The organism is Nostocoides veronense (assembly GCF_039531185.1).
Taxonomy (GTDB): domain Bacteria; phylum Actinomycetota; class Actinomycetes; order Actinomycetales; family Dermatophilaceae; genus Nostocoides_A; species Nostocoides_A veronense.
Genome location: NZ_BAAAPO010000068.1, coordinates 354 through 53,094, shown reverse-complemented (window position 1 = coordinate 53,094; position 52,741 = coordinate 354). Strand labels below are relative to the sequence as shown.

General features: G+C 67.4%; 46 protein-coding genes, 3 tRNA genes and 2 pseudogenes. 23 read left to right on the top strand and 28 right to left on the bottom strand.

Annotation, left to right across the window (positions count from 1 at the left end; genetic code table 11):
- Positions 1 to 23: 23 nt before the first annotated feature.
- A complete protein-coding gene (locus tag ABD225_RS18510) occupies positions 24 to 257 on the bottom strand; it encodes a hypothetical protein (protein ID WP_344089148.1) in 234 nt (77 codons plus the stop codon).
- A gap of 145 nt (positions 258 to 402) precedes the next feature.
- Between ABD225_RS18510 and ABD225_RS18505 the strand changes: the two genes are divergently transcribed.
- Complete coding sequence (locus ABD225_RS18505; protein WP_344089145.1) at positions 403 to 2,730, top strand: cell wall-binding repeat-containing protein; 2,328 nt, start codon at positions 403 to 405, stop codon at positions 2,728 to 2,730.
- A 72-nt stretch (positions 2,731 to 2,802) separates the two neighbouring features.
- Here ABD225_RS18505 and ABD225_RS18500 read toward each other — a convergent pair whose 3' ends face one another.
- The 4 genes from ABD225_RS18500 to ABD225_RS18485 all read right to left on the bottom strand — a co-directional run bounded on the left by ABD225_RS18500 (position 2,803) and on the right by ABD225_RS18485 (position 6,199).
- Positions 2,803 to 3,174: a bleomycin resistance protein gene (locus ABD225_RS18500; protein WP_344089142.1), complete on the bottom strand. Its 372-nt coding sequence runs from the start codon at positions 3,172 to 3,174 to the stop codon at positions 2,803 to 2,805.
- Positions 3,175 to 3,238: 64 nt separating this feature from the next.
- Positions 3,239 to 4,900, bottom strand: a complete 1,662-nt coding sequence (locus tag ABD225_RS18495) for a nuclease-related domain-containing DEAD/DEAH box helicase (protein WP_344089139.1) — start codon at positions 4,898 to 4,900, stop codon at positions 3,239 to 3,241.
- 4 nt (positions 4,901 to 4,904) lie between these two features.
- Positions 4,905 to 5,861 carry an HAAS signaling domain-containing protein gene (locus tag ABD225_RS18490; protein WP_344089136.1) on the bottom strand — a complete coding sequence of 319 codons (957 nt, stop codon included), beginning with the start codon at positions 5,859 to 5,861 and terminating at the stop codon, positions 4,905 to 4,907.
- 2 nt (positions 5,862 to 5,863) lie between these two features.
- Positions 5,864 to 6,199 (bottom strand): PadR family transcriptional regulator, encoded by a 336-nt coding sequence (locus ABD225_RS18485; RefSeq protein ID WP_344089133.1) that lies wholly within the window; start codon positions 6,197 to 6,199, stop codon positions 5,864 to 5,866.
- Between the two features lie 127 nt (positions 6,200 to 6,326).
- On the opposite strand from ABD225_RS18485, the pseudogene ABD225_RS18480 reads away from it, so the two are divergent.
- Positions 6,327 to 7,530: pseudogene (locus ABD225_RS18480) on the top strand (IS3 family transposase).
- A gap of 43 nt (positions 7,531 to 7,573) precedes the next feature.
- On the opposite strand, the gene ABD225_RS18475 reads toward ABD225_RS18480, so the two are convergent.
- Positions 7,574 to 7,650 (bottom strand) — tRNA-Pro (locus tag ABD225_RS18475).
- Positions 7,651 to 7,765: 115 nt separating this feature from the next.
- Positions 7,766 to 7,836, bottom strand: a tRNA-Gly gene (locus ABD225_RS18470).
- Positions 7,837 to 8,263: 427 nt separating this feature from the next.
- On the opposite strand from ABD225_RS18470, the pseudogene ABD225_RS18820 reads away from it, so the two are divergent.
- The 4 genes and pseudogenes from ABD225_RS18820 to ABD225_RS18450 all read left to right on the top strand — a co-directional run.
- A pseudogene (locus ABD225_RS18820) lies at positions 8,264 to 8,353 on the top strand (hypothetical protein); the annotation flags it as partial.
- Between the two features lie 13 nt (positions 8,354 to 8,366).
- Positions 8,367 to 8,801 carry a carbohydrate ABC transporter permease gene (locus ABD225_RS18460; protein WP_344089127.1) on the top strand — a complete coding sequence of 145 codons (435 nt, stop codon included), beginning with the start codon at positions 8,367 to 8,369 and terminating at the stop codon, positions 8,799 to 8,801.
- The gene (locus tag ABD225_RS18455; protein ID WP_344089124.1) at positions 8,798 to 8,974 is read left to right on the top strand and encodes a hypothetical protein; all 177 of its coding nucleotides are present in this window, start codon (positions 8,798 to 8,800) and stop codon (positions 8,972 to 8,974) included. The genes ABD225_RS18460 and ABD225_RS18455 overlap by 4 nt, the downstream gene beginning before the upstream one ends.
- A complete protein-coding gene (locus ABD225_RS18450; protein ID WP_344089121.1) occupies positions 8,974 to 9,897 on the top strand; it encodes an N-acetylglucosamine-6-phosphate deacetylase in 924 nt (307 codons plus the stop codon). Before ABD225_RS18455 ends, ABD225_RS18450 begins: the two co-directional genes overlap by 1 nt.
- On the opposite strand, the gene ABD225_RS18445 is transcribed toward ABD225_RS18450, so the two are convergent.
- Positions 9,840 to 10,535 carry a hypothetical protein gene (locus tag ABD225_RS18445; RefSeq protein ID WP_344089118.1) on the bottom strand — a complete coding sequence of 232 codons (696 nt, stop codon included), beginning with the start codon at positions 10,533 to 10,535 and terminating at the stop codon, positions 9,840 to 9,842. The genes ABD225_RS18450 and ABD225_RS18445 overlap by 58 nt on opposite strands.
- Before the next feature lie 13 nt (positions 10,536 to 10,548).
- Here ABD225_RS18445 and ABD225_RS18440 point away from each other — a divergent pair, with 13 nt between their 5' ends.
- Positions 10,549 to 10,731, top strand: coding sequence for a hypothetical protein (locus ABD225_RS18440; protein ID WP_344089115.1), 183 nt, complete (start codon positions 10,549 to 10,551; stop codon positions 10,729 to 10,731).
- Positions 10,732 to 10,738: 7 nt separating this feature from the next.
- On the opposite strand, the gene trmB is transcribed toward ABD225_RS18440, so the two are convergent.
- Genes trmB through ABD225_RS18420 form a run of 4 tightly spaced genes read right to left on the bottom strand, consistent with a single transcriptional unit; the run spans position 10,739 to position 13,702 of the window.
- Positions 10,739 to 11,473: a tRNA (guanosine(46)-N7)-methyltransferase TrmB gene (gene trmB / locus ABD225_RS18435; protein WP_344089112.1), complete on the bottom strand. Its 735-nt coding sequence runs from the start codon at positions 11,471 to 11,473 to the stop codon at positions 10,739 to 10,741.
- Complete coding sequence (locus ABD225_RS18430) at positions 11,470 to 12,582, bottom strand: PP2C family protein-serine/threonine phosphatase (RefSeq protein WP_344089109.1); 1,113 nt, start codon at positions 12,580 to 12,582, stop codon at positions 11,470 to 11,472. The genes trmB and ABD225_RS18430 overlap by 4 nt, the downstream gene beginning before the upstream one ends.
- On the bottom strand, positions 12,583 to 13,059 hold the full coding sequence (locus tag ABD225_RS18425) for a ribose-5-phosphate isomerase (RefSeq protein WP_344089106.1): 477 nt from the start codon (positions 13,057 to 13,059) through the stop codon (positions 12,583 to 12,585).
- A 1-nt stretch (position 13,060) separates the two neighbouring features.
- A complete protein-coding gene (locus ABD225_RS18420) occupies positions 13,061 to 13,702 on the bottom strand; it encodes a mycothiol-dependent nitroreductase Rv2466c family protein (protein WP_344089104.1) in 642 nt (213 codons plus the stop codon).
- A gap of 112 nt (positions 13,703 to 13,814) precedes the next feature.
- Between ABD225_RS18420 and pepN the strand changes: the two genes are divergently transcribed.
- From pepN to ABD225_RS18405, 3 genes are read left to right on the top strand one after another with little or no spacing between them, the layout of a single operon-like run.
- On the top strand, positions 13,815 to 16,364 hold the full coding sequence (gene pepN, locus ABD225_RS18415) for an aminopeptidase N (RefSeq protein WP_344089101.1): 2,550 nt from the start codon (positions 13,815 to 13,817) through the stop codon (positions 16,362 to 16,364).
- A 3-nt stretch (positions 16,365 to 16,367) separates the two neighbouring features.
- Positions 16,368 to 17,282, top strand: a complete 915-nt coding sequence (locus ABD225_RS18410) for a mechanosensitive ion channel family protein (protein ID WP_344089098.1) — start codon at positions 16,368 to 16,370, stop codon at positions 17,280 to 17,282.
- Positions 17,279 to 17,659, top strand: coding sequence for a globin (locus ABD225_RS18405; protein WP_344089095.1), 381 nt, complete (start codon positions 17,279 to 17,281; stop codon positions 17,657 to 17,659). Before ABD225_RS18410 ends, ABD225_RS18405 begins: the two co-directional genes overlap by 4 nt.
- 9 nt (positions 17,660 to 17,668) lie before the next feature.
- Here ABD225_RS18405 and ABD225_RS18400 read toward each other — a convergent pair whose 3' ends face one another.
- From ABD225_RS18400 to glgX, 6 genes are read right to left on the bottom strand one after another with little or no spacing between them, the layout of a single operon-like run.
- Complete coding sequence (locus ABD225_RS18400) at positions 17,669 to 18,457, bottom strand: glycerophosphodiester phosphodiesterase family protein (protein ID WP_344089093.1); 789 nt, start codon at positions 18,455 to 18,457, stop codon at positions 17,669 to 17,671.
- Between the two features lie 7 nt (positions 18,458 to 18,464).
- Complete coding sequence (locus tag ABD225_RS18395) at positions 18,465 to 20,171, bottom strand: glycoside hydrolase family 13 protein (protein WP_344089090.1); 1,707 nt, start codon at positions 20,169 to 20,171, stop codon at positions 18,465 to 18,467.
- Positions 20,172 to 20,185: 14 nt separating this feature from the next.
- Positions 20,186 to 21,028 carry an inositol monophosphatase family protein gene (locus ABD225_RS18390; RefSeq protein ID WP_344089087.1) on the bottom strand — a complete coding sequence of 281 codons (843 nt, stop codon included), beginning with the start codon at positions 21,026 to 21,028 and terminating at the stop codon, positions 20,186 to 20,188.
- 33 nt (positions 21,029 to 21,061) lie between these two features.
- Positions 21,062 to 21,688 (bottom strand): DUF8010 domain-containing protein, encoded by a 627-nt coding sequence (locus ABD225_RS18385; protein WP_344089085.1) that lies wholly within the window; start codon positions 21,686 to 21,688, stop codon positions 21,062 to 21,064.
- Complete coding sequence (locus ABD225_RS18380) at positions 21,685 to 22,125, bottom strand: acyl-CoA thioesterase (protein ID WP_344089083.1); 441 nt, start codon at positions 22,123 to 22,125, stop codon at positions 21,685 to 21,687. The genes ABD225_RS18385 and ABD225_RS18380 overlap by 4 nt, the downstream gene beginning before the upstream one ends.
- Positions 22,122 to 24,311, bottom strand: a complete 2,190-nt coding sequence (glgX, locus tag ABD225_RS18375; protein WP_344089156.1) for a glycogen debranching protein GlgX — start codon at positions 24,309 to 24,311, stop codon at positions 22,122 to 22,124. The genes ABD225_RS18380 and glgX overlap by 4 nt, the downstream gene beginning before the upstream one ends.
- 85 nt (positions 24,312 to 24,396) lie before the next feature.
- On the opposite strand from glgX, the gene fabG reads away from it, so the two are divergent.
- On the top strand, positions 24,397 to 25,155 hold the full coding sequence (gene fabG, locus ABD225_RS18370) for a 3-oxoacyl-ACP reductase FabG (RefSeq protein WP_344089079.1): 759 nt from the start codon (positions 24,397 to 24,399) through the stop codon (positions 25,153 to 25,155).
- Positions 25,156 to 25,172: 17 nt separating this feature from the next.
- Here fabG and ABD225_RS18365 read toward each other — a convergent pair whose 3' ends face one another.
- On the bottom strand, positions 25,173 to 25,931 hold the full coding sequence (locus ABD225_RS18365) for an SDR family oxidoreductase (protein WP_344089077.1): 759 nt from the start codon (positions 25,929 to 25,931) through the stop codon (positions 25,173 to 25,175).
- A gap of 85 nt (positions 25,932 to 26,016) precedes the next feature.
- Between ABD225_RS18365 and ABD225_RS18360 the strand changes: the two genes are divergently transcribed.
- Positions 26,017 to 26,664, top strand: coding sequence for a TetR/AcrR family transcriptional regulator (locus ABD225_RS18360; RefSeq protein ID WP_344089075.1), 648 nt, complete (start codon positions 26,017 to 26,019; stop codon positions 26,662 to 26,664).
- A 75-nt stretch (positions 26,665 to 26,739) separates the two neighbouring features.
- Positions 26,740 to 28,320 (top strand): aspartate:alanine exchanger family transporter, encoded by a 1,581-nt coding sequence (locus tag ABD225_RS18355; RefSeq protein WP_344089073.1) that lies wholly within the window; start codon positions 26,740 to 26,742, stop codon positions 28,318 to 28,320.
- A 4-nt stretch (positions 28,321 to 28,324) separates the two neighbouring features.
- Here the strand turns inward: ABD225_RS18355 and ettA are convergent, their stop codons facing one another.
- The gene (gene ettA, locus ABD225_RS18350) at positions 28,325 to 30,007 is read right to left on the bottom strand and encodes an energy-dependent translational throttle protein EttA (RefSeq protein WP_344089070.1); all 1,683 of its coding nucleotides are present in this window, start codon (positions 30,005 to 30,007) and stop codon (positions 28,325 to 28,327) included.
- A 185-nt stretch (positions 30,008 to 30,192) separates the two neighbouring features.
- Between ettA and ABD225_RS18345 the strand changes: the two genes are divergently transcribed.
- A complete protein-coding gene (locus ABD225_RS18345) occupies positions 30,193 to 30,819 on the top strand; it encodes a single-stranded DNA-binding protein (RefSeq protein WP_344089069.1) in 627 nt (208 codons plus the stop codon).
- Between the two features lie 73 nt (positions 30,820 to 30,892).
- Here ABD225_RS18345 and ABD225_RS18340 read toward each other — a convergent pair whose 3' ends face one another.
- Positions 30,893 to 32,533, bottom strand: a complete 1,641-nt coding sequence (locus ABD225_RS18340) for a GTPase (RefSeq protein ID WP_344089153.1) — start codon at positions 32,531 to 32,533, stop codon at positions 30,893 to 30,895.
- A 5-nt stretch (positions 32,534 to 32,538) separates the two neighbouring features.
- Entirely contained in the window at positions 32,539 to 34,248 is a 1,710-nt protein-coding gene (locus tag ABD225_RS18335; protein ID WP_344089066.1) for a dynamin family protein, read from the bottom strand.
- 80 nt (positions 34,249 to 34,328) lie between these two features.
- Between ABD225_RS18335 and ABD225_RS18330 the strand changes: the two genes are divergently transcribed.
- Positions 34,329 to 34,404 (top strand) — tRNA-Arg (locus ABD225_RS18330).
- Between the two features lie 215 nt (positions 34,405 to 34,619).
- Here ABD225_RS18330 and ABD225_RS18325 read toward each other — a convergent pair.
- Positions 34,620 to 35,801, bottom strand: coding sequence for a M20 metallopeptidase family protein (locus ABD225_RS18325; protein ID WP_344089063.1), 1,182 nt, complete (start codon positions 35,799 to 35,801; stop codon positions 34,620 to 34,622).
- 8 nt (positions 35,802 to 35,809) lie between these two features.
- Positions 35,810 to 37,018 carry a PrsW family intramembrane metalloprotease gene (locus ABD225_RS18320; protein ID WP_344089061.1) on the bottom strand — a complete coding sequence of 403 codons (1,209 nt, stop codon included), beginning with the start codon at positions 37,016 to 37,018 and terminating at the stop codon, positions 35,810 to 35,812.
- Between the two features lie 39 nt (positions 37,019 to 37,057).
- Here ABD225_RS18320 and orn point away from each other — a divergent pair, with 39 nt between their 5' ends.
- From orn to ABD225_RS18295, 6 genes are all read left to right on the top strand, one after another.
- Positions 37,058 to 37,690: an oligoribonuclease gene (gene orn, locus ABD225_RS18315; protein WP_344089059.1), complete on the top strand. Its 633-nt coding sequence runs from the start codon at positions 37,058 to 37,060 to the stop codon at positions 37,688 to 37,690.
- Positions 37,691 to 37,935: 245 nt separating this feature from the next.
- Positions 37,936 to 38,226: a hypothetical protein gene (locus ABD225_RS18310; RefSeq protein WP_344089056.1), complete on the top strand. Its 291-nt coding sequence runs from the start codon at positions 37,936 to 37,938 to the stop codon at positions 38,224 to 38,226.
- Positions 38,227 to 38,353: 127 nt separating this feature from the next.
- Entirely contained in the window at positions 38,354 to 39,121 is a 768-nt protein-coding gene (locus ABD225_RS18305) for a hypothetical protein (protein ID WP_344089054.1), read from the top strand.
- Positions 39,122 to 39,124: 3 nt separating this feature from the next.
- Positions 39,125 to 40,282, top strand: a complete 1,158-nt coding sequence (locus ABD225_RS18300) for a helix-turn-helix domain-containing protein (RefSeq protein WP_344089051.1) — start codon at positions 39,125 to 39,127, stop codon at positions 40,280 to 40,282.
- Positions 40,283 to 40,315: 33 nt separating this feature from the next.
- Complete coding sequence (locus ABD225_RS18815; RefSeq protein WP_425564503.1) at positions 40,316 to 40,555, top strand: DUF2188 domain-containing protein; 240 nt, start codon at positions 40,316 to 40,318, stop codon at positions 40,553 to 40,555.
- Positions 40,556 to 40,615: 60 nt separating this feature from the next.
- Positions 40,616 to 43,804: a DEAD/DEAH box helicase gene (locus tag ABD225_RS18295; RefSeq protein ID WP_344089048.1), complete on the top strand. Its 3,189-nt coding sequence runs from the start codon at positions 40,616 to 40,618 to the stop codon at positions 43,802 to 43,804.
- 107 nt (positions 43,805 to 43,911) lie between these two features.
- Here ABD225_RS18295 and ABD225_RS18290 read toward each other — a convergent pair whose 3' ends face one another.
- Together ABD225_RS18290 and mobF are read right to left on the bottom strand one after the other, a co-directional pair.
- The gene (locus ABD225_RS18290) at positions 43,912 to 44,286 is read right to left on the bottom strand and encodes a hypothetical protein (protein ID WP_344089045.1); all 375 of its coding nucleotides are present in this window, start codon (positions 44,284 to 44,286) and stop codon (positions 43,912 to 43,914) included.
- Between the two features lie 140 nt (positions 44,287 to 44,426).
- Entirely contained in the window at positions 44,427 to 48,050 is a 3,624-nt protein-coding gene (mobF, locus tag ABD225_RS18285; protein ID WP_344089151.1) for a MobF family relaxase, read from the bottom strand.
- Positions 48,051 to 48,276: 226 nt separating this feature from the next.
- On the opposite strand from mobF, the gene ABD225_RS18280 reads away from it, so the two are divergent.
- The gene (locus tag ABD225_RS18280; protein ID WP_344089042.1) at positions 48,277 to 49,401 is read left to right on the top strand and encodes a DNA cytosine methyltransferase; all 1,125 of its coding nucleotides are present in this window, start codon (positions 48,277 to 48,279) and stop codon (positions 49,399 to 49,401) included.
- A gap of 11 nt (positions 49,402 to 49,412) precedes the next feature.
- Here the strand turns inward: ABD225_RS18280 and ABD225_RS18275 are convergent, their stop codons facing one another.
- Together ABD225_RS18275 and ABD225_RS18270 are read right to left on the bottom strand one after the other, a co-directional pair.
- The gene (locus ABD225_RS18275) at positions 49,413 to 50,939 is read right to left on the bottom strand and encodes a UvrD-helicase domain-containing protein (RefSeq protein WP_344089039.1); all 1,527 of its coding nucleotides are present in this window, start codon (positions 50,937 to 50,939) and stop codon (positions 49,413 to 49,415) included.
- Positions 50,940 to 50,947: 8 nt separating this feature from the next.
- Positions 50,948 to 51,904 (bottom strand): ATP-dependent nuclease, encoded by a 957-nt coding sequence (locus ABD225_RS18270; RefSeq protein ID WP_344089036.1) that lies wholly within the window; start codon positions 51,902 to 51,904, stop codon positions 50,948 to 50,950.
- A gap of 108 nt (positions 51,905 to 52,012) precedes the next feature.
- Here ABD225_RS18270 and ABD225_RS18265 point away from each other — a divergent pair.
- The coding region (locus ABD225_RS18265) for an IS256 family transposase (protein ID WP_425564502.1) at positions 52,013 to 52,741 on the top strand (729 nt) is incomplete at its 3' end.

The window sequence follows — 52,741 nt, the reverse complement described above, 5'->3', positions numbered from 1 at the left end:
AGAGTCTGGACCTCCGACATCACCTACCTGGCCACCGGGCAGGGCTGGCTATACCTGTGCGCGATCCGGGTCAGCGGCACCGGCCACCCGGCGACCAGATCGGCGAGCAATGCCCCCAAGGCAGCCCCGTTGTCGGAGATACGCAGACCGGAGTTGTAGCGCACCAGCACCGGAGTCAGCCCGAGCACCACCCCGGTCACCTGCCGGAGTTGCTGGCCGGCCAACTGGCCGAGTTCCTTGGCTTCCTGGGATTTCATCGCATCCTCGGATCTGCGGACTGACTCCAGACTGCCACCGGCGAGAGCGAAGCGCACAATCGGACGTGACCGAAGCGGTAAACCGTCGTCAGGCCCCAGGCGTGAACAGGACGACGACGATGCCGCCGCCATCCGGGAGGGACCGATGACGAACGCCCCAGCGCACACCCGATCGCTTCGCTGGCGGGCGCTGCTGATTGCCCTCGCAACGCTCCTGGCGCTGGGAGTCGGCGCTGCGGGGAGCCCGGCGGCGAGCCCGCCCCAGGGTGGCGTCGCGATTCCCGGTCGGCTGAGCACGATCGTCAGCGATCCAACCGCCGGCGATGCCAAGGGGACGGCGATGCCGATCCGTCACCACCTCACCCTTGGCGGCACGACGATCGAGATCCCGGAATCCCAGGCGCGCGGGGTGCGCCCGGGGGCGGTCACGGCCTACCTGGCCGGGATCGGAGCCGCCGACCCGGACTCGGCCGCGCAATCACTGCGCACAGGCACCGCCCGCCTGGTCGGGCTGGAGAGCACCGGGCCCGAGCCGCGCATACCGGGCACCCATCGCGTCACGATCGTGCCGGTCTACTGGACGACGCCACCGCCGGATGTGCCGGACCCGGTCTCGGCCCTGAGCACCACGATGGGCAAGGTCGCCACCTACTACGACACGGCGACCGCCGGGCAGATCCGTTTCGTCACCGACACGGTGCTGGGCTGGAACAAGATCAGCCTCTCCCGAGAGCAGATCACCAGCTGTGACTACCCCGCGATGCTGACGAAGGCGCGGGCTTTCGCCCCATCGACGCCGCGGGACGAGCTGCATCACTTCGTCGTCTTCATGCAGTCCGCACCGGACTGCCCGTGGGGCGGCCTGGCGACCGTGGGGACCAGCGCCGATGGCGACCTGGTCAGCTGGATCAACGGCCAGGCGTGGGAAGCCTCGCTCTTCGTCCACGAGTACGGCCACAACCTGGGGCTGTGGCACAGCGGATACCTGCAATGCTGGAACCCCACCCGCACCATCAATGTCACGCTCTCGACGAACTGCGACCAGAAGACCTATCAGGATCCCTGGGATTTGATGGGCGCCCCGCTGAACATGCCCGGCATGATCGCCACGATCAACAAGGAGCGCCTCGGGGTGCTCGCGCCGGCGGACAATCCGCTGCTCACGTCCACGCAGCGGATCACCCTCAATCCGGTCGCCGCCACGTCCGGAGTGCGCGGTTTCCGCCTCCGCTTCGGCGAGGTCGAATACTTCGCCGAATACCGCACGAGCACCGGGCTCGATGCCTGGACCGACGATCTGAGCTATGTCGATCCGTCCGGGGTCACCCGTGACGATCCCGGTGGCGGGCTGATCGTGCGCCGCCAGGACGGCCGCTTCGGTCAGTGGGGCGAGATCGACGTGCTCGACTTCCACCCCGATGCCGACCCGCAGAACTACGCCTGGCATCCGGGGATGGAACCTGGGGAGAGCTACACCTTCGCCGAGCATGGCGTCACACTCTCCTTCGTCAGCGCGAGCGCGAGCGCGGCCGTCGTCGACGTCACTCTGACTGCCGATGACGGGGTGGATCGGTGGGACGGTCCGGATCGGTATGCCGCCTCCGCGGCCATCTCCGCGCGCAGCTTCCCCGCCGGGGTCGGCACCGCCTTCATCGCCTCCGGCGAGGTCTTCAGCGACGCCCTGAGCGGGGCGCCGGTCGCGGCGATGCTCGGCGCTCCGGTGCTGCTGGTGCGACGGGATTCGTTGCCCGCCACCATTGCCGCCGAACTGCGGCGCCTGCAGCCGACGCGCATCGTCGTTCTCGGCGGGCCGGCGACCGTCAGCGAGGCGGTGCGCGCCGATGTGGGTGCGTATGCCGTTGAGCCGGTGGTGCGCTGGGCGGGCGCCGATCGGTATGCCGCCTCGGCCGCCATCTCGGCCAGCATCTTCGACCCGGGCGTGGAGCGCGCCTTCGTGGGCTCCGGCGAGGTCTTCAGCGACGCGCTGAGCGGGGCGCCGGTCGCCGGGCTCACCCCGGGGCCGATGCTGCTGACGCGATCCGATCGCCTGCCCGAGCCCATCGTCGCCGAGCTGAAACGCTTGCGCCCCAAGCAGATTGTCATCGTGGGCGGGCCGGCGAGTGTGAGTGCTTCGGTGCAGGATCAGCTGGCATCCTTCGCATCCGACCGGGTCGTGCGGTGGTCCGGACCGGACCGCTATAGCGCCTCGGCGGCGATCTCCAAGGCGACCTTCCGGCCGGGCGTTGGGAGCGTCTTCGTGGCCAGCGGACTGGTCTTCACCGATGCGTTGTCCGGGGCTCCGGTGGCCGGGATGAATGCGTCACCGGTCCTGCTGGTGCGCACCGGCGACATCCCGGATGCCATCGCGAGTGAGTTGCGCCGCCTCAAGCCTCGGCGGATCGTCGTCCTGGGCGGCCCGGCCACCGTGACCACGCAGGTGGAGGCGGACCTCGCGGCCTATGTCACCCGCTGAGGCGGCCGCCGAGGGGCGGCGCCGGGCGGGGGCGGCGCCGGGCGGGGCGGCGGCGGGCTCGCGCGCGGCAGGTCAGGCGGGCGCGGGGTTGCCCACCAGCCGCAGCAGGGTTCCGTCCGGATCGATCAAGGCGCCTATCCGCAGGCCCGAGTCCTCGCGTCGCGGCGGGTGGATCCGGGGCCAGCCGCGGGTGGTCTCGGGGAGGCCGGCAGCACGGCATACGGCATAGAAGGCATCCACATCGTCCAGCCGCAGGCAGCAGCTGATATTGCTGGTCGCCGGGTCGACGTCCGGCCACGGAAAGAACTCCAAGGTCAGGCCACCGCGGGTCAGGATCATCCAGCCCTCGTCCCGATAGCCGGTCGTGAACCCGAGACGCCCATAGAACTGGGCCGTCGCCTCGAAGTCGCTCGAGGGCAGGTTGGGAGTCGCGTGATCCGGCATCCGGCCAGCCTAGGCCCGGCCCGGTGGCCGTGAGGGGGTCGGCGTGCGCCGGTTGTCACCCCGGTCAGAGCCCGAGGCGCTTGGCCACCTCGGGACCACCCATCTCGCGGATCACCTCGGGGTCGCCCACGACGACCAGTCGGTCGGTGGCGCGGGAGAGCCCGACATACAGCTTCTCCCGGCTGCGGTCGTGGGCGTTCGACTCGTTGACACAGAGCACAACCACCCGGCGCTCGAGTCCCTTGAAGCCGAGCACGTGCCCGTAGAAGACCTGATCAGCGTCCCAATAGCTGTCCCAGTAGCTGCCTTGGCCGTCCGCCTCCTGCCGGGCCACCTGCTCGGGGTGGCGCCGGCCGGTGGTGATGAGCGCCAGGTCCTCGGGGCGCCAGCCCTCGTCCAGCAGCGGGTCGATCTGGTCGTCGGCGACGTCCATGGCCGTCGCCGGGGCGCAGGCGATGAAGGTCACCTCGGGCCCGTCGCCGCCCAGGAATCGCATCCGACTCGGAGTCAGCGGGGCGAAGACGTCGGCGATCTGCTTGGTGTTGCGCAGATTGTGGTCCAGGACCAGCGGGACGAGTTGCACCGGCGGGCGACCGAAGCGCGGGAAGACCCGCTGGTTCTCATCGGAATAGACGAAAAGGCCGCCGCTGTCGGGATCGACCAGCGCCCCGAGGAGGGGCAGCCACCAGGCGTCGGCGAAGTCCTGCGCCTCGTCCACCACGATCGAGTCGAAGCGCCGTTGCGGTGGCAGCTCCTCGACCAGCTCGCGCATTCGGGCCGGAAGATCGTTCTCCCAGAACGCAATATTCTCCCGGTCCCCGAAGTCAGCGACCCCGAGATAGCCGGCGAACTCCTCATAGGTGCCCACGAAGGCCGGCCGCCGATTCCGCGGCCAGGACTGGGTGATCCGCGTGAAGTAGGAGGCCAGGCCGATGGAATAGCACAGCAGCGCCACCCGCTGCGCCCGTCGCTCCGCACGTCCGGCGGTCAGCGCGCGGACTTGGGCCAGGGCCAAGGACGTCTTGCCACTGCCCGCCCCTCCGCGGATCTCGACCCGGTTCAGCAGGCGCGTCACGTCCAGGATCATCGCCTGCTCTGCCGTCAGCCGCTCGGCTCGGTCCTCCCGTTCGCCCGCGAGCGCCACCACATCGCGCAGCGGCAGATTGCGCCCGCGAAGGATCTCGACGATCTGGTCGGTATCCCGCGGGGTCGGAGCCGGGAGGCCGTGCTCCGGCCGGAGCGCGCGGAGCCGCTCGGCCAGTTGCGCCAGGTCGTCGCGATCGTGCACGAGGGCTCGGGGGCAGTCCGGCAGCGCGAAATCGGCATCGACGCTGGAATACGGCAGCACGATCGCGTGCCCCCACCGCAGCCGCCCGCGGCTCCACCGCGGGTCGCTCTCGACATACGCCCGCACTGCATACTTCGCGCTGGTCGCCTGGGCGACGGGGTCGATGTTCGTGACCCCGTATGCCGTGTGCTGGCGCCACTGACCCGCCTGGTCGATCTCGATCGAGCCGCCCTTGACCTCGATCACCACGGCGCCCACCCCCGGGATCAGCACGAGCAGGTCGATCTCGTACTCGCGCTGCGCATCGGTCAGCGGGAGGTTGGCCAGGATGGTCCAGTCCGGTGGAGCCTGGGCCATCAGCTGCTCCCAGACCAGCTGTTCGGACTCGGTGCGCCAGACCGGATCCGGGGGTATGGCGCGGGGGGCGTCGACGGTCATGGCCTCAGTGTCGCGAACGCGCGGCCTTGCGGATGGCGTCGACCATCTCCCAGAGCGCGATGGCCAGCAGCACCAGCACCAGGACTCGCATGGTCCGCTCCTGGTCGCCAAGGGCCTCGTGATAGGGCCAGTTCGTCGGCAGGGTGTCCCAGGCAATCAGGTCGTTGCGCCCGGCCAGCCACACCAGCGGCGCGGTGAAGAGAAGCGTGCCGGCCAGGCTGGCGATCGCGGTGGGCCAGGACCAGCGTCCGCGGGCCAGAACGTGGACCGAGGCGAGCAGGCTCACGGCCAGGCCTGCGGCGAGCACCCAGCGCAGGGAGTATGCGGTGTCGGTGAAGATCTGCCCCCAGCGCACCTGATCGACGGAGCCGCCAAGGCGCCCGGGCAGCAGGACCAGGGTCAGCACGAAGGCCTCCAGGATGACCGCGGCGATGCCCTCACCCCAGGAGACTTGGCGCGCCTGCGGCTCCGGCAGGTCGCCAGGGTCCCAGTCCTCGGCGCTGCCGAACCCGTCGATGACCTCGCTCCCGCTGCGCTCGGCGATCGCGTAACCCACGGTGACCCAGAAGGCCACCATCACCGTGGCGACGAAGACACTGCTGACAATGCTGCCCAGGAGGTCGACCAGCGAGCCGGAGTCCCCCAGTCCCGACAGCAGGGTGACCGCACCGGCGAGCAGCGGCACCCAACTGAGCAGCATCGTCATGGTGCGTCGCCACGCGGGATACAGCCGCGGGCCGATCAGCACCCGGCCGACCCCGCGATAGCTCGCCGCGAGCGTGCTCGGGTCTCCCAGCGTCAGCAGCGCCGCGTGCTCGGCCGCGGACGGGTCGGTCCCCGGCGGCGCGGCGGCCACGGTGTCCTCGATCGTGCCGCGCAACTCGGCGGCAATATCGGCACGCTGATCCTCGGGCAGATGGGCCGTGACGGCGTGCACATAGCGGTCGGTCAATGAAGTCATCGTCATCCCCTTGTCGTGAGTGTCTCGAGTGCGGTGGTCAGGCCACGCCATTCGCCCATCAGTTCCGCGAGAGCGGACTCGCCAGCTGTGGTGAGCACATAGAACTTGCGCGGCCGGCTCTCGTCGGTATTCCACTGGCTGGTCAGCAACCCCTGCCTCTCCAGTCGGCGCAGCAGCGGATAGAGCGTGTTGCCCTCGACCTCGATCCCGGCCTGGGCCAGGTGCTCGAGCAGGGCATAGCCATAACGCGGCTCCCCCAGGCTCGCGAGGGCAGCCAGCACCACCGTGCCTCGGCGCAACTCCTGGCTGTGCGTCGCCAGCGTCTCCTCGGTAGCCATGCCTCACACCATACTATGTGCCACACACTATTGTCTAATGCACATTGCTGCCTTGGCTGCCTGGTGTTGACCCCGTTTGACGGACATCCTGACTGGCCAGCTTCGGCTGGCGGGAGAGGATGCCCTTATGGGTGCTAGTCGCAGGAAGTTCACCCCGCAGTACCGGCGTGATGCCGCGCGTCTGGTCATCGATTCGGGACGCACGGCGCGTGCGGTCGCGGACGAGATCGGGGTCGGGGAGCAGTTGCTGGTCGGTGGGTCGCGAATGAGCGGGCTCGGATGGAGGATCCGCCGCCGGCGGTCGATATCAACGAGCGGGCCGAGTTGGAGCGGTTACGGGCGGAGAACACGCAGCTGCGGATGGATCGGGAGTTCCTGAAAAAAGCAGCGGCCTTCTTCGCAGCGGAGAACGCATCGAACCCGACACAGCGTTCGCGGTGATCCACGCGGAGAAGGCCACTCTTAGGACGGGGCCGTCGGTGACGGTCTCACGCATGTGTGACCTGCCCGGGTTGTCTCGGTCGGGGTATTACGACTGGGCCACGCGACAACACGCCGGGCCCGGGCCGCGCGAGGCACGGCTGCTGGCGTTAGCGGACGAAGTCCGTCGTGCGCACAAGGACTCCGACGGGGCGTACGGGGCCCCGCGAATCACCGCCGAGTTACGCCCTGCCGGGGAAGTGGTCTCGGTGAAGACGGCGGCGAAAGTGATGCGCCGCACCGGGATCGAGGGCATCAGCCCTCGCACCTGGCACCCGGTCACCACGATTGTGGATCCCTCGCCACACGCGATCCCAGACCTGGTCGAGCGGCGTTTCGACACCGGAGAGGTGAACAGAGTCTGGACCTCCGACATCACCTACCTGGCCACCGGGCAGGGCTGGCTATACCTGTGCGCGATCCGCGACGGCTGTTCCCGACGCGTCCACGGGTACGCCTTCAGCGACAGCCTGCACACCGATCTCGTCGAGGACGCCCTGCGCCGCGCCGTGACCTTCCGCCACGGCGACACCCACGGGGTCATCCTGCACGCGGACCGCGGCTGCCAATACACCTCGCAGCAACTCCACGACGCGGCCGAAGCTCTCAACGTCCGACTGTCCGTCGGCCGCACCGGCGTCTGCTGGGACAACGCGCAACAAGAGAGCTTCTGGTCAACGCTGAAGACCGAGTTCTACCACCGCTACCAGTTCACCACCCACGCCGCCGCAATCCACGGCGTCACCGAATGGATCGAGACCGTGTACAACCGCCGCCGACGCCACTCAGCCCTCGGCTACACCCCGGTAGCCTTCGAACACCACATCACCACCGCGGCACAAGCCGCATAACCGATGTCCGTCAAACGGTGACAACCCCAGCGGACATACTCCATGGTCGGGGTAGCCGGATTTGAACCGGCGGCCTTCCGCTCCCAAAGCGGACGCGCTACCAACCTGCGCCATACCCCGGGGCGGGGGCCCTACTAACCTCTGCTAGCAGAACTTAATCAACTCCGCGCACCGTGCAAGCTGTGCGGATTCGACTAACGTCTGCTAGCAGAGGTTAGGGGCAAACACGTCCCGGAGCGGGCGACGAGAATCGAACTCGCGTAATCAGTTTGGAAGACTGAGGCTCTACCATTGAGCTACGCCCGCGCGCCGTCCGCGCCGGGGCGCGCACGAAGCGAGGGCCAGCCTACCTGCCCGCCGCAGGCGCCCGAAATCGCTTAATCCGCCGGTTCCCTAGACTCCGGCGTATGCCGCCCGCTCCCCTGACCGCGCACCAGCGCCAGGCCCTGGACGCCCTGGACGAGGACCGGCTGGTCGCCGATCTGGTCGCCCTGGTCCGCGCGCCGAGCGTGACCGGCACCGATGTCGAGTCCGAACAACAGCACTGGCGCGCGCTTTCGAGGAGGTCGGGCTGGAAACCGACCTTTGGCGCCTCGACCTCGACGCCCTGCACGCGGACCCCGACTTTCCCGGCACTGAGGCCGAGCGCAGCGAGGGCTATGGCCTGGTCGGCACCACCCCCGGCAACCCTCACCAGCCACCGGCACTCATCCTCCAAGGCCACACCGATGTCGTGCCCACGGGCGATCTGGCCCAGTGGACCGACGGCGATCCGTTCTCCGGCGCCATCCGCGACGGCGCCGTACACGGCCGGGGCGCCTGCGATATGAAGGCTGGTGTCGCGGTCAATCTCGCCGTCGCGCGGGCCCTGCACGCCAGTCTCGCTGCCGTTCACGATCTTCGTCTTCATCGCCGGCCCGTCTGCGATCCCGGAGGACATCCAGGAGGCGGCGACGGTCGACGGCGCGAGCCCGTGGCAGCGCTATCGCCGCATCACCTTGCCGCTGCTGCGTCCCGCGCTGATGGTCGCCACCGTCCTCAACGCGATCTACGTCTTCAATTCTTTTCCGATCGTCTACACCCTCAACGACTGCAATCCCGGTTTCCTCCACGACACGACGATCACGTTCATGTACAAGCTGGCCTTCAAGAGACAGGAGAAGGATGTCGGTATGTCGGCCGACGCCGGCGTCATCAATGGCCTGCTCATCCTGCTGGTCGTGATGCTCTATCTGCGGATCATCAACTGGCGTGAGGAGACGCGCCGATGAGCGCTGTCCCCGGCCGCACGCCTTTCCTATTGCTCGTGCTGGTCACCCAGATGTTCGCGCCGACGTCACTGGTCGTCGGGCTCTATCGCCAGTTCTTCGAGCTGACGCTGATCAACACCTATGCCGCCCTGATCCTGACCAATGCGGCCTACAACGCGGGCAGCATCAAGTGATGCTGCTCGACCTGCACTGCCACGGCGCCCTCGGTGCGAACTTCGGCACCGATGAGGCCACCTCGCGCCGGGCGGCGGCCTACCACCGCAGCCAGGGTGCGTATGTCGTCGCCAGCCTGGTCAGCGCCGCACCGGACCGGCTGGAGCAGCAGGTCCGGGTGCTTGCGCCGCTCGTCGCCGACGGCACGATCCTCGGAATCCACCTCGAAGGCCCCTGCCTCGCCCACGACCGCCGCGGCGCCCACGACCCGGGCGCGCTGATCGACCCCGACTGCGCCCTTGTGGACCGGCTCGCCGACGCCGTGGCTGAGGCCGGAGCCCCCGGCGCGATCGTGCACTGGACCTTCGCCCCGGAGCTGCCCGGCGCCGCGGCTTTCGCGAAAGCCTTGGTGCGGCACGGGATTCGGCCGGCGATCGGGCATACAGCAGCCAGCGCAGCGCAGGTGCGCACCGCCATCGACCTCGCCCTCGACGCGGGAAGCGGGCCGCCGCTGATCACGCACCTCTTCAACGGTATGCCGCCCCTGCACCACCGCGATGGCGGCCCGGTGGCCGCCGCCCTCGCCGCCGCGGCACAGGGCGAGGTGATCGTCGAGCTGATCGCCGACGGGGTGCATGTCGCGCCCGAGGTCGTGGGGATGGTCTTCGATCTGCTGGGGCCGGAGCACATCGCGCTCGTCTCCGATGCCATGTCGGCGACCGGCCTCGGCGATGGCGACTATCTCCTCGGCGAACTCGCCGTCCGGGTCAGCGAGGGCGTAGCCCGACTGGTCGACGGCGGCTCGATCGCGGGAAGCACGAGCAGCCTGCCGACCTGCCGGGACTGGGCGATCGCGACGGCCGGTCTCGACGCAGAACTCGCAGATCAGGCCGCGACCGCGACGCCGGGCGTGGTGCTCGGGAGTCGGCTGGGACTGGTGTGATCAGGCTGACTGGTAGGATGCCTGCGGGAAATCTGCCGGTTTCCTCTCGTGTTGTGTCGCCTCAGGGGAAATGCCGCCATGTCTGATCGCCACCGCGGATCGTCCCGTTCCCGACGGGCCATATCCCTTCCGGTTGCCGTCATGGCACTCGCCGGAGGCTTGGCGCTTGCGCCCGCCGCCACCGCCGGAGTTGGCAACCCGATTGCTGCGGGGATCGCCTTCGCGACCGGCACGGAGTCCTCCACGAGCAGCAGCACGACGTCGTTCACGCCGCCGGAGACCAGCACAACGACGACCACCACGGAGCCGACGTCCACGACGACGACCGAGCCGAGCTCGACGTCCACGACGACGACCGAGCCGAGCTCGACGTCCTCCACGTCGACCTTCACGCCCCCGGAGACCTCGACGACCACCCCGGTCGAGACGACGACCAGCTTCACGCCGCCTACATCGTCGACCAGCACCTTCAGCCCGCCCTCCTCGTCGTCGACCTCGGTCACGCCGCGGCCCTCGTCGTCGAGCACCACGAGCACCTCGACCTCGACCACCCCCCGGTCCACCAGCACGGTCTCGACGCCTCCCCCCGCCTCGACGTCGACCAGCACCTCGACCTCCACGTCCTCCTCGACCAGCACCGAAGACGAGGTCGTGGTCCCCAGCGACGACGAGACCAGCGAAGGCCCCGGCATCCAGGAGAAGGTCGGGACCATCGCCAGCGAAATCTTCAATGGCGGCACCAACTGGGACCTGATCAAGAAGACCTTCGTGGGCCTCGCCCTGGCCGGACTTGCCGGCCTCGGGGTCGCCGTCATGCGTCCGCGGCGCCACTAACGCCGCTCTAGCGCCAGCCACAGCGCTCGAAGGTCACCCGCAGGTAGAGCGGGGGGCGACCGGCCGCCATACCCTTGCGCTCGAAGCCGTCATCGTCCTTCCACGCCGGCCGCTCGATCTGCTCCACGCGACCGGGCCCGAAGGCGGCAAGCTGATCGCGAGTCCAGTCGGCATACACCGGGTGGTCGGTGCCGATGAGCAGCTCCCCGCCCGGCTCGAGCACCCCGGCGATCGCCTCGATGGTCCGCCGCTGGACGAACCGCCGCTTGGCATGTTTCGCCTTGGGCCACGGGTCAGGGAAGAACAGATGCACCGCTCGCAGGCTGTGCGGCGCGATCCCGCCGCCGAGCAGCTCCATGGCATCGCGGGCATACACCCGCACATTGGTCAGCCCCTGATCCTGGACGACAGCCAGCATCCGCACGACCCCGGGCAGGTGCACTTCCGCCGTCAGGACATCATGGTCCGGGTGCGCCGCGGCATACCCGATCGCCGCGCCACCATGCCCCGAGCCGATCTCCAGCACCAGCGGCGCCAGGCGCCCGAACTCGCGCTCCGGGTCGAGCGGCAATTGCTCCACGCGATATGCGGGGAGCAAGTCCTCCAGCCGGCGCCGGGTCAGATCAGAGACCCGATAGCGCGGCGTGAAGGTGCGGATCGGACGCGGATTCTCGACGTCGAGTGGCCACCCGCCACCGATGAGGGAATCCGGTGCGCGAGAAGGGGATTCGGGCTCGCTCATCCGCGCCAGATCACCAGCGCCGCGCGATCGTCGTTCACCCCGCCTCGCGCCGAATCGACGAGTTCCTGCGCCAGTCCCGAGAAACTGCCTTCTCGCACAAAGCGTTCCGCCAGCCCACCGACCCAGTCGATGCCATCGGCCAGGTCGGATTCGCGGGACTCGATGACGCCATCAGTGAAGAGCACGAGCACATCGCCCGTCTGCATCTCGCCATTGCTGCGGGGGAAGGTCATGCCCTCCATCAGCCCAAGTGCCGGGCCCTGGGATTGTGTGACCTCACGCCAGGTACCTGTCGCGGCCCGGAATTGCATGGCGGGCGGGTGCCCGGCACCGCTGACCGAGAAGTGGCCGAAGACCGGGTCGAGGTCGACATGGACGGCGGTGGCAAAACCCTCGGCCCAGGCCTGGCGCACGAGGAAGGTGTTGGCGGCGTCGAGGAAGCGCCAGGGCTCGACCTGGCCCAGCAGCCCGCTCAAGGCTGCCGAGGTCGTCATCCCGCGGGTGCCGGCCCGCAGGCCCTTTCCGCTGACATCGACGAGCGCGAACTCGGCGTGCCGGCGATGGAAGCCTTCGGCGCACAGGATGATGTCACCGCGGAAGGCATCGCCATATGCCCCGTCGACGGCGCACTCCGCATGCCAGCCCTCGGGCAGCGGCGGGATCGCCCCGAACTGTCCCTGCGCCGCATGCAGTGCCCGCAACAGATGCTCGCCCGTTGTGCCATAAACCCCCAGCCCCTCGCGGGCCCGAGCCACGAAGAACATCGCGGCGGCGGTCGAGGCAAGCGCGGCCGCCACCGACACACTGCGCCACAGGGCCGGCTCACCCACCGTCAAGGTCAGCAGATAGCAGCCGACCAGCCACCCATAGAAGATCAACAGTCGATGCAGCGACAGGCCCAGGCCGGCAAGCACGACCAGGGGCGCGAGCGTCCCGCGCGGCACATCATTGGGCCAGCGCCAGACCAGCACCGAGACCGCGAGCGCGGCGAGACACAGCACGACCAGCCGAACCGGCTCCGCGGGCCCGTGGGCCGCGGCGGAGGCCAGCCAGCGTTGCGCCTGCGCGGTCCGGGAGGTCACCCGTTCCGTCGCGGCGTGGGTCGCCATCTAGGCCGGCTCAGGCAATGGCGGCAGACGACCGTCGCGTTGGTAGGCGCTGAGCATGTCGATGCGCCGCTGGTGACGGGCATCGTGGGAGAACGGGGTGCCCAGGAAGGCTGCCACCATCGCCTTGGCTTCCTCGACCGTATTCATCCGGGCGCCGATCGAGAGCACCTGCGCGTCATTGTGTTCGCGGGCCAGACGCGCCAGTTCCTCGTTATAGGCGAGGGCGGCCCGGATCCCCACCACCTTGTTCGCGGCGATCTGCTCGCCATTGCCTGAGCCGCCGAGGACGATCCCCAGCGAGTCTGGCTCGGCCGCAACGGCTTCGGCCGCGCGGAGCACAAAGACGGGATAGTCGTCCTGCGCGTCATAGACGAACGGTCCGTGGCTGATCGCTTCGTGCCCCAGCTCGCCAACGAAGGAGACAAGCTCCCCGAGCAGGTCGTATGCCGCGTGGTCCCCGCCGAGATGAACGCGCATCTCAGGCCTCCGTATCGAAGATCGGGCCGGTGGTCCGGGTGCGTTTGAGTTCGTAGAAACCGGGCGTCCCGGCGACGAGCACGCAGCCGTCCCAAAGGCGGCCGGCCGTTTCGCCCTTGGGGGCTGGCGAGATGACCGGGCCGAAGAAGGCGATGCCGTCAACCGCGATGACGGGGGTGCCGACCTCGTCGCCGACCAGCGAGATGGCGCGCTCGTGCGAGGCCGTGAGCGCCTCGTCATACTCCGTGCTCGTAGCGGCCGCAGCCAACTCGGCGGGCAGGCCGACCTCAGCGAGCGCCTCGGCTATGACCGCGTCGTAATCCTTATTGGCCTGGTGATGGATCCGCTCGCCCAGGGCGTCATAGAGCGGCTTGATGACTTGGTCACCGTGGGCCTGCCGAGCCGCGATGAGCACGCGCACCGGACCCCAGGCGCGGTCCATCAGGTCGCGATAGTCGGGGGGCAGGTCGCGGCCTTCGTTAAGGACTGCGAGGCTCATGATCGACCAGGTCACCTGCACCGAACGGATCTTCTCGACCTCCATCAGCCAGCGCGAGGTCATCCAGGCCCACGGGCAGACCGGGTCGAACCACATCTCGGCGGATGCCGGCGCGGCCGCAGATCCTGAACTGTCGGTAACCATGACCCCAAACCTACGCTACGGCGCAAGGGCCTACCTCGCGTGACAGGATGGGCTCGACGCCCGCAGCCCGCCTGCGGCGCTCCCAACACCCGCCGAACCCAGGAGTATCCCCGTGCCGGGAACCAATCTGACCCGTGACGAGGCGCGATCTCGCGCCGAGCATATTCAGGTGGCCAGCTATGCCGTCGATCTGGACCTGACGACCTCGCCGGACACCTTCCGCAGCGTCACGACCGTGCAGTTCACCTCCAGCGCGCCGGGGTCGGACACCTTCCTCGATCTGATCGCCCCGAGCGTCGAGGCGATCACTCTCAATGGCTCCGCGCTGGACCCGGCGACGCATTTCGATGGCGCCCGGATCAGCCTGCCGGACCTTGCCGCGGACAATGCGGTCGTCATCGACGCGACCTGCGCCTATATGAACACCGGTGAGGGAATGCACCGCTTCGTCGACCCGGTCGACGACGAGGTCTACCTCTACACCCAGTTCGAGGTACCCGACAGCCGGCGGATCATGGCTGTCTTCGAGCAGCCGGATCTCAAGGCAGAGTTCACGTTCAGCGTCACGGCGCCCGATCACTGGCAGGTTGTCTCTAATAGCATCACGCCCGAGTCCGAGGCGGTCCGCGAGGGCGTGGCCCGCTGGTCCTTCCCGCCGACCGCCCGGATCTCGTCCTACATCACTGCGCTCGTGGCCGGGCCGTATGACGTGGTGCGCGACTCGGTAACCACCCGCGCCGGGGAGATTCCGCTGGGCGTCTTCTGCCGCAAGTCGATGACGCCCTATCTCGACGCCGATAACATCCTCGATTGCACCAAGCGCGGCTTCGCGTTCTTCGAGGAGATGTTCGACTCGCCCTATCCGTTCACGAAATACGATCAGCTCTTCACGCCCGAATACAACATGGGCGCGATGGAGAACGCCGGCTGCGTGACGATCAACGAGATGTACGTCTTCCGCGGCAAGGTCCCGGACGCGCTCATCGAACGTCGCGCGCTGACGATCCTGCACGAGCTCGCGCACATGTGGTTCGGCAATCTCGTCACGATGCAGTGGTGGAACGACCTGTGGCTCAACGAGTCGTTCGCCGAGTGGGCCTCGACCACCTGCCAGGCCGAGGTGACGCAATGGTCGAGCGCCTGGACGACCTTCTGCACGCATGAGAAGGCTTGGGCCTATCGCCAGGATCAGCTCTCCTCCACCCACCCCATCGTCGCGACGATCGGCGACCTGCACGATGTCGAGACGAACTTCGATGGCATCACCTATGCCAAGGGCGCCTCGGTCTTGAAGCAATTGGTCGCGTATGCCGGCCGCGAGCACTTCGTCGCCGGGCTGCGGGCCTACTTCGCGAAGCACGCCTGGGGCAACACGACCCTCGCCGACCTGCTCGGGGAATTGGAGGCCGCCTCCGGTCGCGATTTGCAGACCTGGTCGGGTCAGTGGCTGGAGACCTCAGGCGTCAACATCCTGCGCCCGGTCATCAGCACCGATGATCGCGGAGCCATCTCCTCAGCTGTCATCGAGCAGAGCGTTGCCTCCGGCGATGACCTCTTGCGCCCGCACAGCCTGCGCATCGGGGCCTACGACCTGGACGGCGAATCCTTCGTCCGCTCAGCGGTTTTCGATGTCGACGTCGACGGCGCGCAGACACCGGTGCCGGAACTGATCGGTCTGCAGCAGCCGGCCGTGCTGCTGGTCAACGACGACGATCTCGCCTACGCCAAGATCCGCTTCGACGAGCGTTCGCTCGCCTCGGTGCTGGCCCGGCCGCGCGGTTTCACCGAAACCCTCCCCCATTCCCTCGCCGTTGCCGCCCTGTGGGATATGACGCGCGATGGGGAGATGCGCGCCAGCGACTACCTCACCTTCGCCCTCGCCGTGGTCGACGGGGAGCGCGATTCGACGCTGCTGCGCAGCCTGCTCGCGCAGATCTCGACCTGCCTGTCGCACTATCTCGCGCCGGAACACCGGGCCGCGGCTCGCCTCGAGGTGGTCGAGAAGCTACGGGCGATGGCCCTGGCGGCACCGGCCGGCAGCGACGCGCAATTGCAGTTGGTGTCCGCATATGCCGTGCTCCTGGCCCCCGGCGACGACCCCGCCCTGGTTCGCGGGCTGCTCGACGGCAGCGCGCCGCTGGACGGACTGGCCATCGACCCGGATATGCGGTGGACGCTGGTGACCTCCCTGGCCGCGATCGGCGCCGAGGAGGGCGACCTCGTGGCCGCCGAATTGGAGCGCGACAGCACCTCTAATGGCCGTGAACGCGCCGCCCGCGCCCGCGCCGCGCGCCCGACCGCGGAAGCGAAGGCGGCGGCCTGGGCCGAGGGCGTCGAGAACGAGAAGACGCCGAACTCGGTGATCATGGCGCTGGCCATGGGCTTCAACAAGGCCGACGACCCGGCCCTGCTACAGCCTTATGTCGCGAAATTCCTCGACGTGATTTTGCAAGTCGCCAAGACCCGCACCTTCGCCATCGCCGAGGAAATCAACGGCTTCTTCCCCAGCGGCCTGGCCGGGCCGGAGCTCCTCGCCGCGACCAATGAGTGGCTCGCGGCGAATCCGGATGCGCCCGCCACGGTCCGGCGCACGATGGCCGAGAATCGCGATGGTGTCGCCCGGGCCGTGACCGCCCAGGAGCGCGACCGGGCCCAGGCCTGAGCGATGTCGGGCACCGTCGTGCCACTCCTGACCCGGCACGAACTGTGGGAGGGGTTTCAAGGCGTGCCGATGCGGATCGTCGCAACGATCCTCGGGGCGACGATCCTGCGCTGGCTGCTGCACCGCGTCATCCGCCGGGCGATCGCGCTCGCCATCGCCCGCGGTGACCGGGAGGAGTCCTCGCGCACGGGTCGGTTTGTCGCGCACGCCACCGGCTGGTCGATCGACCGCCACCGGCAACGCTTGGCGACGCTGGGGACCCTGCTGCGCAGCACGGTGACCTTGGTCGTCGCGCTCGTGGCGATCCTGACGATCATGTCGCTCTTGGGGCTGCCGCTCGCGCCGCTGCTCGCCTCGGCCGGCGTCGGCGGTCTCGCGCTGGGGTTCGGCGCGCAGAGCCTCGTCAAAGACTTCATCTCCGGTGTCTTCATGATCATGGAGGATCAGTACGGCGTCGGCGATGTCGTCGACCTCGGCGAGGTGACGGGCACCGTCGAGGATGTCTCGCTGCGGATCACGACCGTGCGTGATGCCAATGGCGTGACCTGGCATGTGCGCAATGGGGAGATTCTGCGTGTCGGCAACAAGAGCCAGGGCTGGGCGCAGGTTGTCGTGGACCTGCCGGTCGGTTATGACGCCGATGTCGAGAAGGCCTTGCAGGCTCTCGACCGGGTCGTCGCTGACTTTGCCGCCGATCCCCAGTGGTCGGACAAGGTCGTCGACGCGCCGAGCGTCCTGGGCGTCGAGTCCTTGGTCGGTGGCGCCATGACCTTGCGGATGATCGCCAAGTGCGTTGCGGGACAGGAGTTCTCAGTGCAGCGAGAGGTGCGCCTGCGCGCCAAGAACGCACTGGACTCGGCCGGGATCCCGGGGCCGCGACCAAGCGGCATACTCCCGGCACCAGGAGGTGCGGCGTGAGCGAGGCCAGCTTCTATGAGGCCATCGGTGGCCACGAGACCTTCGAGCGCTTGGTCGCGGTCTTCTATGCGGGCGTGGCAGGCGATGAACCCCTGCGCGCGCTCTATCCCGAAGAAGATCTCGGCCCGGCGGCCGACCGGCTGCGGATGTTCCTCGAGCAGTACTGGGGTGGGCCGACGACCTATTCGCAGCAGCGCGGCCACCCCCGGCTGCGGATGCGTCACGTTCCATATGCCGTCACCCCCGACATGCGGGACCGCTGGCTGTTGCACATGATGGACGCGGTCGACGCCATCGGGCTGGATCCCCAGCACGACGCGACGCTGCGCGACTATCTCACGCGGGCGGCATACAGCCTGGTCAACGCGATGGAATGAGGCTCGGGCTCAGGGGCGCAAGCCGCGTGCGGCGAAGACCGCCGTCAGCGCCTCCAAGTCGTCGGTGACGATGCCGTCGACACCGAGGTCGAGCAACTCGGTCATCTCCCGTGGGTCGTCGATCGTCCAGACGTGCAGGTGCTTGCCCACCGCGTGCACGCGCCGCACCAGCGCCGGCGTGACGAGTTCGATGCGCCGGCCACGCACCACATGACGTCGCGGGATCTGCAGCACCGGCGACGACGAATGCAGCAGCCGCGAAAGCGGCAGCGGGCCATATCGCAGGCCGACGATCCCGGCTTGTCCCGCGGCGGTGGCCAGGCGCGGGCCGAGTCCTTTGCGCACCGCCCGCAGCCTGGACTCCGAGAACGATCCGACGCAGATGCGGTCGAGCACGTCCATCGAGCGCACGGTCTCAATCAGTGGCGCAATCGCCCCGGCGGCCTTGACGTCGATGTTGACGTGCGCCGCGGGGAAGCTCTCGAGCACCTCGACCAGCGTGGGGATGGCATCGCCCGCGGCGGTGCGGACCGACGCGAGATCGGACGAGGAGACGTCTGCGATGGCGCCGCGGCCGTCGGTGACCCGGTCCAGATGCGTGTCGTGGAAGGCGACAAGCTGCCCATCCTTGGTGGCGTGGACATCGGTCTCGAGATAGCGGAAACCGAGCCGGACCGCCTCGGCAAAGGCGGCAATCGTGTTCTCTCGCTGCAGATTTGGGGTATGCAGTGCCCCGCCCCGATGCGCGAGGCCGACCGGTCCCGTCAGGTCGAAATAGGGGTGGTCGGCCGCGCGCATCGGTCGCTCAGATCCGCGCCCAGATGGCGGTGTCCGTCGGGACCAGTCCGTCCGCGGTGAGCTCGCCCGAGGCCACCAGCACCTCAGCGCCGTCAGGCAGGCGTGCCGCATCGGAGCCGAGATTGAGCAGGACGAGCGTCGGGAAGCGGTCGTTCAGGCCGCTGTTGACATAGGCCACGATGTCGTCGCCGAGACCATCAACCCGAGCCAGACTCCCGAGGCCGAGTTCGCGCTCCGCGCGAGTCCTCAGCAGCGCCCGGTAGAGCTCCAGCGTGGAACCGTCGACGCCCACCTGCAGGTCGGCCGCGAGGGCGGCATACGACGTCGGCTGCGGAAGCCAGGTCTTGCCGCCGGGGCCAAAGCCGAGCCCGGGCTCGCCCGCCACCCACGGCAGGGGGACGCGGCAGCCGTCGCGGCCGAGTTCCTTGCCGCCGGTGCGCAGATAGACCGGATCCTCCCGCAGGTCGTCGGGCAGGGCGGTGGCCTCCGGCAGCCCGAGTTCCTCGCCCTGGCAGAGATAGGCCGATCCCGGCAGCGCGAGCATGAGGGTCGTCGCCGCCCGGGCCCGGCGCAGGCCCAGCGCCTGGTCGGGCTGCGGATCGGCCGCGCCGATGCCGTTCGGGCGGCGCTCGCCGATGGGCAGCGCGAGGCGGCTGGCGTGGCGCACCACATCGTGGTTGCTCAACACCCAGGTCGCGGGCGCGCCGACGGAATCGCACACTTCGAGCGACTTGGCGATCACGGCATACAGATCGGCTGCGCGCCAAGGGCATTCGAGGAAGTCGAAGTTGAAGGCCTGGTGGAACTCGTCGTGACGGATGTAGAGGGCGGCCCGCTCCGGCGGGTTGACCCAGGCCTCGGCGCACAGGATGCGGTCCGGCTCGCCATAGGAGTCCAGCAGGGCGCGCCAGGACTGGTAGATGTCGTGGACGCCGTCCTTGTCCCACATCGGCGCGTCACTGGTGGGGCGCTCCTCGTCCTCGGGGCCGAGCAGTTCGAGCTCGCCATCCCAGTCCGGCAGGGCCGGGTCCTTGACGAGGCCGTGGGCGACATCGACCCGGAAGCCGGCGACGCCGCGCTGCACCCAGAAGTCGAGGATGTCGAGGAACTCCTGACGAACGTCCGGGTGTTCCCAATTCAGGTCCGGCTGGGTGACATCGAAGATGTGGAGGTACCACTGGCCCAGGCTGCCGTCGGTCTCGGTGACGCGCGTCCACCCCGGGCCACCGAAGACGGACTTCCAGTTGTTGGGCGGCAATTCGCCGTTCTCACCGCGTCCGTTGCGGAACATATAGCGCTCCCGCTCCGGGCTGCCCGGCCCGGCCGCGAGGGCCGCCTGGAACCACGGGTGCTCGGATGAGGAGTGATTGGGCACCAGGTCGACGATGACCTTCAGGCCGGCGGCATCGGCGTCCGCGATCAGGCCCTCGAAATCTGCGAGCGATCCGAAGAGCGGGTCGATATCGCGATAGTCCGCGACGTCATAGCCGGCGTCGTGCTGCGGCGAGACATAAAACGGCGAGAACCAGACCGCGTCGACGCCGAGCGCCTTCAGGTAGGGCAATTTCGCGCGCGCACCGGGCAGGTCGCCGATGCCACTTCCGTCGCTGTCGGCGAAGGAACGCGGATAGATCTGGTAGATCACCGCATGGCGCCACCAGGCCGCATTCGCGGCGTCGTGGTCATGGATCGTGGTCGTCGCGAGAGTCGTCACGAGGGCCTATTCCATCACGCACCGAGCAGGCGTTCTGCCACGTCCGCCACGACGCGCGCGGGTCCGGCGATATGCCAGCGATGGCCGCGGTGGTGCACGACCCGCGCCGCTCCCCCGGCCGCCCGAACCAGGGCGATGCCGGGATACCAATCCCAGTCGGCCGTCCCGCTCTGGAGGAATCCGCCGGCCCGGCCGGCGGCGACAGCGGCCAGGTCGAGCGAGCCGGAGCCGAGCATCCGGACCGTCGCCGCGCCGCTGGAGGCGGCCAGCCATGGCTCGATGACATCCAGGTCGTGCATGCGCGTCGGATGTAGATAGGTGGTCAGGGCGATGTCCGCGAGGGCAGTGTCCAACAGGTTGGGCGCCGGCTTGCCATCGTGGAGCAGCAGCCCGGGGCCATCGCCCTCGGTCTGCCCGATCCAGGTCTCCCCGGTCGCCCCCGAGGCTACCGCTCCGATCAGCGAATCGCCTTCTGCGCGAAGGGCAATCGCACTACACCACGAGCCAAGACGACTGGCGTAGTTGTAGGTCCCATCGACCGGATCGATGATCCACGTGCGTCCCGAAGCGCTCGCCCGCGCGGCACCTTCCTCACCGAGGATGCCGTCAGCGGGCCGCAGCGCGGCGAGCGCCGCGACGATATCGGCCTCCGCCCGGTGGTCGGCCTCGGTCACGATGTCCGACACGGAGGTCTTGCGCGTGGTCGCCAGCGGTCGCTCGCGCATCCACCTCCCGACCGCCACGCCGCGCGCCACGAGGACGCCCGCGAGGTCCCGATCCTGGGCGCTCGCGGGATCGGCGGACAAGTCGGCCAACCACTGCTCGGTCGGCTCGAGCTGCGCGGGGAGACGCGTCATACGGCGAGCCTGTCACATGACCGAGGCCGCAGGTCAGCGAGCGAGGACGTGTCCGCCGGTCGTTCGCAGCCGCCACCAGGTGCCGCAGCGATAGAGAGTCGCCGGCTCACCGGGCGCGAGGAAGCGCAGGCTGTATGCCGCGAAGGCCAGCCCCCGCGGTCCGCGGCTGCCGGGCAGTTCCTCGCCCCACACACGCGCGCGCAGCGCATCGACCTGGGCCGCAAGCCCGGTGCCCGCCTCACCGAGCGTGGTGACGCCGGCCCGGACCTCCGCGAGCAAGGTCTCGGGGGTGTAGGTCATGACCTCTTCCCAGCCGGTCCGCGGCGGGGTCATCGCCGCCCACGGGACGAAGACCGACATCGGCGGCACCGGGATGGCCGCCTCACCCCGGCGCTCGGCGTGGGCGATCCGGTCGAGGACCGCCGCCACCGGCACGACGGCGTCCACCTCGGCCGGTTCGGCGAGCGCGACCGTCCGCAGTCCGAGCACCGTGCCGCTGCCGGTCAGCCCGCGGCCGGGCAGCACGCAGACGTATGCCGCCAGCACACCCCCCGAAGCCGCCAAACGAACAGCGGCGTCCGCGTCAATCTCCTTGGCCAGCAGGGCAAATCGGCGCAGGTCGGCAAGGGACTCAGCGTCGGCGAAGCGCAACTCACTCATCGCCGTCGCCACCGGAAGGCCACCGGCTCCCCCGCCAACTCGCGCAGCCGGGCGCGCTCGGATTCGGTCAGGCGACGCGGGCTGGCCGTCGCGAAGTCATAGGCCACAAGGGAGGTCTCGGCTCGGGCATACAGCCGGTCGCCAACCCCCTCGGGGTCGCGGACTTCATACCCGAGCTCGAAACTCGCCCCAGAAATTGCCGTGGGCCACAACGAGATTCGCACGGGCGCGTGCCGGAAGGTCAGCGGCGCGAGGTATTCGATCTCGTGCCGGGCGACAAGCACCCCGGTCTCCAGCATCGTCCGGTCCTGGCCGAACCACTCGGCGAAGGCCGCCACTCGCGCATCCTCGAGCAGCCGCAGGAACTGGACGTTGTTGACATGGCCATAGGCATCCATGTCTGACCAGCGCAGGGCCACATCGACGAAGCGGGTCATGGGCGGGCCACACCTCGAATCTCCGGCGCCTTGGCGGCGCCGCGCGGCGGGCGGGCGTCCTTGACGCTGACATGTCGCAGCACGATGACGCTGCGCGCCTGGGTCTCGACGGGCTCACCCGCGGCATAGGTGCGGATCGACGGCTCGGGATCGGCAGTGTCGATCTCTACCGTCCAGTCGGTGCCGTACTCCGCGTCGGGCAGCGTGAACGGCAGCATCTCGCTGTGCCCGTTGAAGATCATCAGGAAGCTGTCGCCGCGGATCGGCATCCCCCGCGGGTCCGGCTCCGGGATGGCATTGCCATTGAGGAAGACCATGAGCGAGCGGGCGTGCCCATTGCTCCAGTCTGATTCGTTCATCTGCAGGCCAGCCGGGGTGAACCACGAGATGTCGTGCACGTCGGACTCGCCGCCGTGATCGGCGCTGCCGGCGAAGAAGCGGCGGCGCCGGAAGACCGGATTCTCCTTGCGCAATTGCAGGACCCGGCGGGTGAAGTCGAGCAGGTCCAATTGCTCCTCGGACAATTCCCAATCCATCCAGGCAATCTCGTTGTCCTGGCAGTAAGCGTTGTTATTGCCGCCTTGGGTGCGGCTGAGCTCGTCGCCGTGCGCGAGCATCGGAACGCCTTGGGAGAGTAGCAGAGTCGTGATGAAGTTCTTCTGCTGTTGGAGGCGCAGCGCATTGATGTCGACGTCCTCGGTCGGCCCCTCGGTGCCGCAGTTCCACGAGCGATTGTGGCTCTCGCCGTCCCGATTGTCCTCGCCATTGGCGTCATTGTGTTTCTCGTTGTAGGACACCAGGTCACGCAGCGTGAAGCCGTCGTGGGCGATGACGAAATTGATCGAGGCGATCGGCTTGCGGCCCGAGTGCTCATAGAGGTCGGAGCTGCCGGTCAGGCGGGACGCGAACTCACCGATCGTCGACGGCTCGCCGCGCCAGAAGTCGCGGACGGTGTCGCGGTACTTGCCATTCCACTCGGTCCACAGCGGCGGGAAGTTGCCGACCTGGTAGCCGCCATCGCCGATATCCCACGGCTCGGCGATCAGCTTGACCTGGCTGACCACCGGGTCCTGCTGGACGAGGTCGAAGAAGGCCGAGAGCCGGTCGACCTCGTGGAATTGCCGGGCCAAGGTGGCGGCGAGGTCGAAGCGAAAACCGTCCACATGCATCTCGGTGACCCAGTAGCGCAGCGAGTCCATGATCAGTTGCAGCACATGGGGATTGCGCATCAGCAGGCTGTTGCCGGTGCCCGTCGTGTCGTAATAGTGCGCCTCGTTGCTGGACACCAGGCGGTAGTACGACTTGTTGTCCAGGCCGCGGAAGGCCAGTGTCGGGCCCATGTGGTTGCCCTCGGCCGTGTGGTTGTAGACCACATCGAGGATCACCTCAATCCCCGCCGCGTGCAGGTTCTTGACCATGCCCTTGAACTCGGCGACCTGCTCGCCGCGGGTGCCATAGGCGGCATACCCATTGTGCGGGGCGAAGAAGCCGATGGTGTTGTAGCCCCAGTAGTTCGACAACCCCTTGTCCTGCAGGTGGAAGTCATTGACGAACTGGTGCACCGGCATCAACTCGATGGCGGTCACCCCGAGGGAGACAAGGTGCTCGACGATGACCGGGTGACCGATGCCGGCATAGGTGCCGCGCAGCGCCTCCGGGACATCTGGGTGCAGCATCGTCATGCCCTTGACGTGGGCTTCGTAGATGACGCTCTGGTGGTATTCGTGCTTGGGCGGCCGGTCCTGACCCCAGTCGAAGAAGGGATTGACGACGACCGACAGGAGGGTATGCCCGAGGCTGTCGAGACCGTTGCGCTCCCCCGTCGTCCCCCGCGTGCCGTCGGTCATCGGATACGAGAAAAGCGACGGATCGCCCTCCATCGTCCCGTCGATGGCGAGGGCATAGGGGTCGAGCAGCAGTTTGTCCGGATCGCAGCGGTGCCCGTGCTCAGGGTCGTACGGACCCTGGACCCGGAAGCCATAGCGCTGCCCGGGCTGCATACCCGGGACATAGCCGTGCCAGACGAAACCGTCGACCTCGCCGAGGGGAACGCGCTCCTCGGAGCCGTCGTCGGCGATCAGGCACAGGTCAACACCCGTGGCCGCCTCCGAGAAGACGGCGAAATTGACCCCTGAGCCGTCATATGACGCCCCGAGGGGGTAGGGCTTACCCGGCCAGAGATCCATCTCGTCCTCACCGTAGGCTGCAGGCAACCCGTTAACGCTATCCGTCGCCCGCTGCGGCGAGAAATCCTCGAAGGAGCCACCCCCTATGACCAGCACTGATCGGGCCGCCGTCGTCACCGGTGCCGCGCGCGGCATCGGCGCCGCCACCGCCAAGCGCCTGGCGAGCGATGGGTATGCCGTCGCCGTCCTCGACCTGGATGAATCCTCTTGTGCCGCAACGGTCTCGGCCATCGAAGAAGCGGGCGGGCGGGCGCTGGCCGTCGGGGTCGATGTCGCCGACGAGGCTCAGGTGGAGGCCGCCGTGGCGCGGGTTGCCGCCGAGCTCGGGGCCCCCGTGGTGCTCGTGAACAATGCGGGGATCATCCGTGACAATCTCATTTTCAAGATGTCCGCCGCGGATTGGGATGCGGTCATGGGCGTGCACCTGCGCGGCGCCTTCCTGATGACCCGGGCCTGCCAGAAGGCCATGACCGAGGCGAAATTCGGGCGGATCGTCAATCTGTCGTCCTCCTCGGCGCAAGGCAACCGTGGCCAGGCCAATTACTCGGCGGCGAAGGCGGGCCTGCAGGGCTTCACCAAGACCCTCGCCATCGAACTCGGCCGTTTCGGCGTGACCGCCAATGCCGTCGCCCCGGGGTTCATCCAGACCGAGATGACCGCCGCCACCGCCGAGCGCGTGGGGATGCCCTTCGAGGACTTCATCAAGGCCGCCGCCACACAGATCCCGGTCCAGCGGGTCGGGCAGCCGGACGATATCGCCGCCACGATCAGCTTCCTGTGCTCCGAGGGCGCCGGCTTCGTCTCCGGTCAGGTCATTTATGTCGCGGGCGGCCCGCTCGACTGAGCTGGGCCGCCCCGACGTCAGACTCCGGCGGAGAGGGTCACCCCGCCGTCGACGACGATCGTCTGCCCGGTGATCCAGGCGGCATCCGCGGAGAGCAGGAAGCTCACCGCGCCGGCGATGTCCTCGGGCGCACCAAGGCGCTTCAGCGGGTAGGCGCGGCTGACCTTTTCCTCGCGGCCCTCATACAACGCCTCGGCGAACTTGGTTTTCACGACGGCGGGCGCGACGGCATTGACGCGCACGTCTGGGCCGAGTTGGAAACCGAGTTCGGTGGTCAGGTGGATGAGGGCGGCCTTGGACACGCCATACATCCCGATGACCCCGGAGGCGCCGATGCCGGCGACGGAGGCGATATTGACGATCGCGCCGCCGCCGTGCGCCCCGAGGCCACCAGCCATAACCTTCTGCGTCCACCCCAGCGCCGCGACGACATTGGTGTCGAGGATCTTGCGCGCCGCGTCGAGGTCCATCTCGAGCATCGGCCCGTATGCCGGATTGATGCCGGTGTTGTTGACGAGGTAATCGAGGCGTCCGAACCGCTCGATCGCCGCAGCGACCACCTCGCCCTGGTGGGCTTCGTCGGCGGCATTGCCGGCGACCGCGACGGCATACTCCGGCCCGCCCAGGGCTGCGACGGCCTCCGCGAGCGCCTCCGGCTTGCGCGCCGTGATAACGACCTTGGCTGCTTCGGCGACGAGGCGTTCGGCGATCGCGAGGCCGATGCCTCGGGATGCTCCTGTGACGATGGCGACTTTGGCGTCGTGGCGGTTGCTCATGCCGGGACTTCACCACGGCAGGCAAGCCATCGTCAATGCGCTGCATCACGCGCGTCATACCTCCGGTGAGGCACAATCGGGAGCTATGAGCGATGCGACCGGGCTGCAGTCCGCGCTGCCCGTTCGCACCTATGATGTCGCCGCCATCCCGCTCACCGATGGGGTCACCGAGACCGCCTTGCGGCTGATGGAGGCCGCGGCGGATGCGTTCGCGGACAAGGGTTTTCACGCGACGACGACCCGCGATATCGCGGGCCGCGCGGGCCTGTCCCCCGCCGGCGTCTATGTGCATTTCGCGTCCAAGGAGGACTTGCTTTTTTCGATCTGCGAGCGCGGTCACACCGCCGCCCGCGACATGCTCGTTGAGGCGGCCGCCGCGGCAACGACTCCGAGCGAGGCGCTCTACGCGATTCTTGTGAACTTCTCCCGCTGGCATGCGGAGGTCTACCGGATCGGGCGGATCATCCAGTACGAGTTCGGTCACCTGACCCCGGAGCACCGCGAGGCGGTGATGGACCTGCGCAAACAGATCGATGCGGTGGTCCGGTCGGTGCTGGTCGATGGCGTCGAGCGTGGTGAGTTCGTCGTCGAAGACGTCCCCCACACGGCGTTGGCGCTGATGTCGCTGTGCATCGATGTCGCGCGGTGGTACCAACCGGGCATCAAGCGCACTCCCGAAGAGATCGGCGCCACGAACGGCCGCCTGGGCTTGCGCCTGGTCGGGGTGCGCTGACCCTCCTGACCGGGCTCGGCCAGTCAGGTTGACCTGTCTGGCGCGCTCGCTGAGACGTCCCTAGGCTTGACCCACGTGAGAGAGTTCCTCGCCGACCAGCCGGTCCTCGTGCTGTTCGCCCTCCTGGCCATCGGCACCCTGCTCGGCAAGATCACCGTCCGCGGTGTCGGGCTCGGCCCAGCCGGTGTGCTCTTCGCGGCCCTCGCGCTCTCGGCCATCGACCCGGACTGGGCGGTCCCCGAGATCGTCGGCACCTTGGGCCTATCGCTCTTCGCGTATGCCGTGGGGATCGTCGCCGGACCCTCCTTCTTCGGCGGCCTACGCCGCGGTATCCGGCCGATCGCGCTGGTCGCCGGGGCGCTCATCGGCGTCGGGGCGCTGACCTACGCGCTGGGCCGGGTGCTCGGCTTCTCCTCGGGCACCATCGCGGGCCTATATGCCGGCGCCAACACCAACACCCCCGGGCTCGCCGCGGCGATTGTGCGGCTGAACGGCTCGCCGGAGCCGACGGTCGGCTATTCGCTCAGTTACATCGGTGGTGTGCTCGTCATGCTGCTGACCACCGCCTGGCTGCTGCGGCGCGGGCAGTCGCTGCCCGATCCCGAGCCGGAGGGCACCTCGCCCGCCATGACGACGCGCACCGTCGAGATTACCCACGACAACGTCATGGAGATCCGCGAACTGCGGCGCACGCCATACGGCGAAGTCCTCTTTTCCCGCCACCGCACACCTGACGGCGAGATGCACATGGCCGCCGGCTCGACCGTGCTGCGCCCCGGCGATCTTGTGCACATCGTCGGTGCGCGGGCGAGCGTCGATCACCTGACCAAGCAGCTTGGCCGTGCGAGCGACGAAGTCCTGACGATGGAGCGCGACGAATTCGACTTCCGGCGAATCGTGGTGTCCAACAAGGCACTTTTCGGCAAGACGATCGGTGAGCTGCACCTGTGGGATCGCTTCATGGCGACCCCCACCCGGGTTCGTCGCGCCGATCAGGACTTCCTGGCCGCCGCCGATCTGCATATTCAGCCCGGCGACCGGATCCGCGTCACCGCGCCCGCGGATCAGATGGCCAAGGTGGCGAAGTATCTCGGGGACTCCGAGCACGCGATCTCGGACATCAACCCGCTCGGCCTGGCCACGGGTATGACGCTCGGCCTCCTCCTCGGCATCGTCCCGTTCGCCATCCCGGGGCTGGGAACCCTGCACCTCGGCGCCGCGGCCGGGCCGCTCCTCGTGGGGCTGGTCGTCGGACGGCTGGGACGGTCCGGCCCGATGCTCTGGACGCTGCCGCACTCCGGCGCCGAGACCTTGACGCAACTCGGTCTGCTGCTCTTCCTGGCCTATGCCGGTGGTCGCGCCGGCTCGCAGGTCGTCACGGCGATCACCTCGCCGCTGGGCATCAAGATCGTGCTGGCCGGGCTCGTGGTGACTGCGGCGCACGCGGCCGTGCTGGTCGTCGGCGTCCGCCGGCTCTCGATGGCCGCGCCGCGGGTCGCAGGATTGATGGCGGGCTCGCAAACGCAGCCGGCGATCCTGGCCTATGCCAACGAGAACACCACCCACGACCCGAGGGTGACGATGGGCTACGCCCTCGTCTATCCCGTGGCGATGGTCGTCAAGATCGTGATCTGCCAGATCCTGACGATCATCTAGCTCGTCAGTCGCGGGTGAGCTTGCGGTAGGTCACCCGGTGCGGGCGGGCGGCCTCCTCGCCGAGGCGCTCGATCTTGTTCTTCTCGTAGGCCTCGAAGTTGCCTTCGAACCAGAACCACTTCGCGGGATTCTCGTCATCGCCTTCGTAGGCGAGGATGTGCGTCGCCACGCGGTCGAGGAACCACCGGTCGTGGCTGATGACGACGGCGCATCCGGGGAAATCGAGAAGCGCGTTCTCGAGCGACCCGAGGGTTTCGACGTCCAGGTCGTTGGTCGGCTCGTCGAGCAGCAAAAGGTTGCCACCCTGCTTCAAGGTCAACGCGAGGTTGAGGCGGTTGCGCTCTCCACCGGAGAGGATGCCAGCCTTCTTCTGCTGGTCCGGACCCTTGAAGCCGAACTGACTGACATACGCCCGGGACGGGATCTCGACATTGCCGACCTTGATGAAGTCCAGCCCATCGGAGACCACCTCCCACAGGTTCTTGTTGGGGTCGATGCCCGAGCGGCCCTGGTCGACATACGAGATCTTCACGGTCTCGCCGATGTCGACGCTGCCGGCGTCCGCGGACTCCAGGCCCACGATCGTCTTGAAGAGGGTGGTCTTGCCGACACCATTGGGGCCGATGACGCCGACGATGCCATTGCGCGGGAGCGTGAAAGAAAGCCCGTCGATCAGGACGCGGTCGCCGAAGCCCTTGACGAGATTCTTGACCTCAATGACCTTGCTGCCCAGGCGCGGGCCGGGCGGGATGGCGATCTCCTCGAAGTCGAGTTTGCGGGTGCGCTCGGCCTCGGCCGCCATCTCTTCATAGCGGGCCAGGCGGGCCTTGGACTTGGTCTGCTTGGCCTTGGCGTTGGAGCGCACCCACTCCAGTTCCTCGGCGAGGCGCTTGGCGAGCTTGGCGTCCTTCTTGCCCTGGACCTCCAGGCGGGCCTGCTTTTTCTCGAGGTATGTCGAGTAGTTGCCTTCGTAGGGATAGGCGCGACCGCGATCGAGTTCGAGGATCCAGCCGGCCACGTTGTCCATGAAGTAGCGGTCGTGGGTGACCGCGACGACGGCGCCGGGGTATGCCGCGAGGTGCTGCTCCAGCCACAGCACCGATTCGGCGTCGAGATGGTTGGTCGGCTCATCGAGCAGCAGCAGGTCGGGCTTCTCCAACAGCAGCTTGCACAAGGCGACGCGGCGCTTTTCCCCGCCGGAGAGGACCGAGACGTCGGCATCCGGCGGCGGGCAGCGCAGCGCGTCCATCGCCTGCTCGAGCTGGGAGTCCAGATCCCACGCGTCGGCGGCGTCGATCTTCTCCTGCAGCTGGCCCATCTCGGTCATGAGCGCGTCGAAGTCGGCGTCCGGATCGGCCATCAACTCGGAGATCTCGTTGTAGCGATCGAGCGCCCGCTTGATCTCGCCGGCACCCTCTTCGACATTGCCGAGGACGGTCTTGGTCTCATCGAGCTTCGGCTCCTGCATCAGGATGCCGACGGAATATCCGGGGGTGAGGCGGGCCTCGCCGTTCGAGGGTTGCTCCAGCCCGGCCATCATCTTCAGCACGGTCGACTTGCCGGCGCCATTGGGACCGACGACGCCGATTTTGGCGCCGGGCAGGAAGGACAAGGTGACATCGTCGAGGATGACCTTGTCGCCATGCGCCTTGCGCGCCTTGGAGAAGACGTAGATGAATTCGGGCATAAGGACAAGGCTATCCGGGCATTCGGCCTGCTCCGAATCGTCTCCTCGTCCACAGGTGCGAGGCCCCAAAAGGCGCTTTCCACAGCTTTTCGAGGCCCCCTTTCCACGGTGGCTGTGACTCGCCACGCTGGTGGAGACGGCGCAGCCCGCGTCGCGAACAGCCACTAAAGGCAAGGAGTGCAGGGATGAACGAACCGAGGTTGACGATCAGCGGCAATGTCGTCTTCGACGCCGAGGAGCGGGTGGCGGCCTCCGGGCAGCCGTTCGCGGTCTTCCGGATCGCGAACAACATCTCGCGTCGCCGAGATGACGGCCGGTATGAGGATGTGCGGACGGAGTTCTATCGAGTCACCGCCTTTGGGAACCTGGCCGTCAACGCGATCGCGTCGGTCAAGAAGGGTCAGCGCGTGCTCGTGCACGGCAAGGTGCGGGCCACGACCTACACCCGAGGTGACGGGTCCGAGGGCGCCAACATCGAGATCACCGCGAGCATGATCGGCCACGACCTGACCTTCGGGTATGTCGACTACCACAAGGGCCGCGCGAACCGCGAGGATCCGAAGGACCCTCAGAACGACCCGATCGTGCGGTCAGTGCGCGAGTCGGAGGACTCCCGGACCGACCCCGAGACGTGGGGGCGCTCGGGCGGGCAGTCGTGGTCGCCGGGCAGCGAGAGCCACTCCTGGAATCCGGACTATGACGCAGTCGGTGAGGCCGAGCCACCCCGGTTGTCCGTGGTGGAGGACGACTTCGATCCGGAGGCCGAGGTCGACTTCATCGAGGAGCCCGAGCCGGCCGACGCGCTCGTATGACGCGCTGCTGACCGGTTGCTGCGGGGGCTCGGCGCGCCATTTCGCCGGCCCTCGTGGCGGCCTGTCAGCAGGCTCAGCGGCGGCCGGAGGCGGCGGCGAGCTGAGTTCGTGTCACCTTGTGGCGAGCGAGCACGGCCGCGATCGGCTCGACGATGACCCGGTCGGCGACCTCGCCAATGGCAGCGTCCAGACGTTTGCCTGTTCTCGCGGCTCGACGGCGGGCGCCGATGCCGGCGAACCAACGCGACAGCAGGGCAAGCAGCCAGCCGAGCAGGAGGCCGCCCACCAGCAGCACAAGCGGGAGGCCGAACGGCCCGACATGCCACATCGGCAAGTCGATGAGGTCTTGGGCGCCGAAGAAAACTTCGACGATCGTCCAAGCCAGGCCCACGAGGGTCGTCAGCGCGAGCAGGATCTGCACGACCCCGAGCAGCGTCCACCACACTGGTCGCCGGCTGCGCAGCGGCGTCGAGAGGATCGCTTGGTCGAGTTCGTCCGCGAGTCTGTCAGTGCTGGGGGCCGCAGCGGCGTGGATGGCGTCCGCCCACCGGTGGGGCAGACCCGCAGCGACGCTATCGGCTAACCGCCGCGACGCGAGGTCGACCGCCGCGCGGGCGGCGGGGTTGGCGACCGGAATCGAGGAGCGCCCGAGCGAGCGGCGGGCCTGCGGATCAGAAAGGGCTTCGCGCTCCTTGGGGTCGAGACGCAGGCGACCCAGTGGATCGGGCCGGAATCGTCGCACCCACCGGGTGAAGGGCCAACCGGTGGCGGCAATGGCGTCGCGCTGGTAGTCGCGGCGGACGGCGTCGAGGACGGTCGGGATCCCGGCAGCCTTGCTCAGGGCGGCCACGAGCCCGGCGTGGTGCTCCCGGGTGGGGTCGGCTTCCGATGCCCCCACTCCGGTCTGGAGGCTCTGCGCCGCCGCGCGGACATCGGCATCCAGGCGGGTTCGCGCGGCGCGCGCGCCGTCGACCGCCTTGGCCAATTCGTCGCGCAAGGATTGAACGCCGCTTCCGGTGGTCGCCGAGGTGGCAATGACTTTGCCCTGCGGTAGGCCGTCGCGGCGCAACAGTCGCTCCAGGTCGGCGACACATTCCTTGAGCGCGCTGGGAGTGAGCCGGTCGGCCTGGTTGAGCACGACAACCGTCACGGCGTCGTAGTGCGTCATCGCGGCGACATAGTCGTCGTGAAGGCGCGCATCGGCATACTTTTGCGGGTCCGTCACCCACACGAATACATCCGCCAACTGCAGAATGCGTTCGGCCTCAACGCGATTCGCCGTCTCGCGGGAGTCGAAGTCCGGCAGGTCGAGCAGCACGAGCCCGTCGAGCGGAGTCTCCGCGCTCCCGGCGACTTCGTGACGGGTTGGCACCTCCAACCAGTCGAGGAGTGCTCCGGCCGGCTCGTCACCCCAGATCGCGGCGGTTGGTTTCGATGTCGTCGGGCGCCGGGCGCCGATGGTGGCAACCGGCGCGCCCACCACGGCGTTGAAGAGGCTGGATTTTCCGCTCCCCGTCGCACCGGCGAAGGCCACCACCGTGTGGCTGCCGCTGCGCCCCATCCGCTCGGTCACCTTGGCGGTCACCGCGTGGGCAGCCGCCGCTGCAGTCGGGTCGAGCTCGGCGCCGCCGGCGTCGAGGGCCTTGGTCAGGGCGTCCGCGTGCTCGGTCAGGTCAGCGGCCGTGACGCCGGACCGCCCGCGACCGAGTTTCATGGCGCTCACGACGCCGCCTGCACGGCGTCGAGGGCGCGTGAGAGCCGGTCGGTTTGCTCAGTGGGGATGGTCTTGGCGCCAACCGCGTCGAGGTAGCGGTCGCGCTCCTCGCCGATCAACCTCTCGGTGTGCTCAAGCAGCGCGGAGCGCGCCTTGGCCGCCATGGTCCGCACCGCCTGGTCTCCGAAGATCGCCTCGAGAACCCGCTGGGCAAGCACCGCCGTGCCCCCAGCAATCCCCACCTCGGCCCCCATGAGCCCGCCCGTGTGGGCGAACGCGACGAGCATGAGGAAGAGGCCGATCCCGTTCACGCCATATGCCGCGACGCGCGCGTTGGTGCGCCGGTCCTGACCCTCGCTGCGCACGACATCGAGGACCTCGCCCTGCCAGGCACGGACGGCGGCATCGACCCGGGTCGAGAGATCCTTGTCGGAGGCGGCGAGCCCGGGTTGGGCCGCGATCAACTCAGAACCCGCTGGCAGGGCTCGCCAGGCCCGGGCGACCTCGGCGGCGGCGGCATCGGCATTCGCCTCGATCAATTGCGCCACGCCGACCTGGAGCGCCTCGCCCACATCGGCCGGCTGCGACGCCTTGCCGGTGAGGGCGCCGGTCAGTCGGTCCCGCAGGCGCGAGACACCGGATTCGACCTTCTTGAAGAACTCGCCGGTGCCGACGAAGTCCTGCCAACGGGCGAGCACTTCGCCCCGCAGCAGAGCGCCATCGCTCATGCCTTCCTCGATCCGGCGCAGCGCGGCGGCGTACGACCGGTCGGCGGCGTCGACAAGGTCGGCGGTCACGCGCAACTGAGCCCGGCTGGCGGAGATGAGTTCTTCGGAGCGCGTGTCCAATGACGCCAGCGCACCCGAAAGCGTCTGGCGGACAACGACTTCGCGCGCGGAGGCATCTTGTGCCAGGTCGACCAGCCAGGAGCGCAGCCGGGCAATATCTGCCTCGGGGATCAGGCCAGCGTCCGTGAGCGTCGTCTCGGGAATCGGGAAGACCGGCGCGGTCCCCAGGCCCTGGTCGCGCAACATCTCCACCAGGTGGGGTCGCACCTCGCCCATCACCTCAGGCGGCACCCGGTTCAGGACGATGGCGACCGCGGTGCCTCGATCAGAGGCCTGTCGCAGCAGATCCCAAGGGACCGCATCCGCATACCTCGCCGCGGTCGTGACGAAAAGCCACAGGTCGGACGCGGCGAGCAGCTGCCGGGACAGCCCGCGGTTCGCCGCGACAACCGAATCGATATCCGGAGCGTCGAGCAGCGCCATACCCGCCGGCAGGTCGTCGGAGGTGACCAGGCGCACCGTGCCCTCGGAGTCTGCGGCGGCAGCATCGCCGGTCACACGCGCCAACTCGGGCAGGACGCGCTGGTCAGTGAACCAGTGCGCGTCCGCGGGGTGATGGATGAGCACGGGGCTGGTGGTGGTGGGACGTATGACGCCCGCTCGCGAGACCTCGCGTTTGAGCAGCGAGTTGACCAGGGTCGATTTGCCGGCGCCGGTCGAGCCGCCGATGACCGCCAAAATGGGGGCGTCGATGGAGGACAACCGCGGGATGACGTAGTCGTCGAGTTGCCGCAGTAGGGCCGCTCGATTCTCCTTGGCCGCGGCCGTGCTCGGCAGGTCGAGCGGCAGGACACTCGCGGCGACCTGCTCACGGAACTCGCGGATCGCCGCCAGCTGGCGATCGGGTTTCCCGGGAGTCGTCGTCACAGCGGCACCCTAGTTCAGCGCCGACAGGTTCGGGCGATGAGCGGCGCTCGTGTCGCCCTGCCCTACGCTTGTCAGTCGTTGCCTCCGTAGCTCAGTGGATAGAGCAAGGGCCTTCTAATCCCGAGGTCGCAGGTTCGAATCCTGCCGGGGGCGCCAATGGGCCAGCACTCGCGACGTAGGAGCGAGGCTGGCCTTTGGTGCTCCCGGCAGAAGTAACAGGCGCCCGGAATGGAATGAGGGCGCCGACGGGGGCGCCAATGGCGCCAGCACTCGCGACGTAGGAGCGAGGCTGGCCTTGGTGCTCCCCGCAGAAGTGCCAGGCGCCCGGAATGGAATGAGGGCGCCAACGGGGGCGCCGACTTTGGGCTCTCTCAGCGGGGGTTGGCGAGGCGGCGGAGGGCGAGTTCGGCCAAGAGCTGGGCCCCGTCGGGGACGACAGAGTCGTCGAAGTGAGCGCGCGGCGAGTGGTTGTCGGCCGCCGTGAGCGGGTCGTCGGCGGCGCAGGCCGAGAGGAAGACGTATGCCGAGGGCACCTGTTCCGCGACGAAGCTGAAGTCCTCGGCGCCGGCCTCGGGGTGCGGCATATCGACATACCGATCGGCGCCGAACAGCTCCTCGGCGGTGGCCCGCAGGAAGGCGTACTCGGTGGCGTCATTGACCGTGACGGGATAGCCCATCAGCCAGGTGACCTCGGCGCTCAGCCCGTGCGCGGCGGCGATGCCCTCGGCCAGCCGCCGCACCGCATGCTGCGCCGCGAGCCGCTGCTCGGCGTCGAAGGTGCGCAAGGTCAATTCCAGCGTCGCGTCGTCCGGGATGATGTTGTCCTTGGTCCCGCCGACGATCTTGCCGACGGTCAACACCATGGGCTCCATCGCGTTGAACTGCCGCGTGATCATCAGCTGCATCGCGAGGACGATCTCGCACGCCACCGGAACCGGGTCCTTGGCCAAGTGCGGTTGCGAGCCGTGGCCGCCAGCACCGATGACCCGGATCACGGCCTCGTCGGCGGCGGCCATCAACGGCCCCGAGCGGCCATACCACGTGCCCAGCCGCTCCCCCGCGGACCCGACGTGCAGGGCGTATGCCGCAACGACCGGCACCCCGGCCACGTCCAGCAGGCCTTCCTCGAGCATGATCCGTGCCCCGCCGGGCCCTTCCTCACCCGGCTGGAACATGAAGATGACCTCGCCCGCGAGCTCGTCGCGGCGGGCCGCGAGCAGCCGCGCAGCCCCGATCAGCCCGGCCACGTGCAGGTCGTGCCCGCAGGCGTGCATCAGCCCAGGCTCGCGGGAGGCATAGTCGACGTCCAGGTCCTGGGCCACCGGCAGCGCGTCCATGTCACCACGCAGCAGCACCGCCCGTCCCGAGCCGGCTCCCCCGCGCAGCACCGCGACAACCGATGTCAGATCGCGGCCGAGCGTGATCTCCAGCCCGAGCCCGTCGAGCGCGTCGAGAATCTTCTGCTGCGTGCGCGGATTGTCCAAGCCCAGTTCAGGGTGCTGATGCAGATCACGGCGGATCGAGATGAGGTCTTCAGCGAGCCCGGCCGGCATACCGGCGCTCATCGGGCACCGACGAAATTGCGGCGGGCCAATGTCAGCTGGTCAAGCAAGGAGCGCTCGGCCTCCAAAGCGCGGGCGTCGGCGGCCTGGTGGTACATGCGCTGGCGCAGCAACCCCAGCTCGGAGGCCGCATCCTGGAAGTCGCGCATCGCGGTCAGTCCTTTCGACCCGGCATTCGTCTTGGCCCAGACCCGCGCTTCGCGGCGGTGCGACATACTCGCGAGCATCGCCACCTCGCCCGGGCTGAGCCAGCCGGCATCGGCATACGGACTGAGGTGTCGCCCGATCAGCCGGCCCTCACGGCGGCGCGCCCAGATCACCAGCGCGAGGTAGCCGAAGAAGATCGGGACGCCGACGAGGAAGTAGCCCACGAGCAGGCCGGCTCCCCCGGTGACCGCGGAGAGGTTCCAGAGACCGTGCGCGCAGATGGCGAGCAGCCAACCGAGCGCCGGAGCGACGATGCGGACCCCGAGGCTGCGGGAGGTGGCGGCGATACCGATTCCGATGCCGGTCAGGCACGTGAACATCGGGTGCGCGAAGGGGCTCATGATGCCGCGCCCGATGAAGGTCGCCGCGAGCAGCTCGCCGCCGCCGGCGGAATAGGCCTGCCCGAGGTACTGGATGTTTTCGGTGAACGCGAAACCGGCGGCGACGATCCCGGCATACACCAGGCCGTCGATCAGCCCGTCGAACTCCCGGCGACGCATCCGCCAGATGAGCAGCACAAAGAGGCCCTTGAGGGTCTCCTCGACGACCGGCGCGACAACGACCGCCGTGGTCGCCATCGCCGAGCTCGGGTCGCCCGCCGCCTCCAGAACCAGCATCGCGCCGGTATTGAAGAGCGCCGCGACCAGGGACGACACGAGGGCGCCCCACAGGAAGGCGGTCACGAGGTACTTCGTCGGCTCGGCCTCGAACCGGTCCAGCCACAGGAAGGTGGGGACCACGACGCCGAGCGGGAGCGCTGCGAGCAGCAGGGCGAGTAGGACGGTGACCACGCCGAGGGCGGCTTGGAAGTATGCCGCGAGCACCAGCCCCGCGATCGTGAAGCCCGCGATCAGCAGACCGGACATCAGCCAGCCGCGCAGGGCGCGGCGGGGGCTGCGACCGGCCGGGGCGGGGGCATAGCCGGGGTCGTATGCCGCCGGTTGGGTCAGCCCGTGCGGCACATACGACTGCTGGTCCGGTGGCGCCGGCGATGAGGACATGGCCGAAAGGCTAATGGAGGCTCTCGTAAAGTTGTCCGGATGAGTGAGCCCTCGACCAAGAGCGTGCCCGATCGCGCCACCAAGGACCGGATCGTCTGGATCGATTGCGAGATGACCGGCCTGTCGCTCCAGGACGACGCGCTGATCGAAGTCGCGGCGCTCGTCACCGACTTCGAGCTCAATGTCCTCGGCGAGGGCGTCGACCTCGTCATCAAGCCGCCGGCCGAGGCGCTGGCGCAGATGAACGACTTCGTCACGCGCATGCACACCACCTCCGGGCTGATCGACGAACTGGAGAATGGCATCAGCCTGGCCGAGGCCAATGAGCGGCTGATGGCCTATGTCCGCACCTGGGTCCCCGAGCCGCGCAAGGCGCCGCTCGGCGGGAACACGGTCGCCACGGACCGCGGCTTCCTCGCCCGCGACCTGCCGGAGCTCGACGCCTGGCTGCATTACCGGATCGTCGACGTCTCCTCGATCAAGGAGTTGTCGCGCCGGTGGTATCCGCGCGCCTACATCAACTCGCCCGAAAAGAAGGGCGGCCACCGAGCCCTCGCGGACATCCGCGAGTCGATCGCCGAACTGCGCTACTACCGCGAGGCCGTCTTCGTCCCCCAGCCCGGGCCGGACACCCCCACGGCGCGGGCGATCGCCGCACGGCATACGACCTGACGGGGCGGCATCCGCTCCAGCCCGGCAAAAGAAAACGACCTCCCGCGATGAAACGGGAGGTCGTTGTGGGGTGCCTGAGTAGCACGTTCGGCAACTCCACCCCCAAGACAAAAACCCTGGTCAACCGCCTCGACCGTGGGGTCTACGAGGTCTCTCGACGCCCCCAGGATAGCGCTCCGAAGGACGATCGTGGCCCTGTTGTAAGGACTGTCGAGACGGCTCAAACTTTTCTCACCGCCTCCGAAGTGGACGGGCTCGTCGGCGACTACCTGGCCGGGATGAGCGTCAAGGCACTCGCCGAGAGGTACGGCATCCACCGCGCGACGGTGTTCTCCCACTTGCGCCGCCGCAACGTGCCGAGCCGCCGCCCGGGCCTCGGCATTGACGAGAAGGCCGAGGCGGTGCGTCTCGCGCGAGCTGGGGTCTCGATGCGCGCGATTGGCCGCCGGATGGGCGTGGACCGCAAGGCCGTACGGGCAGCACTGGTCGAGGCTGGACTCATCGTGGATGCCACCGACGACTCGCATCTCGACTGACTCGCCGGGTCCGACCTGACAGACTAAGGGTGTTGAACCGAGTGAAGAGTGACCGCGACAGCCATCCTGTTCGTACGAACGCTGACGGATTAACGAGTGAAACTAAAGTCATGTGCTAGAGTCCTTCGTGACGACGAAGGAGGCCCCGGTGGCTCAGCAACACGACAGCGACGACTGGCGCAGCGAGTTCCAGCCAACAGAGCTTGCGGCACTCCGCGACCGAATCCCAACCGCGATCCAGCGCAGCCAGGATCGCTCGGCCCGCGCTCAGGCAGCGTATGACGATCCCGATGGAGACCAGGACGTGTATGGCGCTGGCATGGCCCGTGGTGTGCAGAAGGAGCTCCGCGCACTTCTGTCCGACCTGCCCTCCTATCGGGAGGCAAAGGTCCCGACCACCCGAAGGATGCTGACCTTCGTCGGAAACACTCTCATCTTCGCGCAAAGGGTCGGCAAGCAGATGCCGCGCAACTTCCGTCGTGTTCGACTGAGCTACTTGCCTGACTCGCGCCGTGAACTCCTCTCGAAGACGAGCAACGTCAAGTACTCGGACCCCGGCCTCTTCGACATCAGTGACGTTCTCGAAGGGGATCAACCAGCATCGCTTGAGGATGCACTAAGCCATGTCGAGCTGGCGATGCCCCGCACCACGCTCTTCGTTCCGTACTACAGCAGCACGCCTCAGGGCGTGGGAACGGTCTACTTCGCACCGGCGCGACTGAACGGCCGGTACTTGGAATTCGCAGACCCCGAGCGGCTCACCTATGAGCGCACGCCTTACTCGGTCGACGCTCCGCACACCATGCTGAAGCCTGTTGCCGGGTTCAACAGCGGCGAACGTCCGCGTACCTCGGTGAAGCTGCGCCAGAGGCGGTCCGAGCAGGAAGGTAGCTGACCCATGCCGACGGAGTATGTGGGCGACGCTGACCTTGCGGCAGTTGCCAGGATGTTTGACCCGGCGCGGCTAGCTCAAGCTCGTCGGATCAGCAAGATGTCCAAGGCTGACCTCCATCGCAAGGTTGGAGTGTCGGCCGCCGCCATCGGGCAGTACGAGCGTGGAGAGGTGCGTCCCCGCGCAGAGACGGTCGCTGCACTAGCCACGGCACTCGGTGTCCCGCCAGGCTTCTTCGCGCTCGGGCGTCCACGCGTCCAAGTGGACATCGCTGAAGCGTCATTCCGTCGACTCCGTTCAACGACCGTCACGCAACAGCAGCAAGCGACTGCGTATGTCGAACAGGTGTGGGAACTCAGCTGCTACCTCGAAGAAGGCGTGGAGTTCCCGGAGCTGGACCTTCCAGCCTGGGCACATGCTGACTCACATGACGTGCCGGATCCTGCGACCGCAGCGCGAGCCATGCGGCAACACTGGCTACTCGGGAGCGGTCCGATCGAGCACCTCGTCTATCAGCTTGAGCAGCACGGAATCCTCACGGTCTTCTTCTCCATGAAGGAAGACGCCGCTCTCGACGAAAAGAGCCGCATCGACGCCTTCTCAACTATCGCGCTGCCACGTCCCATGATCGTGCTGACGCCAGACAAGGCCAATGATGTGATGCGACACCGGTTCTCCGCCGCTCACGAACTGGGGCACATCGTGCTCCACCACGGTCGGCAGGGAACGGACAGCCAACTAGAGCGGCAGGCGGACATGTTCGCGGCGGAGTTCCTCACTCCCCGAGATGCGATCCGCGACCAGCTGCCTCGACGCATCAACTTCAACCGGTACGAGGAACTTAGCCAACTGTGGGGAGTCTCCATCAACTCGCTGATCTTCCGGTCCCGGGAGCTTGATCTCATCTCGGAATCCACGGCCCGTCGTGCGTACATCACGCTGAACGGGATTGCTCGGCGACCCATGCCTGTTCACGACTATCCCGGCGAGCGGCCCGAACTCCTGAAGTCTGCGCTTGAGCTGCTTGACCAGGCAGGTGTACCGCTGACCCAGGTCGCGGAAGACCTCCAGATGACGCCTCGTCACATACGACGGCTAGCTGACATCGACGATCCCCAGCCCAAGCTGACGCTGGTGAAAGACCATCCAGACGCCAGGAAGTAATGGGCAGTAGTCCCATCCGAGAAAGGAAAGATCGTGACAGGACCCAACAAGCGAGTAGTCCAGCGCCGAGACGACGGCGACTGGGAGGTGCGGAAGCCAGGAGCCGATCGTGCCAGCGCCGTAACCTCCACACAGGCCGAAGGCATTCAGCGCGCTCGCACCATCCTCGGCAACGACGGAGGCGGCGAGCTACAGGTCCGTTCGCTCAAGGGGACGATCCGCGCGCAAGACACGATCGCACCCGGGAACGACCCGAGGTCATCCAAGGGCTGATCGCGACGCGCTTGTTGGCAGTCGTGCTCCTTGCGTAGGCGAAGAAGAGAGAGGCTCGAGGTGGAATACCGGACCGAGGATGTCTGGGCGACGCCGCACGTGGCGGGCAAGAACGTAGTCCGTCAGTTGCTGGTTCCGGCGTATGACAATGTCGAGGCACTTGAGGCTGAGTCGGGCCTCGAACTGGTGTGCACGCCCTTCGGACAGTGGCCCGTAACTCGCGCCGCTGAACTCCCAACCGAGGGGCCGCTTGCGGCGAGGCTTCCGGTCCGCCGATCAAAGAACGCCCAGATCAAATGGGCAGGTGGTCGAGAGGCGGCGCAAGCGAGCGATGTCATCCGATCCTTCGACGGTGCCATTGGATTCACCGCTCATGATCAGCCCCACAGCCTGAGGCGCCCGCAGATCGCGGCACTTCATTCCATTGTCGGCTACCAGTCGTCCGGTCTATCTGAGCCTGGGATCGTGGTCATGCCGACCGGCACTGGGAAGACAGAGACCATGCTGGCGTGGCTGGTTGCGCAACGCCCCGAGCGCGTGCTCGTGGTAGTTCCCTCAACCGCGCTTCGAGATCAGATCGCGACCAAGTTTGAGACCCTGGGAATCCTTCAGCTCGAAGGCATTGTCGACCGCTCCGCGCTACGCCCCAGGGTGGGACGGCTAGAGGGGCGGTTCGCCGACGATGCCGACGCGAGAGCCTTTGTCGAAGCGGCAAACGTTGTGGTCGCGACCCCAAACGCGATACACGCCAACGAGCCGGAGGTGCGTGAGGTTTTCTTCCAAGGTTTCACGCACCTACTCGTTGACGAGGCGCACCACGCTCCGGCTCGAACATGGACAGAGATCATCCGGGTCTTCGCGAACCGGCCGACGCTTCTGTTTACTGCAACGCCGTTCCGTCGCGACGGATTGACGCTGCCCGGCCGGGTCATCTTCCGCTTCCCGTTACGCGAAGCCCAAAAGGAGGGTTACTTCAGCACCATCGACTTCAGTGCGGTGCTCGATCTGGACGATGACGATGAGGCATTGGCTTTGGCCGCGGTTTCGCGACTGCGAGCGGACCTGGCCGCTGGTCACGAGCACCTGCTGCTGGCACGGGTGGGGTCGAAGGCGAGGGCAGATGAAGTTCACGCGCTCTACACACGCATTGCCCCCGACTTGACGCCGAAGGTCATCTACGACTCGATGTCGGCCCGTCGTAGAGCAGAGACGCTTGAGGCGATGCGAGCCCGGACTAGCCGCGTGATCGTCTGTGTTGACATGCTTGGAGAAGGGTTCGATCTACCGACTCTGAAGGTGGGGGCATTCCACGACGCGCACAGATCGCTGAGCCCGATGGTGCAACTCATCGGCCGTCTCGCCAGAACATCATCTCCACTCCCGATTGGCAGGGCGAGCGTCTTCGTGCGCCAAGAGCCACGCCACGCACTCTCGCCGATGCGGTTCCTTCTTCGCGAGGACCCGGACTGGGACAAGGTGCTCAGCGATATCACTGAGCGCGCCACTGAGCGCGCGAACGAGGTTAGCGAGTTTGAGGCATCATTCGTCGACAATCCGCCGGATGTACCCGTCGGGCTCCTGGAACCCAAGATGAGCGCCAAGGCCTTCGCGACATCCACTACCGACTGGAACCCGCTCGCGGCACGGGACATCTACAAGGAGTCCGTGCTGGACGACCTCATCAGCCTCAACGCAGAGAACACCATTGCCTGGTTCGTTGTCGAGACCTTTTCTGACCTGCGGTGGGGAGATATCCCGTCACTTCGTGCCACTGATTACACGCTGCTCGCGATGTACCTCGATCGCGGTCAAGGCATGCTCTACGTCCACTGTTCCGACACGAAGCACAGTCTCGATGACCTCGTCGAGGCGGTGCTCGGCCACGAACCAAGACCAGTCAGCGGATACGACACCTTCAAAGTCTTCTCGAAGCTGGACAGGCTGATTCCCACCAATATCGGCCTTCTCGACGCCCGCGATCGCGACAAGCGCTTCTCAATGCACGTCGGCAGTGACGTGGAGACGGCACTTACGGAAGCTGAGCGCACGCACAAGTCCAACACGCATGTCGCAGCGAAAGCCTTCGAGGAAGGTGAGCGCGTCACCATCGCAGCGTCGCTCTCGGGGAGGTTCTGGTCCATGCGTACCGCTCCGAACCTCGCTGAGTGGCGCACCTGGTGCCGACAGCAAGGTGCGAAGCTGAGCGACGGCAGCATCGACGTTCATTCGCTCTTCCGCTCCATGATCATCCCGATCGACGTAAGAGAACGACCAGCATTCCCAATCCTCGCGATGGAGTGGCCTTGGAAGCTGTACCTGGGAAACGGCACATCATCCAGGATCAGCTACAAGGACTCAAGCGTGCTGCTGACCGATGCCGAGTTCAGGATCGACGACTATGGCACCAGCGGACCACTCTGCTTCTCGATCATGACTCCCACCTGGGAGCTCGCCTATGAGGGACATTTCGGCTCGCAGGGCCTGCACTACCGCGCGAAGGGCGACGACGCCGAAGTTGTCGGCTGGCGAGACCTGAGAACGCCTTTCTCAACCTGGCTCAACAGCGACAAGCCGACCCTCTTCCTATCGGGAGATCGTATGGTGACCGGAGACGATCGGCTTCTGGCACCACGGACGGAGTTGCCTCCCTACCCGCGCGAGCAACTCCGTGCGCTCGACTGGGCGAGCAATGGCGTTGACATCACAGTGGAGTCGCAAGGGATCGAGCGCAAGGCAAACTCTATTCAGGCGTACATGGCCCGATTCCTGTCGCAAGACCAGACCTTCGACATCCTCATCGACGACGACCGCGCTGGCGAAGCCGCCGACCTTGTAGGTATCCGCCTCGACAAGGGTGATCTTCATATCACGCTGGTGCACTGCAAGTACTCATCGAAGCCAACCGCCGGCTCACGCCTCAACGACCTGTACGAAGTATGTGGCCAGGCGATGCGTGGAGCACGATGGCGCGACAACGGGGCCCTTCCGCTGCTGGAGCACCTTGATCGCCGAGCTAAGGCGTACACGAGGAGAACCGGTCTGAGTCCCTTCGAGATCGGCGACCGGGAAGCTCTGTTCGGAATCCGGCAGCAAGCTCCCCAACTGTTCCCTCGTATCTCGACTGTCATCGCGCAACCAGGCCTCAGTATCAAGGCATCCTCGGACGGACAACTCAGGCTGATTGCTGGTGCTGCGTCGTATGTGCAGAGCGTGACCAAGGGCAGCTTCGATGTTCTCGCATCCGAATAGAGCGCGCCTACCGGACCCGCCGTGCCCGTACGCGCCGCTACACGCCCTTCCCGCAATCAAAGGAATCTAGGAATCGGAGTGACAGGCCACCGTCCATCTATCGCACGTCAGCTGACGCTTCGTATGAGTTCTGGCTGAGGGTTTCGGTCGTCAGCACCGCTTTCGGCCTGATTCCTGGTCCGGCGCTCCCGTGCGCGAGCCTTCACGACGAGGACGACGCTCACAGGGCCGATGGCCAGCATCTTGAGAGTGTTCCAGATGCAGAGCAGGACTACGAGGTGGAGCCACCCTGGGCCGCCACTCTCGATGAGCGTGGTGCACCAGAAGGCGACGGCCAGGTAGGGGCCGGCAAGAAGCATGGCTGGCACGCCCCACTTCAGTCCCTTCCGGGTGCGGATCAGGTCGAGCAGGACGTTGCTCGGCATGTAGCGGCGCAGGAAGCAGCGAACCTCGGCGCTGGCTGTCCACAGTAGGCGGATCATGATGGGCTCCTCTCAACACGCGAGTTGTCGGCGAGACGGTGCGTGGAGAGTGACCCGAAGGTCTGCCGCGAGCGGCCCAAAGGTAAGGAGAAATCCGCCTCACCTTCAAGGCTACGCCGCGGGTCGGACATTGGGAAGGGTCAGATGCTGCGCCCAGGCGCGGACTGGTCGCGCCTGACCGCCTGGAGACCGGCCTCTGCCTGACGGCGCTCATCGGCGACCACCTGACGTACCTGCGCGAGCGCGGAGCGCGCTCGCGCGGCGTCGATCTTCTGTGCGGCCGTCTCGGGTGGCGCGCCGAGTGGTGTGTCGTCCGTGATGCGGTAGCGGTCTCGGTAGGCGGCGACCACTCGTGCGGACTTGCGCCAGGCGGCGGCTCGTCGTCGGTCGGTAGGCTGCGTTGCGAGTGCCGTCGTCCACGGTGCGCTCTCGGTCAGCGCGACTTCGAGTATGGCGTCGGCGCGGCGCTCGATCAGTGCTTCTCGGTCGTCGAGAGCCGCTCGCATCTCGGCGTCGATGACTCCGTGCGCTTGCGGGACGAGGCCGGCGATGAGTCGTGCTGGCTTGCGGGTCCTGCCCGACCCTGCGGGTCGCGCCGTCGCGCGCTCGGCTCGGTAGTGGAGGACGGCGGCGATGTCGTCGGCATCGTCGAAGCCGCGTGCTGCGACGATGCGTGGCAGCAGCGCATCGACATCGTGATGGTTCGCCTCAGCCCGGCGAAGCTCAGCCGCGAGCGGGCCGAACGCTTCGGACTCGATGGCGTTCTCGGCCTGTTCGCCGGTGAGTCCGGAGCCGCGGATGAGGGTAGCCCAGCGGTCGTGTTGGGCTGCTGCGGCGATCGTCTCGTACTCGGCGGCGAGCTGGGCGATCGAGCCCCACTGCTCCTCCTCGGCGACGATGGTCTCGTGCGCCGAGAGCTCGGCACCGCTGTGCTGCAGAACGCCGTAGAGCACGCTTCGCGCGGTGGCATGCGGGGCGTCACCAGGGTGCGGCTGCGCGTGGTCGTCGGCGCGGTCGAGAGTCACATAAGCGTGGTTCGCGTGCCGCCCTCGGGTCATCGCGACGTAGAAGGTCTCCCTCGTCGAGGTCGGTTCGACCAATACGTGCGCGGTGTCGGTCGTGAGGCCTTGCGCGCGGTAGGCGGTGACCGCGTAGCCGAGATCGACATGCCCGGCCACGTACGAGGCCGGGAGGACGGTAGTGCCGCCGAACCTGCGCCCACGCCTGCGGGCCATGATGGTTCCGTCCTCCTGGACCGTGGTTCTGGTTCCGTAGTCGCGCGCGATGGTGATGGTCCCGTCGTCGCCGACGGCGGTGACGGTCCAGATGTCGCCGTTGCGCACCCAGTCCCGCCCGGCCAGCGTGCGGAGGTTCCGGTTGTTCTGTCGCGTGATGATGGTGTCGCCGACGCCTGCGGCGGTGCCGTCGCGTAGCTCGACTTCACGGTCGGGGTTCAGCGTCTTGTTGAGGATCAGGTCTGCTCGGGCGCGACGGTTCAGCGTGGTCACGTCTTCGTGGGTTTCGGCGATCAGCACGGAGATCAAGCCGGCGTCGCGGTCGGCGCGCCAGGCGTTGTAGGCGGCATCGGTCATGGCCTCGGCGTCGCCGTCGGTGATGCGCTCGTGGGCGAGGTAACTGTCCATAGCCGCCGTGCGCCCGTGACGCAGTTCGAGCGAGGCGGTCTTCTCCCAGGCGTGGGTGAAGCGGTGAACATCGACCAGTTCGGGGGTGTCGGCCCGGTCTCTGGCGATCATCGCGAACGCACCGCCCGCATCCACGGATTGCAGTTGGGCGTAGTCGCCGACCAGCAGCACCTTCGCGCGCGCGTCCTGGGCGAGGTGGGTGATGCGATCCAGTGACAGGGTGCCGGCCAGGGAGGCTTCGTCGATGATGACGAGCTGTCCCGCCTCGAAGGTGGTGCTGTGGATGAGGTGGTTCTGCCACCACTTCGCGGTGTTCTCGGTCTCGATTCCGAGATCGTCGGCGAGGACTTGGGCGGCGACCGCTGACGGCGCGAGCCCGATGACGGAGCCGGGGCCGTGCTCGTGTTCCCATGCGCGGCGGAGCGAGTTCATGGCTGTTGTCTTGCCTGCCCCGGCAGGGCCGACGAGTACGTCGAGAATCCGTCCTGACACCGCGATGCGGGTCAAGGCGTCGGCTTGGTCGTCGCCGAGCATCCGGCCATCTGCGTCGGGGCTGCGCGTGATCTTCTCAACGGTTGCCAGCGGCACCGTCGGCCCGCCGAGGTTGGTGGCTCGTTCGAGGAGTCTGTCCTCGGCCGCGAGCTGGGCCTCGGAGGTGAACACCGTCGAGCTCTTCGGTCGGAACACCGAGCTACCGTCGGGGCGGCGGAACACAACCGGGGACGCGGCGAGTTCGGGCGGCGTCAGCCGAAGGGAGACAAGTTCGGCGGCGTCGGCGACCATCGCGACGATGGCTTCCCGGTCCTGCATGGTGGCGAACCGCCAGCCCATCGTCTGCCGGGATGCCTCGGCCATGAGATTCCATCGCCGCCAGGTCGAGCGCTTCTCACCGACCACCTCGACGACCGAGCGCCCGAGCTCGCCGATCACGTCGAGTGGCACGTCGTCGGCGCGTAGCAGGAGCGGCTTGTCGTTGTCGGTGACCTCTCGTGCCCACGTCGTAGCGTCCCGTCCGAGGGTCTTCGTTGCGCGGGTCCGCCACTCGTTGGTGAGGTCCGCCAGGGATCGGACCTGCTTCTCTGGGCGGGTCGCGAGCGTGGCTTGGGCTCGGAGCCTCATGGTGGCTGCTGGTGTAGGGCGTCGTCCGTGGGCTGCGACGTACTCTGCGATGAGGCGGTCGGTCTCGGCGTCGATGTGACGGGCGCGGGTTGAGAACTCGGCTATCAGTTCCTCGGGCACTCCCGTGATCGCCCATGCCGGGTTGTGGTCGCGGCCCATCTCTCGGGCCTCCCATGAGACGCCGAAGGTGCGCGTCAGGTGGTCGGCGAACACGGCTTCGTGTAGTTCGGAGAGCGCGACGACGGCAGCGTGCATCGGTCTGCCGTCGAGCGAACGCCACTTGCCGTCGAGGACGGTCTTGGCCTTATTGCTGATGACCACGTGCGTGTGGAGGTGAGGGTCGCCGGCGCGGGAGTCGAAGTGATCGAACGCGGTCGCGATCAGCCCGGTGACATCGACCTGCGCAACCGCGCCGTCCCCGGCGGTTGCGCCCGTGCGAGTCGCTGCAACCTCCCGCTCCATGAACGCAACTACCTCCGCAACCGCCCGATGGTGCGCCTCCCCGATGAGTGCTTGGACCCCGGCGTCGGCGACTGCCCACAACACTGACGCGGACTTCGGGATCGAGAAGGTGAAGTCGAAGCCCGCCACCGCACGCCGTGTGCTCCGGGCAGCCTCCTCGGCAACGATCTGCGCGACAGCCTCACCCTTGGCGCCGGGGGTCAGCGTTGGTTCGAGGTCGGCGATCCGCGCCTCGATCCGATCTTCCTGGCTCTTGTAGCTCGGAAGCGCTCGACCGAGCGGCTCGTCGGTGATCGGATCATGGCCCCTCCCCATCAGGAGCTGGAGTTGGTGTTCCGATACTCGGTCGCCCACCTGAATCTCGCCCTTGCCCAGGGCTGCTATGCCCGCACCGAGCCAGCGGCCGGGCGGGGTGCCCTCCTCCATGTAGTAGCGAGTGAGCGGCGTCGAAAGCCGCCTGTTGCCGTCGGCGGCCGCGATCGTCTTGAGCAGGTACTTGTAGCCGTCACCCGCCGACATCACGCGCATCGAAACCGTCATGGTCACCTCCGCTCCTGCGTGGCAGGTGAGCACCCGCACCCTGCGGCAATGCCCGCTCGACCTCGATCTGCAAGAGGCGTGTGACCTCGGATGGCGGTCGGAGCGAAGGCCGGAGTTGGGGTGCGTCAGGCGGTGTCGTTCGGGTGTCTCGGTGAGCAGCGGTCATGTGGCCGGGTCGTGCACCTGACAGGTGACCAGCTCGGCATCAGTTCTCGACGAGGCACGGATGCCGGGGACGACCGTCACCGGAGCGGACTTCATGCACGACCTCGACGCCAGCGGCGACTCAGAACTCAGGATCGGATCGCTGTTCAGCGGCTACGGCGGCCTCGACCTCGCCGTCGAGCACGTCTTCAACGCCCAGACCGTGTGGTTCTCCGAAATCAATGAGCCCGTCGCTCGCGTCTTCTCTAGCCACTGGCCCGAGGTGCCGAACCTCGGGGACATCACGACCATCGACTGGAGCCAGGTCGAGCCCGTGGACATCCTCATCGGCGGATTCCCCTGCCAAGACGTGTCTACCGTCGGCAAGCGCGCCGGCCTCGCGCCCGGCACACGCTCGGGCCTATGGGCGCACATGGCCGCCGCCATCGACGCACTACAGCCCGAATGGGTCGTCATCGAGAACGTCCGCGGGCTGCTGTCCTCACCCGCGACGCGGCCACCTGCAGAAGGAGACGACCATGACCGACGCAACCCCGGCGATGCAACCCCCGACGGCGCAACCCTTCGCGGCCTGGAATCCGACCCGTGGCATCTGGGAGACGACGCAGCTCGACCTCTACGGGCTCTCGGCGCCGTTCTCGGCGATCTGGCCGACCTGCGGCTGGATGCACGATGGATCGGCCTACCGGCTTCGCTTGTCGGCGCTCCTCACCAACGCTTCCGCGTCTTCGCCCTCGCCCGGCGCACTGTTCCGCACCCCGCTGGCGACGGACTCCTCACGCGGCGGGGAAACCCTCGACCAAGTGCGAGCGAGACGAGGGACGATCGCGCTGTCGCACCAGATCATCGACTTCGCGCTCCACGGGCCAGCTGGCTCACCGAGCAGGAGGGCCGAATCGGAGACCCTGTGGTCCCTGATCGACGGACTGTTCAGCGCTGGGGACGCTACGCCGACGCCATCACCCGTTGGGAACACATCATCGGACGACCAGCGCCGACACCAGCCCTCCTGAACGACGCCGACGGCCCTCGCCCAGCACCGGCATTCGTGGAATGGCTCATGGGCTTACCGACTGGATGGGTGACCGACAGCGACGAGCTGACGCAGAACCAGCAGATCACTGCACTCGGCAACGGCGTGCAACCGTTGCAGGCGGCTCTTGCTCTCTCCGCATTGCTCGACTGACCGAACTGGGCTTACACGTCGAGCGGGAGACTGTCCACGTCGTGTTCCGACGTGCCCGACAGCTGACCACAGAAGCGCTTCGCTCGGGTGATGGCCACGTAGATGATGCAGTGCTCTTCTTCGAGCGCGCGCAGCCCCGAAGCGAGCGCTGCGAGTTGGGCGCGGGACAGCACAACTCCGACGCGTTCCCACTCCCGTCCCTTGGCTTGGAAGACCGTGAGTCCCGGAATGACCGCCTCCTCCTTGAGCCTCGCCGCCAACCGGGAGAGTTGCAGGCGAACGATGGCTTCGTTCTCATCGGACAGTCGGCTTGGCTTACGGACTCCCAGGCTCTTGACTGCCTCGCGCAGGCCTTCAAGGACTTCAGCCTCATCCTTGCCAGCAAGCAACCTCTCGACCAGCGGCGCGAATACCTCATCCTGCTTCGCCTGGAAGTGCTCACGATCAAGCCCGAGCTTCGTGATCGCTCCTTCACGGCCGTACGACGCCGTGCCGAGCCGGGCACGCGTGACAACGTCGAGGAGGAGGTTCATGGCCGCATCCGTTGCGTTGTTCACCGTTCGGAAGGCAAGCGGAAGAACGTTGTCGCCGACGGACCACAGTTGGGTCCAGTTCCGGGCGAGTGCGACGTCAACGTCGCTGCTGGCTGTGCGCGGCAGTGCTGCGCCAGAGCCGGCGCGTAAGCTCCTCGCCAGTAGGGGCATCTGCTCGCCGAGGAACCTGAATGACTCCGGTTGTTCGTACGCAACGAACTGATCGGACGTGCCGTCCAGCAGTCTTTCCACAACTTCCGGTTTCGCGCCTCGCCACTTGTAGAGCGCTTGCCAGGGGTCGCCAATGAGAGTGACCGACAGCCCAGCCTCGGCAGCCAAGTAGGCAACGTAGAGGTCGAGGTCGTCTGCGTCGTACACCTCGTCGATGATCGCCGCGCGATAGTTCGCGGATAGCCAGCCGGCCGCTACTTGCTGTAGTTCGTCGACCTGCATGGCCGCACGGAGAATCGAGCGAACGTCCTCGTGGCTGACAGAGCCGGCGTCGAGAACCGCTCGATGGTCAGCGACGCTTCCGATCCCGGCCTCCGGCTTCGTTACCTTGCGGCTCTTCGAGACAACAGAGCGGGCGTTGCTGAGACCCGCGAACCGCACGTAGCTTCCGACCTGGAGGAAGCGGAAGCCCTTGACACCGCGGTAGTCGTCACGGACGTCGAGGGTTGTGGCGCCGTTCGGCCACGTGACCTTGCCCTCGTTGAGGAGATGAGTGAGGAGTTCGACATGGAGGTGATCGAAGGTGACGACGCGATGCGCTGGCCGGATACAGTTCGCGCCCCAGCGGACTTCAATACGGCGGCGCAGCTCGGCCGCCGCAGCCCTATTGAAGGTCAGGCCGAGCACACCGCGAAGGTCTCCCGCTTGGTATCGCTGGTAGCCGTATCGCTCCGCCGCGATCGTCGTCTTACCGCTGCCGGGTGCCGAGATGACGTTGACGAGTCGGTCAGGAGCGGCCGCAGCAAGTACCTGGGCATTGGTTAGCTTGACCATCGATGGGCTCAGATGAGGTCGTCCACGGAAGTCGAGTTCGGCTCCGTGCCGTCGTAGAGCCAGGCGAACATCTCACTGATGTGACTCGGCACCACGACGGAGTTCAGGTTCTTGTCGATCAGCAGCGCCAACGCGAGGGCGAACTTGCCCTTGTGCTTCGGGTGCTTCACAAAGAACTGGTCGACGGTCTCGGCCGTAACCGAGTCCGCCTCATCGAGCTTGCATGCCTTGAACGCGCGCTTGATGAGGTTCTCATTCCCATCAACGAGTGAGGGCTCCAGCGTCGGTCGAGACCAATAGAAGCGTGCCGACTCGTGGTCGAGTTCGGAGTGCCAAGCAGGCGGCTGCGCCTCGGGCAGCGGCGTGCCGCGCCGGTCCGTGTCGGCTACGGCGGCGACGCGGGTGACGAGTTCGTGGCCAGGTGTCGCGAGCAGACGGATCGGCCACTGCCCAACTTTGTGGCCGACTGGAAGGATCGCGAGGGAGTCGACGAAGCCGATTCGTCGAGCGTCGCTCCCTGCCCACGCCCGCCCGAGCAGTCTGAGGATGCTGGCCTCTGTAACGCCCTCGACGATGAGAACCCGGTCGGAAAACAATGCGGCTGACCGCGTTGCGTCGAGGTGAAGTCGAGTCTGCTGGAACAGTTGCGTCTTCTTACTCTCGCTCACCGGGAGGTCCGCGAGTCGACGTGAGAGCGTGCGGTTCTCGGCGTCCTTTCGCACGACGACAAGCTCCTCGGGGTCGCAGGCTGCGGCGAGGTCCGCCGAGTGCGTCGTCACTATGACCTGGATGTCTGGGCGATCTTCGACCAGGGTGCGCAGATAGCGGACGAGGCCGTACTGGAGCTGTGGGTGGAGGTGCGCTTCTGGCTCCTCGATCAACACCGTTGCGTGGAAGAGCTCTGGGTAGAACGAGTCTGCATCGGCATCCGCAGCCTCTGCTGCCTGGGCGAGAGTTGAGTCCATAGCCTTGGTGTACGACGATCCCGGTGAGCGTGTCCTGCTGACGTAGGTGCGGTCACCGCGTGATCCTTCGAGTGATCTCTGACAACCGACTCGAAGAAGGACACTGCGATGACCGCGACCCTCAGTATCGACCCTGACGTCTTTTTGCACGAGCAGCTGGCTCAGGCCAGCCCGGACCTGATGCGGGAGCTGTTGACGACGTTCATCAACGCCTTGTTGTCGGCGCAGGCCGACAGCGTGTGCGGCGCCGAGTACGGCGCCCGGGGCCCTGAGCGGACCAACCGCCGCAACGGGTACCGGCATCGGGACCTGGACACTCGCGCCGGCACCATTGATGTGGCGATTCCCAAGCTCCGCGAGGGCAGCTTCTTCCCGGACTGGCTGCTGGAGCGGCATCGCCGGGCCGAGGCCGCGTTGACCACGGTGGTCGCGACCTGCTACCTGCTCGGGGTCTCCACCCGCCGGATGGACCGGTTGGTGCGTTCCCTGGGGATTACCGGCCTGTCCAAGTCGCAGGTTTCGGTGATGGCCGCCGACCTCGACGAGCAGGTCGCCGCGTTCCGGAGCCGCCCGCTCCACGAGGGCCCGTACACGTTCGTCGCCGCCGACGCGTTGACGATGAAGGTCCGCGAGAATGGGCGGGTCGTCAAGGTTGCGGTCATGGTCGCGACCGGCGTCAACGCCGACGGCTATCGAGAGGTTCTCGGAATCCAGTGCGCCACAACAGAATCCGGTGCCGGCTGGCTGGCGTTCTTCCGGGACCTGGTCGCCCGCGGACTGTCCGGGGTCGCGCTGGTCACCTCCGACGCGCACACCGGCCTGGTCGAGGCCATCGGG

Excerpts from the sequence above, each read along its gene's own strand:
- ettA (WP_344089070.1), bottom strand. The coding sequence starts at position 30,007 with ATGCCCGAATTCATCTACGTCTTCTCCAAGGCGCGCAAGGCGCATGGC.
- ABD225_RS18280 (WP_344089042.1), top strand. The coding sequence starts at position 48,277 with ATGCCGGGGACGACCGTCACCGGAGCGGACTTCATGCACGACCTCGAC.
- fabG (WP_344089079.1), top strand. The coding sequence starts at position 24,397 with ATGACCAGCACTGATCGGGCCGCCGTCGTCACCGGTGCCGCGCGCGGC.
- ABD225_RS18390 (WP_344089087.1), bottom strand. The coding sequence starts at position 21,028 with ATGACGCGTCTCCCCGCGCAGCTCGAGCCGACCGAGCAGTGGTTGGCC.
- ABD225_RS18420 (WP_344089104.1), bottom strand. The coding sequence starts at position 13,702 with ATGGTTACCGACAGTTCAGGATCTGCGGCCGCGCCGGCATCCGCCGAG.
- ABD225_RS18320 (WP_344089061.1), bottom strand. The coding sequence starts at position 37,018 with ATGTCCTCATCGCCGGCGCCACCGGACCAGCAGTCGTATGTGCCGCAC.
- ABD225_RS18380 (WP_344089083.1), bottom strand. The coding sequence starts at position 22,125 with ATGACCCGCTTCGTCGATGTGGCCCTGCGCTGGTCAGACATGGATGCC.
- ABD225_RS18410 (WP_344089098.1), top strand. The coding sequence starts at position 16,368 with ATGTCGGGCACCGTCGTGCCACTCCTGACCCGGCACGAACTGTGGGAG.
- ABD225_RS18365 (WP_344089077.1), bottom strand. The coding sequence starts at position 25,931 with ATGAGCAACCGCCACGACGCCAAAGTCGCCATCGTCACAGGAGCATCC.
- ABD225_RS18500 (WP_344089142.1), bottom strand. The coding sequence starts at position 3,174 with ATGCCGGATCACGCGACTCCCAACCTGCCCTCGAGCGACTTCGAGGCG.
- ABD225_RS18495 (WP_344089139.1), bottom strand. The coding sequence starts at position 4,900 with ATGACCGTCGACGCCCCCCGCGCCATACCCCCGGATCCGGTCTGGCGC.
- glgX (WP_344089156.1), bottom strand. The coding sequence starts at position 24,311 with ATGGATCTCTGGCCGGGTAAGCCCTACCCCCTCGGGGCGTCATATGAC.
- trmB (WP_344089112.1), bottom strand. The coding sequence starts at position 11,473 with ATGAGCGAGCCCGAATCCCCTTCTCGCGCACCGGATTCCCTCATCGGT.
- ABD225_RS18275 (WP_344089039.1), bottom strand. The coding sequence starts at position 50,939 with ATGGTCAAGCTAACCAATGCCCAGGTACTTGCTGCGGCCGCTCCTGAC.
- ABD225_RS18455 (WP_344089124.1), top strand. The coding sequence starts at position 8,798 with ATGAGCGCTGTCCCCGGCCGCACGCCTTTCCTATTGCTCGTGCTGGTC.
- ABD225_RS18400 (WP_344089093.1), bottom strand. The coding sequence starts at position 18,457 with ATGCGCGCGGCCGACCACCCCTATTTCGACCTGACGGGACCGGTCGGC.
- ABD225_RS18270 (WP_344089036.1), bottom strand. The coding sequence starts at position 51,904 with ATGGACTCAACTCTCGCCCAGGCAGCAGAGGCTGCGGATGCCGATGCA.
- ABD225_RS18345 (WP_344089069.1), top strand. The coding sequence starts at position 30,193 with ATGAACGAACCGAGGTTGACGATCAGCGGCAATGTCGTCTTCGACGCC.
- ABD225_RS18325 (WP_344089063.1), bottom strand. The coding sequence starts at position 35,801 with ATGCCGGCCGGGCTCGCTGAAGACCTCATCTCGATCCGCCGTGATCTG.
- ABD225_RS18340 (WP_344089153.1), bottom strand. The coding sequence starts at position 32,533 with ATGAAACTCGGTCGCGGGCGGTCCGGCGTCACGGCCGCTGACCTGACC.
- ABD225_RS18300 (WP_344089051.1), top strand. The coding sequence starts at position 39,125 with ATGCCGACGGAGTATGTGGGCGACGCTGACCTTGCGGCAGTTGCCAGG.
- ABD225_RS18425 (WP_344089106.1), bottom strand. The coding sequence starts at position 13,059 with ATGCGCGTTCATCTCGGCGGGGACCACGCGGCATACGACCTGCTCGGG.
- ABD225_RS18385 (WP_344089085.1), bottom strand. The coding sequence starts at position 21,688 with ATGAGTGAGTTGCGCTTCGCCGACGCTGAGTCCCTTGCCGACCTGCGC.
- ABD225_RS18485 (WP_344089133.1), bottom strand. The coding sequence starts at position 6,199 with ATGGCTACCGAGGAGACGCTGGCGACGCACAGCCAGGAGTTGCGCCGA.
- ABD225_RS18510 (WP_344089148.1), bottom strand. The coding sequence starts at position 257 with ATGAAATCCCAGGAAGCCAAGGAACTCGGCCAGTTGGCCGGCCAGCAA.
- ABD225_RS18430 (WP_344089109.1), bottom strand. The coding sequence starts at position 12,582 with ATGGCGACCCACGCCGCGACGGAACGGGTGACCTCCCGGACCGCGCAG.
- ABD225_RS18450 (WP_344089121.1), top strand. The coding sequence starts at position 8,974 with ATGCTGCTCGACCTGCACTGCCACGGCGCCCTCGGTGCGAACTTCGGC.
- ABD225_RS18490 (WP_344089136.1), bottom strand. The coding sequence starts at position 5,861 with ATGACTTCATTGACCGACCGCTATGTGCACGCCGTCACGGCCCATCTG.
- ABD225_RS18360 (WP_344089075.1), top strand. The coding sequence starts at position 26,017 with ATGAGCGATGCGACCGGGCTGCAGTCCGCGCTGCCCGTTCGCACCTAT.
- mobF (WP_344089151.1), bottom strand. The coding sequence starts at position 48,050 with ATGACGGTTTCGATGCGCGTGATGTCGGCGGGTGACGGCTACAAGTAC.
- orn (WP_344089059.1), top strand. The coding sequence starts at position 37,058 with ATGAGTGAGCCCTCGACCAAGAGCGTGCCCGATCGCGCCACCAAGGAC.
- ABD225_RS18505 (WP_344089145.1), top strand. The coding sequence starts at position 403 with ATGACGAACGCCCCAGCGCACACCCGATCGCTTCGCTGGCGGGCGCTG.
- ABD225_RS18290 (WP_344089045.1), bottom strand. The coding sequence starts at position 44,286 with ATGATCCGCCTACTGTGGACAGCCAGCGCCGAGGTTCGCTGCTTCCTG.